This window comes from Rhodococcus kronopolitis (assembly GCF_042654025.1).
GTDB lineage: Bacteria > Actinomycetota > Actinomycetes > Mycobacteriales > Mycobacteriaceae > Rhodococcus_G > Rhodococcus_G kronopolitis.
Map to the genome: position 1 here is coordinate 113,524 of NZ_JBHSFO010000009.1, position 56,343 is coordinate 169,866.

The window sequence follows — 56,343 nt, forward strand, 5'->3', positions numbered from 1 at the left end:
GGCACGGCGATCAAGCACACCGAGTCGACGTTGCGGGCGAAGGCCGAGGAGCACGGGCGCGCGGCACACCACTGATCCCCGCCGGGAGCCGTGACTAATGCGGCGGACCCGACGACCATGGACGGACCACCCCCGAGGAGGCCGCCATGTCCACGACACCGTCCGGATCCGAGCCAGGTGCCGTCGAGTCCGTGGCGCAGCGCGTGGTCGCCGCCTCGCTCGGCGCGGTGGACCTGCTGTCGATCCATCTCGGTGACCGTCTCGGCTGGTATCGCGCGCTCGCCGCGGACGGCCCCGCCACCTCGGACGAACTTGCCGCCGCGACCGGAAGCCATCCCCGGTACACCCGGGAGTGGCTCGAGCAGCAGGCGGTGAGCGGGCTGTTGACGGTGGACGACGTGGCACCGGGCGCCGCGGTGCGCCGGTACTCGATCCCGCCTGCCGCGGCAGAGGTGCTGACCGACGCCACCAGCCTGTCGTACCTGGCGCCGCTGGCCCGGATGTTCGCAGGCGCCGCCGGACAGATGCCCGCCCTGCTCGACGCCTACCGCACCGGCGGCGGCGTCGGCTGGGCGCAGCTCGGCGACGACGGCCGCGAGTCCCAGGCCGACATGAACAGGCCGTGGTACGAGCGGGAACTCGCGGGCGCGCTGTCCACCGTGCCTGACCTCGATGCCCTGCTGCGCGCACCTGGCGCCCGGATCGCCGACGTCGGATGTGGCGGCGGCTGGTCGACGATCGCCCTCGCCCGCGCCTACCCACACGCGCGCGTCGACGGCTTCGACATCGACCTGCCGTCGGTCGAGATGGCCGCCGCGAACGCCGCGGCCAGCCCGGAGGTGGCCGGCCGGGTCGCGTTCCACGCCGGGGACGCGGCCCTGATGCCTGCCGAGCGCTTCGACGCGGCGTTCGCCTTCGAGTGCGTGCACGACCTGCCGGATCCGGTGGGCGTGCTCGCGGCCGTCCGGCGCTCGCTGGCGCCGGACGGCTGCGCGGTCGTCATGGACGAGGCCGTCGCGTCCCGGTTCACCGCACCCGGCGACGAGGTCGAACGGCTGATGTACGGCTTCAGCCTGTTCGTCTGCCTACCCGACGCGATGAGCCACCGGCCCAGCGCCGCCACCGGAACGGTGATGCGGCCGGACGCCCTGCGGCGCTACGCCGCCGACGCCGGGTTCGCCGACCTCGAGGTGCTACCGATCGAAAACTTCGGGTTCTGGCGGTTCTACCGGCTGACCACCTGAACGCCTGCCGGTCAGGCCAGCAGGCCCTTCGCGATGTGGGTCACCTGGATCTCGTTGCTGCCGGCGTAGATCATCAGCGACTTCGCGTCACGCGCCAACTGCTCCACCTTGTACTCGGCCATGTAGCCGTTGCCGCCGAAGAGCTGGACGGCCTCCATCGCGACCTCGGTCGCCGCACGCGAGGAGTACAGCTTCATCGCCGACGCCTCCGCCAGGGTCACCTTGTTACCGGCAGCGGTGCGCTCGATCGCGTTGAACACCATGTTCTGCACGTTGATTCGCGCGACCTCCATCTCGGCCAGCTTGAGCTGGATGAGCTGGAACTGAGCGATCTCCTTGCCCCACAGCTTGCGGGTCTTGGCGTAGTCGATGCACAGCCGGTGGCACTCGTTGATGATGCCCAGCGCGAGCGACGCGATGCCGATGCGCTCGGCCGCGAACGACTCCTTCGCGCTCTCCTTGCCGTCGCCCTTGGCCGGGTTCTCCGTCTCGCCGAGCAGGCGGTCCTTACTGATGCGGACGTTGTCGAAGAACAGTTCGCCGGTGGGCGAGGAGTTCATGCCCATCTTCTTGAAGGCCGGGCTCTGCGTGAAGCCCTCCATGCCCTTGTCCAGCACGAAGCCGAGGACCTTGCGGTCGCGCCGGTCCACCGACGCGTCGCCCTCGTCGAGCTTGGCGTAGACGATGGTGACGTCGGCGTACGGGCCGTTGGTGATGAAGGTCTTCTGACCGTTGAGGATGTAGTCGTCACCGTCGCGGCGGACGTAGGACTTCATGCCACCAAAGGCGTCCGACCCGGAGTCGGGCTCGGTGATCGCCCACGCGCCCACCTTCTCCATCGTCACGAGCTCGGGCAACCAGCGCTTCTTCTGCGCCAGGGTGCCGCGGCTGCGCAGGGTGCCGACCGTGAGGCCCAGGCTCACGCCCATCGACGCCACCAGGCCGAGACTCACGCCCGCGAGTTCGCTGTTGAGGATCACGCCCATGCTGCCTGCACCGCTGAAGCCGCTGGACTTCTCACCCGACTCGGGCAGCGTCTCGCCGCGCTCGCGCGCCTCCTCCTTCGCAAAGGCCTTCTCGAGCGACTCGGTGGCCATCTCGTCCATGCCGAAGGTGGCGTACATCTTGCGGATGATCTCGAACGGAGGGAGTTCGCCACTCTCCAGCTTGTCGACGTGTGGCTTGACCTCCTTGTCGATGAAGCCACGCAGTGCGTCGCGGAACATCAGGTCGGTATCGGACCACTCGTACATGTCGTGAACTCCAGAGATCGGCGGGTTTCGGGGTAGTCGCAAATATAGAACACGTTCCTATTGTGGGTGGCATTCCGCCCCGAGCGGAGCAGACTGGACTGGGTGCGGCCGTGTGCCGGGCAGACGCCACCCGCGCCTGCGGGACGCGGCCGCCGAGGAGCAGCCATGAGTCTCGGAGTCACGAACCTCGGATACACGTTGGCCTACCGTTTGCGGCTGACCCCGTGGGAGCGGTCCAGTCCCGGCCTGCGCGCCCAACTGGCCACCTATCTCGACCGGTACGAGAGCACGGGCGGCCCGCTGGGCAAGGCGCTCGACGCGGGCTGCGGCACCGGCGACCACTCGATCGAGATGGCCGGCCGCGGCTGGCACGTCACCGGGGTCGACGCGGTGCCGCTGGCGATCGAACGGGCCCGACGCAAGGCCGCCGCCGAGGGAGTCACCGTCACCTTCGTGCTCGGCGACGTCACCGCGCTCGGCGACTCGGTCGGCACTGGCTACCGGTTCGTGCTGGACCTCGGGTGCTTCCACGGGCTGACCCCGGCACAACGCCGCGGCTACGCCCGTGAGCTCAGCGCCGTCACCGAGCCGGGAGCATCGCTGCTGATGTTCGCATTCGGGCCGGGCCGCCGGGGACCGTTGCCCCGCGGCACCAGCCGCGCAGAGGTCGAGCGCACCCTGTCCCAGTGGCGACTGTCCGCCGACGACGCCGCCGACACCTCCGGGCTGCCGCCGATGCTGCGCCGGTCGAATCCCCGATGGTTCCGCCTCATCCGGATCGGCTGACCCGTGACGGATACTTGCGCCATGACCGCCGAGAAGAGACTCGATCCCCGCTACCGCGTGCCCGTTGCCGTCGCAGGCGTGCTGCAACTGGCGCTGACCGCCGCTGCACTGATCGACCTGCGCCGACGCGGACCCGACGAGATCCGGGGCTCGAAGAAGGCCTGGACCGCCGCGGCGTTCGTGAACTTCTTCGGGCCGATCGCCTACTTCACCGTCGGCCGCAGAAGGCGATGACCGTGGGCACCGCGACGGTCGTCGGGGGCGGAGTCATCGGCCTCACCTGCGCCCTCGAACTCGCCCGCGCCGGGCACACGGTGACGGTGCTGTCCGCGGACCCCGTCGAGGACACCACCTCCGCGGTCGCCGCGGCCATCTGGTTCCCGTACGCCGCCGCACCGATCGCCCCCGTCCTGCGCTGGTCCGCCGAGAGCGCGACGACCTTCGCCGAACTGGCCGCGGACCCCGCGGCCGGGGTGGCGATGCGCACCGGCAACGTGCTCGAACGGACCGCGGCCGACCGGTGGTGGGAGCCCGCCGTCACCGGGCTGACCGAGGTGCCCGCCGCCGAGCTCCCCGACGGCGTCGTCAGCGCGGCCCGCGTCACGGTCCCGGTCGTCGACATGGTGATCTACCTGAGCTGGCTGGCCGCGCAGTGCCGCACCGCCGGCGTCCGGGTGACCCGGCGGCACGTCACCGACCTGGCCGAGGTCGACGGCGACGTGGTGGTGGTCGCGGCGGGACTGCGCTCGGGCGCCCTCGTCGGCGACGACACCCTCGCGCCGCTGCGCGGGCAGGTGGTGCGCCTGGCCAACCCCGGCCTGACCGACTGGCTGATAGACGACGACAACCCGGCGGGCATGACCTACGTGGTGCCGCGCTTCACGGACGTGGTGTGCGGCGGCACGGCGGACCTCGGCGCGTTCGACACCGCCGTCGACCCGGACGTCGAACGCGCGATCCTGGCCCGCGCCCGAGCGCTGGTGCCTGCGCTGGCCGACGCCCCGATCCTCTCGCGGGCAGTGGGGTTGCGACCTACTCGGCCGCAGGTGCGGTTGGAGGTGCTGCCCGGCGCGCGACGGGTGATCTGCTGTTACGGCCACGGCGGTGCCGGCGTCACCATGTCGTGGGGCTGCGCGCGGGAGGTCGCCCGGCTCGCCGGGTGACCTCCCGGGAGTACCGCAACGGCGACGGCCCGCACCCGAGGTGGGTGCGGGCCGTCGCCGTCGATCGGATGGAACCGGTCAGTGCATCATTGCCGGGGCGGCGGGCTGCTCGCCCTCCGGCGCGGCGGCCTTGCTGCGGGGCAGCAGCATCGCCGGGATCAGCGTCAGCAGGATCAGCACCAGCGCGACCATGAAGGTGTTGCCGAAGGCGTCCGCGGCCTGGTCGAGGCCCTGCTCGACGGCGCCCGGCGGCAACTTCTCGGCGATCGACGGGTCGTGCTGGGCCACGGTGGCCGGACCGGCCAGCGGCCGGGACAGCATCTGGTTGGTCAGCACCACGGACATGACCGCGGTACCGACGGACCCGGCGACCTGCTGGACGATGTTCATCAGCGTCGAGCCGCGCGCCACCGTGTGGTCGGTCAGCGTCGCCATCGCCGCGGTCATGATCGGCATCATCGTGCAGCCCATGCCCAGGCCCATCACGAACAGCGCGCCGAGCAGCAGCGGGTAGGGCGTGTCGGCGCCGACCTGGGTGAACACTCCCATGCCGAATGCGATCACCGTGATGCCGGTCAGCACGATCTTGCCGGGGCCGATCTTGTCGACCAGGAATCCGGCGAGCGGCATGGTGACCATGGCGCCGATGCCCTGCGGCGCGAGCAACAGTCCGGCGGTCAGGGTGCTCTCACCACGAACCTGCAGGAAGTAGCTCGGGAACAGCAGGCCCGCGCCCATGAACGCGATCGCGAACAGCGTCGAGGTCACGACCGCGATGGTGAGCTTGCGGTTGAGGAACAGCCGCAGGTCGATCAGCGGGTGCTTCGCCCGAAGCGCGTGGAAGACGAAGCCGACCACCAGCGCGAGACCGATCCCGGCCGGCACGAGCACCCGGGAGGACGCCACGGTCTGGGTCTCCGGAATCGACGAGACGCCGAACAGGAACAGCGCCAGGCCCGGCGAGAGCAGCAGCATGCCGAGGAAGTCGAACGACTCCGACGGGCTCGGCTTGTCCGCGGGCAGCAGCTTGAACGCGGCGAACAGCGCGATGATGCCGATCGGCAGGTTGATCAGGAAGATCCAGTGCCAGCTGGCGGCCTCGATCAGCCAGCCACCGAGGATCGGACCGGTGATCGGTCCGAGCAGCATCGGGATGCCGAGCACGGCCATCAGGCGACCGATGCGCTGCGGTCCCGCGGCGCGGGTCATGATCGTCATGCCCAGCGGCATCAGCATGCCGCCGCCGAGGCCCTGGAGCACCCGGAAGCCGATCAGCGACTGGATGTCCCAGGCCATGCTGCACAGGACCGAGCCGGCCACGAACAGCACCAGGGCGGTCATGTACAGGCGCTTGGTGCCGAAGCGGTCGGCGGCCCAGCCGGTCACCGGGATCACCGTCGCCAGGGCCAGCGTGTAGGCCGTCATCGTCCAGGCGACCGTGGCGTAGGTCGCGTCGAACTCGCTCATGAATGTGGGCAGTGCGACGGACACGACGGTCACGTCGAGGATCGACATGATGGCGCCGAGCACCACCACGCTGGCGACCTTCAGCACCGCGCCGTCAAGCTTGTCCGAGGCCGCCGCTGGCGCACCCGGGGGTGTCGGCGTTGTCATCTGTTCTCCTGACAGTGTGCTCGCAGGGCGTCGCCCGCAAGAATTGAGTTCAACGAGTCGAACAGCTGGTTGCGGTCCGACTCAGGCAACCGCACGGCGAAAGCCCGCAGCTCGTTGCGCTTGGTCTCGAGATGTTCCGACGCGATGGTACGACCGGCCTCCGACAACGAAATCCGCTTGATCCGTCGGTCGCGAAGATCCTCCCGGCGCTCGAACAGCCCCTGGTTGACCATCTGGTCGACACTGCGACCGGTTGCGGCAACGGACAGGCCCAACCGCTCGGCCACCTCGTGGATCGCCACCGGCTCACCGCACTGCGCGAGCATGAAGAGCGCCCGCACCTGCGTGAAGGACAGGTCCTTCGCGACGAGGTTGTCCATCGCCTCACCCTCGCCGAGACCCATCAGACGCATGAGGAACTCGTCCAGGGCGCGGTAGAGATCGTCGGGCGAGGCAGTCACTCCAGGGATACTAGCGTTTGCGCAACTATCGCTCAATTGCTAGCAATGTGAAGGCCATCACCATGTCCGACTCGGCGACCACGCCATCCGACCACGCCGCCGCCCGCCCGCGCAACGGAATTTCCACGGCACACGCGGGAGTCGATTCTCCGGTTCACCTCGGCGTCATCCGCGACGGCTACCGTCGGAGCCATGCCCTCCCGGACCGTTCCGCCCCGGACGCTGATCCTGCTCAGGCACGGCAAGTCGGCCTATCCGCCCGACGTCGGCGACCACGGGCGACCGTTGGCCCCGCGGGGCGAACGGCAGGCGGGGCTGGCAGGCGAATGGATCCGCGACACCCGACCGACCGTCGACGCCGTGCTCTGCTCGACGGCGACCCGGACCCGGCTGACCCTCGAGGCCACCGGACTGCACGCTCCGACCCGGTTCAGCGACGAGGTCTACGCCGCCACCGCCGCGGCGGTGATCCGGGAGATCGCCCGCACCGCCGACGACGTGCGAACCCTGCTGGTGGTCGGGCACGAGCCGGGCCTGCCCGGTGCGGCCGTCGCGCTCGATCCCGGGTCGCCCCTGGCCGACCGGATCGCCGACCGCTTCCCGACCTCCGCGATCGCGGTGCTCTCGGTCGCCGGCGACTGGTCCGACCTGCCGCGCACCGGCGCCACCCTCACCGACTTCCACATCCCCCGCTGAACCGGCCGCCGCCTCGGACTGCGGCTCGACTCAGCCGCGAACCAGGACCGCCTTGCCGAGCACCTTCCCTGCCTCGAGGTCGGCCAGCGCCCGCGGCGCCTCGGCGAGCGGGTACCGCGCCTTGACCAGCGGCCGCAGGCCCTTGGCGACCAGTGCGGTCAGCGCCTCGTGGGTCTGCGCCAACGCCTCGGGATGCGAGCGAAGGAACTCGCCCCAGGCCGCCCCGACGATGCTGATGTTGCGGAACAGCACCCGGTTGACCTTCACCGACGGAATGCCGCCGCCTGCGAACCCGATCACCACCAGCCGGCCCTCGGGCGCCAGCACCCGGACCGCGTCGTCGAAAGCGTCGCCGCCGACCGGGTCGATCACGACCTGGGCCCCGGCGTTGCCCGTCAGCTCACCGACCCGGCCCGCCCAGCCGTCGGTCAGCGCAACCACCTCGTCGGCCCCGAGTTCGCGGAGGAACTCCTCGGCGCCTGCTCGACGGACCACCGCGATCACCCGCGCCCCGTGCGCCTTGGCCAGCTGGATCGCCGCGGTGCCGACGCCGCCTGCGGCGCCGAGCACCACCACCGTCTCCCCCGCGACCAGCCCGGCCCGACGGGTCAGCGCGAACTCCATCGTCTGGTAGTTGATGATCAGCGAGGCGGCCTCGTCGAAGTCGAGCCCCGCCGGGATGCGCAGCACCCGCGTCGCCGGGACCGCGACGCGTTCGGCGTAGCCCCCGTGGTCGGACATCGCGAGCACCCGGTCGCCGGGCGCGAACCCGCTGCCGTCCGGCGCGGAGAGCACCACACCGGCGACCTCGGCTCCGGGCACGAACGGCGGTTCGGGCCGCAACTGGTACTTGCCGTAGCTGATCAGCAGGTCCGGGAAGCACACCCCCGCGGCACGCACGTCGATCAGGACCCGACCGTCGGTGTCGGGTTCCGGCACCTCCTGCAGCGTCATCCCCGCCGGACCGGTCAGCTCCGTGACCACCACTGCCTGCATCGCACACCTCCACCGTTCGAAAGGACATCCGTCACCGGGGTCCGGGACGGACAAGGCCCGGTCCCAGTCGGGCCGGATGGCACCGCCCGGGACCGGGCCTACTTCGCTGTCTGCGACTCAGCCCACCTTCGGCTTGCTGAGCGCGATCATCTCCTCGACGTCGACCAGCTTGACCCGGGGCCGACCGGCGGCCTTGCCGAGCTCCCGCTCGCGGGCGTCGATCGCCTTCCAACCCGTCCAGTCGACCACGTCGGGCTGCCGCTCGGCCACCAGTGCCGCGAGGGCCTCACGGTCCGCCTTCGGCGGATCCAGGCGGTCCGCTGCCAGGTCCTCGAGGATGAGCGCGATGGTGTCGTGCGCGCACTGCCTGTTGGTGCCGATGACGCCCGACGGACCGCGCTTGATCCAGCCCGCGGTGTAGGTGCCGGGCACCGGCTCGCCGTCCAGCTCGGTGACCCGGCCACCGACGTTGTTGATGGTGCCGCGGGCCTCGTCGAAGGGCAGCCCCGCCACCGGCACGCCCCGGTACCCGACCGAACGCAGCACCATGCCGGTCTCGAGCAGTTCCGTCTGCTCGGTGGTCCGGGCCCGCATCACGCCGTCCTCGTCGACGACCATCTCGTTGCGCGCGACGACCAGGCCGGTGACGTGATCGGTGCCGACGACCTCCACCGGAGACGCCAGGAACCGCAGCACGATCCGCTTGCGGTGACCGGCGAGCGGGCGGGCCGCGTACTCGCGCAGGATGGTCATCTTCAGGCGCTTCGCCGGGCTGGCGTCGACCTCGGCGGCGCTGGCATCGTCGAGCTCGAGCTCCGCCGGGTCGACCACGATGTCCACGTCCGGCAGCTGACCGAGCGCCAGCAGTTCGGGGCTGGTGAACGCTGCCTGCGCCGGGCCGCGCCTGCCGAGCAGCACGACCTCGTCGACGGCGCTCTCCCGGAGGGCCTCGACGGCGTGTGCCGCCATGTCGGACTTGGCGAGACGGTCCGCGTCGGCGACCAGCAGTCGCGCCACGTCCAGCGCGACGTTGCCGTTGCCGACGATCACCGCGCGGGAGGACGTCAGGTCGAAGCTGCGGTCCGCGTAGTCCGGGTGCCCGTTGTACCAGGCCACGAACTCGGTGGCGGCCAGGCTGCCCGGCAGGTCCTCGCCCGGGATGCCGAGGTGTCGGTCGCTGGGCGCGCCGACCGCGTAGATCACGGCGTGGTGGTGGGTGATCAGGTCCTCGTGGCTCAGGTGGGTGCCGACCTCGACGTTCAGGTACAGGCGGAACCCGGCGCGCCGGGCGACCTCGGAGAACACGTCGGTGACCGACTTGGTCTCCAGGTGGTCCGGCGCGACACCGGCGCGCACCAGGCCCCACGGGGTGGGCAGCCGGTCGAACATGTCGATCTCGATGCCGGAGCGCTTGAACGCCAGCAGTTCCTGCGCGGCGTAGAACGCGGAGGGCCCCGAACCGACGATCGCGACCCGGAACGGGTCCTGGGCATTCTTCGGGAACTTGAGCGCCGGCGCCGGATCCGCGTACTCCGGCTCGTTGCCCGCGAAGTAGTCGGCGTTGATCGTCGAGTACCGCGCCATCGCCTCGGGCAGATCGTCGTCGCGGAAGATCGCCTCCACCGGGCACGCGTCGACGCAGAGCCCGCAGTCGATGCACGTCTCCGGGTCGATGTAGAGCATCTCGGTGCTCTTGAAATCCCGCTCGTCCGGCGTCGGGTGGATGCAGTCCACCGGGCACACCTCGGTACAGCTGGCATCGTTGCAGCACGGCTGGGTGATCACGAACGCCACTGCGGCCTCCTCAAAACTAGAACCTGTTCCTGGTCACATTACGCGGCTCCGTGGAACACGTCACAGTGGATCGGCCGAATCGCCCACAGCCGTGACCGGCAACACTCCCGGCCCGGCCGAAAGCTCAGCTCAGCATCCGCTTCCCGACCACGGCGACCACCCCGAGCAGGACCAGCACCAGCAGTGCCGTGCCGAACCCGGTCAGCCACCACAGCAGCCCGAACACCACCAGGGCGGGCGCCGCGACGATGGCGACGACCGTCGGGCTCTCGCGCACCACCTCGAGCGCGGTCGACGCCTTCTGCCTGTCGATTCCCTTACCAGTCATACCCACACGGTAGACGCGAAACGGCCCCCACACCCGTTACCGGATGTGGGGGCCGATCGTGTACTGCTACCGAACCACCGGGACTAGCGGTAGTCGGTGCTGAAGCCGTAGTCGTCCAGCGGAACCGCAGCTCCAGTCCCGGTGCCGAAGCCTTCCGGGCTGTAGTACTGGTCGTCGTAGGACGGCACGGCGTACGCCGCGGCGCGCGCCTCCTCGGTCGGCTGCACCTGGATGTTCCGGTACCGGTTGATGCCGGTTCCGGCCGGGATCAGCTTTCCGATGATCACGTTCTCCTTGAGACCGATCAGCTTGTCCGAGCGGCAGTTGATCGCCGCGTCGGTCAGCACTCGGGTGGTCTCCTGGAAGGACGCCGCCGACAGCCACGAGTCGGTCGCCAGCGAGGCCTTGGTGATACCCATCAGGACCGGGCGACCGGCTGCGGGCTCACCACCCTCGGCGACGACGCGACGGTTGGACGCCTCGAACTCGGCCCGCTCGGTGAGCGAACCGGGCAGGAACTCGGTGGCGCCGGAGTCGATGATCGTCACGCGACGGAGCATCTGGCGAACGATGACCTCGATGTGCTTGTCGTGGATCGACACACCCTGGCTCCGGTACACCTCCTGGACCTCGTTGACGAGGTGGATCTGCACCTGACGCGGGCCCATGACACGCAGCACCTCGTGCGGGTCGGCTGCACCCTCCATCAGCTGCTGTCCGACCTCGACGTGGTCGCCGTCGGCCAGCAGACGCTCGGAGCCGTCCTCGTGCTTGAACACACGCAGACGCTGACGCTTCGAGAGCTTGTCGTAGACGACCTCTTCGCCACCGTCGTCCGGGACGATGGTGATCTTGTAGAAGCGGTCGCCGTCCTCGAGCTGCACCCGTCCGGTGACGTCCGCGATCGGCGCCTTGCCCTTCGGGACACGTGCCTCGAACAGCTCCTGAACACGCGGCAGACCACCGGTGATGTCGGCGGCACCCGCCGCACCACCCTGGTGGAAGGTACGCATGGTCAGCTGGGTACCGGGCTCACCGATCGACTGTGCGGCGACGATGCCGACGGCCTCACCGATGTCGACCAGCTTGCCGGTGGCCATCGAGCGGCCGTAGCAGGTGGCGCAGACGCCGGTGCCGGTGGTGCAGGTCAGCACCGAACGGACCTTGACCTGCGTGATGCCTGCTGCGAGCAGCGCGTCGATCGCCGGGTCGCCCAGGTCGTGTCCACGCTCGACGATCACGTTGCCGTTCTCGTCGACCGCGTCCGCGGCCAGGGTGCGGGCGTACGTGCTGGTCTCCACGTGGGCGTCGCGGATCAGCGTGCCGTTGGCCTGCTTCTCCGAGATCGTGGTGACGATGCCGCGCTCGGTGCCACAGTCGGTCTCGCGAACGATGACGTCCTGCGAGACGTCCACCAGACGACGGGTCAGGTAACCCGAGTCGGCGGTACGCAGTGCGGTATCGGCCAGACCCTTACGGGCACCGTGCGTGTTGATGAAGTACTCGAGAACGGTCAGGCCTTCCTTGAAGGAAGACTTGATCGGACGCGGGATGAACTCACCCTTCGGGTTCGTCACCAGGCCCTTCATGCCGGCGAGCGAACGAACCTGAGTCATGTTGCCGGCGGCGCCGGACTTCACGATCATCGGGATCGGGTTCTCGTCGGGGAAGTGCGCCTCCATGGCCTTGCCGACCTCGTCGGTGCACTCGGACCAGATCTTGACCAGGGCACTGTTGCGCTCGGCCTTGTTGAGCGCGCCGCGCTGGTACTTCTTCTCGATCTGATCGGCCTGAACCTCGAACGCCTCGAGGATCTGGCCCTTCTCCGGCGGCACGAGGACGTCGGAGATCGAGACCGTGACGCCCGAACGCGTGGCCCAGTAGAAGCCGGTGTCCTTGAGCTTGTCGACGGTCTGCGCGACCACGATCATCGGGTAGCGCTCGGCGAGATCGTTGATGATCGTCGCCTGACGCTTCTTCGGCATCTGCTCGTTCACGAACGGGTAGTCCGCGGGGAGCAGCTCGTTGAAGAGCACCCGACCGAGGGTCGTCTCCGCGACCCAGGCGTCGCCGTAGTTCCAGCCGCCCTCGGGGAACAGCTCGTCCTCGATCTCACGCGGCGGACGCTGCGTGGTCAGGCGGACCTTGATCTTCGCCTGCACCGACAGCGCGCCACGGTCGACGGCCATCTGCGCCTCGGCGGGCGAGGAGTACGCGCCGGACTCGGGGCGATCCTTGCCTGCAGCGACGAGCTCGCCCTCGACACCCTCGTCCAGACGGGTCAGGTGGTACAGACCGGTCACCATGTCCAGACGCGGCATGGCCAGCGGGCGGCCCGACGCGGGAGACAGGATGTTGTTCGAGGACAGCATCAGGATGCGGGCCTCGGCCTGCGCCTCGGCGGACAGCGGCAGGTGCACTGCCATCTGGTCGCCGTCGAAGTCGGCGTTGAAGGCCTCACACACCAGCGGGTGCAGCTGGATGGCCTTGCCCTCGACCAGCTGCGGCTCGAACGCCTGGATGCCCAGGCGGTGCAGGGTGGGTGCACGGTTGAGCAGCACCGGATGCTCGGCGATGACCTCTTCGAGGACGTCCCACACCTGGCTGCGCTGCCGCTCGACCATCCGCTTGGCGGACTTGATGTTCTGCGCGTGGTTGAGATCGACCAGACGCTTCATCACGAACGGCTTGAACAGCTCGAGCGCCATCAGCTTCGGCAGACCGCACTGGTGCAGCTTGAGCTGCGGGCCGACGACGATGACCGAACGGCCCGAGTAGTCGACGCGCTTGCCGAGGAGGTTCTGACGGAATCGACCCTGCTTGCCCTTGAGCAGGTCGCTCAGGGACTTCAGCGGGCGGTTGCCCGGACCGGTGACCGGACGGCCGCGACGGCCGTTGTCGAACAGCGCGTCCACGGACTCCTGCAGCATCCGCTTCTCGTTGTTGACGATGATCTCGGGGGCACCGAGGTCGATCAGTCGCTTGAGGCGGTTGTTGCGGTTGATCACGCGGCGGTACAGGTCGTTCAGGTCCGAGGTGGCGAAGCGGCCACCGTCGAGCTGGACCATCGGACGCAGCTCCGGCGGGATCACCGGGACGGCGTCGAGGACCATGCCCATCGGCGAGTTGCCGGACATCTGGAATGCCGCGACGACCTTGAGGCGCTTGAGCGCGCGCAGCTTCTTCTGACCCTTGCCGCTGCGGATGGTCTCCCGGAGGATCTCCGCCTCGGCGTTGATGTCGAAGTTGCGCATCAGGATCTGGATGGACTCCGCGCCCATGGCGCCGGTGAAGTACTCGCCGTAGCGGTCGACCAGCTCGCGGTAGATGCCCTCGTCCACGATGAGCTGCTTGACGCTCAGCTTGGTGAAGGTGCTCCAGATCTCGTCGAGACGGTCCAGCTCACGCTGGGCGCGGTCACGGAGCTGACGCATCTCGCGCTCGCCGCCGTCCTTGACCTTGCGGCGCACGTCGGACTTGGCGCCCTCGGCCTCGAGCTCGGCGATGTCCGCCTCGAGCTTCTGCGCGCGGGCCTCGAGGTCGGCGTCACGCTGGTCGGCGACCGACTTCTTCTCGACCTCCATCTCCGCCTCGAGCGTGGACAGCTCGTTGTGACGGAGCTCGTCGTCGACACCGACGATGACGTAGGCGGCGAAGTAGATGATCTTCTCGAGATCCTTCGGAGCCAGGTCCAGGAGGTAACCGAGCCGGCTGGGCACACCCTTGAAGTACCAGATGTGGGTGACCGGAGCGGCGAGCTCGATGTGGCCCATCCGCTCGCGTCGCACCTTCGCACGGGTCACCTCGACGCCGCAGCGCTCACAGATGATGCCCTTGAAGCGGACGCGCTTGTACTTGCCGCAGTAGCACTCCCAGTCCCGAGTGGGGCCGAAGATCTTCTCGCAGAAGAGGCCGTCCTTCTCGGGCTTGAGCGTGCGGTAGTTGATGGTCTCCGGCTTCTTGACCTCGCCGTAGGACCACTGACGGATGTCCTCAGCGGTGGCCAGGCCGATGCGGAGTTCATCGAAGAAGTTGACGTCGAGCACGTAACTTCCTTTCCCCTGTTCGGGTTTGTCGCTGCTAGTTGTCGCTATCGCTGCCGGGCCCCGGCGGGGTGCTCACGCACCCCGCCGGGTCGGCGCCTAGTTCGCGAGGTCGTCGACCGTCGCGGCTTCGTTCCTGGACAGGTTGATGCCCAGGTTCGCCGCCGCCCGCTCCAGGTCCTCGTCGTCGCCGTCGCGCATCTCGATGGCCGCACCGTCCGAGGACAGCACCTCCACGTTGAGGCAGAGCGACTGGAGCTCCTTCAGGAGCACCTTGAACGACTCGGGGATGCCAGGCTCCGGGATGTTCTCGCCCTTGACGATGGCCTCGTACACCTTGACTCGACCCACCACGTCGTCCGACTTGATGGTGAGCAGTTCCTGCAGCGTGTAAGCCGCGCCGTAGGCCTGCATCGCCCAGCACTCCATCTCACCGAAGCGCTGGCCACCGAACTGGGCCTTACCGCCGAGCGGCTGCTGGGTGATCATCGAGTACGGCCCGGTCGAACGGGCGTGGATCTTGTCGTCGACCAGGTGGTGCAGCTTGATGATGTACATGTAGCCGACCGAGACCGGGTACGGGAACGGCTCGCCGGAGCGGCCGTCGAACAGGGTGGCCTTTCCGTCGGGGCCCACCATCTGATCGCCGTCGCGGTTCGGCAGGGTCGCGCCCAGCAGACCGGTCAGCTCGTCCTCCTTGGCACCGTCGAACACCGGGGTGGCGATGTTCGAGTCGGCCGGAGCTGCCAGCATCTCTTCCGGCAGGGTCGCAGCCCAGTCCGGACGGGTGCCGTCGGCCGCGATCTGGATGTTCCATCCGGTCTTGCCGATCCACCCGAGGTGGGTTTCGAGCACCTGACCGATGTTCATACGACGCGGGACACCGTGCGTGTTCAGGATGATGTCGACCGGCGTGCCGTCCGAGAGGAACGGCATGTCCTCGGCGGGCAGGATCTTGCCGATGACACCCTTGTTGCCGTGTCGGCCGGCGAGCTTGTCGCCGTCCTGGATCTTGCGCTTCTGGGCCACGTACACGCGGACCAGCTCGTTGACGCCGGGAGGCAGGTCGTCGTCGTCGTCGCGCGAGAACACGCGGATGCCGATGACCTTGCCGGACTCGCCGTGCGGAACCTTGAGCGACGTGTCGCGGACCTCGCGGGCCTTCTCGCCGAAGATGGCGCGCAGCAGGCGCTCCTCCGGGGTCAGCTCGGTCTCGCCCTTCGGCGTGACCTTTCCGACCAGCACGTCACCGTCACGGACCTCCGCACCGATGCGGATGATGCCGCGCTCGTCGAGATCCGCGAGGACCTCGTCCGAGACGTTCGGGATGTCCCGGGTGATCTCCTCGGCACCGAGCTTGGTGTCGCGGGCATCGATCTCGTGCTCCTCGATGTGGATCGAGGTCAGGACGTCCTCTTCCACGAGGCGCTGCGACAGGATGATCGCGTCCTCGTAGTTGTGGCCCTCCCACGGCATGATCGCCACGAGCAGGTTCTTGCCGAGCGCCATCTCACCGTTCTCGGTGCAGGGGCCGTCGGCGAGGACCTGGCCGGCCTCCACGCGCTGGCCCTCGTCCACGATCGGACGCTGGTTGGCGCAGGTGCCCTGGTTCGAACGCGCGAACTTGCGCATCTGGTAGGTCCGGCGGCTGCCGTCGTCCGCCATCACGGTGACGTAGTCGGCCGAGACCTCCTCGATCACACCGGTCTTCTCGGTGATCACGACGTCGCCGGCGTCGACCGCGGCGCGCAGCTCCATGCCGGTGCCGACCAGCGGCGACTCGGAACGGACCAGCGGCACGGCCTGACGCTGCATGTTCGCGCCCATCAGTGCGCGGTTGGCGTCGTCGTGCTCGAGGAACGGGATCATCGCGGTCGCGACGGACACCATCTGGCGCGGCGAGACGTCCATGTAGTCGACGTCGGTCGACAGGACGAACTCCACCTCGCCGCCCTTACGACGGACGGTCACGCGCTCGTCGACGAAGGCACCGTTGGTGTCGACCGGCGAGTTGGCCTGCGCCACGACGTGGCGGTCCTCCTCGTCGGCGGTCAGGTAGTGCACCTCGTCGGTGACGACACCGTCGACGACCTTGCGGTACGGGGTCTCGATGAAACCGAACGGGTTGACCCGTGCGTACACCGACAGCGAACCGATCAGGCCGATGTTCGGGCCCTCAGGGGTCTCGATCGGGCACATGCGGCCGTAGTGCGACGGGTGCACGTCTCGCACCTCGAGGCCGGCACGCTCACGGGACAGACCGCCGGGGCCCAGCGCCGAGAGGCGACGCTTGTGGGTCAGACCCGACAGCGGGTTGTTCTGGTCCATGAACTGCGAGAGCTGGGAGGTTCCGAAGAACTCCTTGATCGCGGCCACGACGGGACGGATGTTGATCAGGGTCTGCGGCGTGATCGCCTCGACGTCCTGGGTCGTCATCCGCTCGCGCACCACGCGCTCCATGCGGGACAGGCCCACCCGGATCTGGTTCTGGATGAGCTCGCCCACGGTGCGCAGACGACGGTTGCCGAAGTGGTCGATGTCGTCGACCTCGACGGGCACCTCGACGCCACCGGGGGCGGTCATCGAGATGTCACCGGCGTGCAGGCGCACCAAGTACTCGATCGTCGCGACGATGTCTTCCTCGGTGAGGGTCGACGCGGTGATCGGCTGGCCGTGGTTCAGGCCCAGCTTCTTGTTGATCTTGTAACGACCCACGCGGGCGAGGTCGTAGCGCTTCTCCTTGAAGAACAGGTTCTCCAGCAGGGTCTGCGCCGACTCCTTGGTCGGCGGCTCGCCCGGACGCAGCTTGCGGTAGATGTCGAGCAGGGCCTCGTCGGAGCCGGCGGTGTTGTCCTTCTCCAGGGTCGCCATCAGGATCTCGGAGAACCCGAAGCGCTCCGTGATCTGCTCGGTGGTCCAGCCGAGGGCCTTGAGCAGGACGGTGACCGGCTGGCGACGCTTGCGGTCGATGCGGACGCCCACGGTGTCGCGCTTGTCCACGTCGAACTCGAGCCACGCGCCGCGACCCGGGATCACCTTGACGCTGTGCAGCGTCTTCTCGGTGGCCTTGTCGATCGACTCGTCGAAGTACACGCCCGGCGAACGCACCAGCTGGGACACCACGACACGCTCGGTGCCGTTGATGATGAAGGTGCCCTTCGGGGTCATCATCGGGAAGTCACCCATGAAGACCGTCTGGCTCTTGATCTCACCGGTGTTGTTGTTGATGAACTCCGCGGTGACGAACAACGGCGCCGCGTAGGTCATGTCCTTGTCTTTGCACTCATCGGTCGAGGCCTTGACCTCGTCGAAGCGTGGGTCGGAGAAGGACAGGGACATCGAGCCCGAGAAGTCCTCGATCGGGGACAGCTCGGTGAGGATGTCCTCCAGACCGCCGGTGACTCCACCATCGCCGCGGGCCTCGGCCCGCTCACGGGAGGCCGGCGTACCGATCAACCACTCGAAGGAATCCGTCTGTACGTCAAGTAGCCCAGGAACGTCGAGAGGTTCGCGAATTTTCGCGAACGAGACCCTCTTCGGGGCTCCGGGGATTCCTGCCTTGGTCTGGCTAGAGACTGCCAAGATGCGTCCTTCCAGCACCTCACGCGGGCCGCTTCGTGCTGTGCGACCGCCGCTGTATCTGCTTCTTCAGTGGGGCGAATTCGCTGGTCACAACCCGAACGAAGCCCACAACCATGCAGGAAGCGAACGCTTCACAAGCAGTACGGCCGAGAGGGTGGACAGGAGGCAGCCAGCGCAACGTCCAAAGGTACCCGAAGAACGCCCAGAATACAACCGGCGTAAGGATCGAAACTAACACCCGAGCGCGTCGTCCGCACATCATTCACGCGCCCGGTGCCTCCATTTGCGCCGGCGCGAACCTGCACGGACCGCGATCAATCGCGTGTCTCGTCCAATAGAGTGGCCTGTGATCGCGGCTTCGTCAAGGCTTGGCGCGGCATTTCGTTCCGAAGTCGCCTCGCCGAGGTCCCGCAGAGGGCCTCTCAGCGGTCCCGGATGTCCGAGAGCAGCCAGGTGTCGCCGACCTTCTTCATGGTCACCGACAGCGGTCCCTGGGCGCTGCCCTGGGCCGCGCCGTCGTTCGTCGCACTGACGACCATGCTGCCGACGAGCTCGGCGTTGTCGCCGTCGATCAGCTTGACTCCGATGTCGCTGACCTGCGCCGTTGTCGCCGTCTTGGTCTGCACGACGGCATCGCGGGTGACCTGCGCGGTCTTGTCGAACTCGGTCCGCATGCTGTCGGTGAGCACCGCGCGCGCGTTGTCGAAGTCCTCGTCCACGGTGTCGAACTTGTAGGTGTAGAGGGTCTCGACGGCATGCCGGGCGTCCGCACTCACCCGCGAGGTCGCGGCGGTGTCCACCCACGCCTCGTTGGCGATGTCGGTGCCGGGTTTGACGGCCGCGACAATCGCGAACGCCGCCAGCGCCAGCGCCACCGCCCCCACCACGACGACGCGGCGCCGGCCCGCCCCGGCGTCGCTGCCGTCGCCCGCCGACTCGCCCTCGTCGGACGCATCGGTGCCGACGGCAGACGCCTCATCGGCCGTGTCAGCCGTGTCAGAGGTGTCTGCGGTGCCTGCCTTCGCGGCGGGTACGGCCGGGCTCGGCGCCGGAGCGGCGGCCTCGACCGGCGTCGACGTGGCGGCCTCGGCAGGCTCGCTCGCGGGCACCTCGGGAGCCACGACCGACTCGACCGCGGCTGCCTCGGTCGGCTCCGCCGCGGGAGCCACGACCGGCACCGCCGCCGTGTCCTCGACCGGCAGCGGTGCGGCGTTCTCCACCGGCGGGGCCGGGCGCGCGGGGGCCTTGCCGGTCCCGGCCACCTTGGGCCTGCGGCCCCGAGGCTGGGGCGTGTTGCTCGTGCGACGAGTAGGCGGCACTGGAATACTCCTGGATCTTCGCGGCTCGGGGGTCTTCGAGGTCGGCGGGCTACTGGCCGCCGGAGTCCGGGAGCGCGGGGACGGGCACCTCGGGGGCCGGCGCGGGGACGGGCGCCTCGGGGGCCGGCGCGGGAGCCTCGGCCGGCGGTGAGCCGGTGCCCGGGTCCATGGCGATGGGCGCCCCGACGTTCTCGACCTTCTCGGCCTTCCACACGCCGTCGACGTCCGTCATGCCCAGGCGCATGGTGATCTTGACCTTGCTCGCGGGCCGGTTCGGCCACGTCGTGGTGCTGGTGAGCACCACGAGCGAGGTCGCCGTCCCCTCGTCCCGGCTGAATTCCGTCAGCGCGGCGTCGAGGACCGCGGCCTGGCTCGTCGCCCCCGCCTGCTTCACCTGCTCGGCCATCTGGCTCTTGGTGTCGTTCAGGGAGTTCATCAGCTCGTCACCGGTGATCGAGGACTCCATGTTCGCGAAGGTCTGGTCCAGGTTCGCCGAGTCCACCGTGTTCAGGTTGATCGCCGCCTGTCGCGCGCCGGCGAGGGCGTCGTCCCGGGCGGCCGCCGCCGGCCGGTCGACGAACAGGGCGCGGCCCCATCCGTAACCGAACCAGACCGCGAACCCGAGGGCGACGAGCGCGAGCACACTCACCGCCGCCAAGGCGGGATTCCGCAGATTCGTGCTTCGCATCGCTCTTCCACCTACTGCTAGTGACTTCTGATTCCAGCGGGCCGGGCCGAGCCTACTTGGGCGTGATGCCGAGCAGCGGCGCCAACTGCGTGGCAATCGGGTTGAGGTTGAGCTTGTCCGGGTCCACCTTCGGCTTGTTGTCCCACGGCTGCGGGATCGCCGGATCGGCGTAGACGATCCGGTTGGCGCTGCGGACGCCCGTCACGCTGCCGAGGGGGGTGGTGCAGTTGGCCTCGGTGTTCAGCGGGAAGTCGTCCCGGGTGTCATCGAAGTTCGGGTTCTCCCGCTTCATCTGCGCCAGGATCTCGTAGGTGCCCTCGTAGCCCTGCGTGCACGGCGGCGGGTTGTTCGTCTCCAGCAGCAGCCCCTGGTGCAGCGTCCCGTCACCGGGTGCGGGCGTGGACGCCGCGGCCGCCAGACCGGGCAGGAACTTCAGCAGCAGGTTCAGCGCGATGGTCCGGGGACCGAGCGCCGCGGTGACCTGCGCCAGGTTGCCCAGGTCCGTGGTGAGCGCGGGTCCGGCGGAGTCGATCAGCGACCCAACCTCGGCGCTGGCCGCGGTGCCGGTGGCGATCAGCCTCCGGATGTCGGGGTCACTGGACGCGAGCTGCTGCGAGATCAGGTTGACGTCCGAGCTGAACTGCCGGATCGCGGACGACTGCTCCGACTGGGTGTCCAGCACGGTCCTGCTGTCCCGGATCAGCGCCAGCGTCTGGGGCAGGTTCTCCAGGCCGACCTGGGTGAACGAGTTGACCGAGTCGACCAGCAGCTGCAGGTCGTCGCCCTTGCCGTCGAAGGCCTTGCCCAGCTCCGTGACCGTGGTGTTCAGCGCGTCCAGCGGCACCGACCGGACCAGCGAGTTGGCGCTCGCGAGCAGTTCCTCGACCGGCACCGGGACGGCGGTGTCCGGGCGCGCGATCAGCGATCCGTCCTCGAGGAACGGGCCCTCGTCGCTGCTGGGCTGCAGGTCCACGTACTGCTCACCGATGGCGGAGCGGTTCGCCACCACCGCGCGGGCCGAGGAGGGCACCCGCGGGGCGCCGTTGTTGAGCTCGAGATCGACGAGGACGCCGTCGTCGGTCAGGTGCAGGTCGCCGACCGTGCCCACCGGGACTCCCCGGTAAGTGACCTCGGCGTTGGTGAAGATGCCGCCGGAGTCGGCGAAGTCCGCCTTCACCGTGTACTGACCGAATCCGAGCAGGGTGTCCAGGCGCACGTACTTCGCGCCCACGTACAACACCCCGAGGACCGCGACGAGCACGAACGCGACGAGCTGAAAGCGCACCAGTCTGGACCTCATCGGCCACCCACCCCAAACTTCTCGAGCAGTCCGCTCAGCGGATTCTGCGGGGCCTGCTCCGTCTTCTTCACCGGCTCGGTGCCCGGTGCGACCGGGGCCCCCGGCGCAGGCGGCGGTGCGGGCACGATCGGCGGCAGCGGCAGCACCGACACCGTCGGCCACCCGGTCCGCGGGCCGTTGCCGTTGTAGTACGGGTTGGACGGGTCGACCGTCGGCGTGTAGCCGCCGTAGCCGGGCTTCGGCGGAATGTAGACCGGATCACCCATCCCGACGCCGAGCGCCTCGAACTGCTGTCCCAGCCGCATGTCGATCGAGAGGAACAGGTTCATCGAGTTGCCGTGGATGACCTTCTCCGCGCCGTCCGGGAACGGGAAGGTCGGGATCAGCGGCAGCACCGTGACGAGGTCGTCGGCGGAGTCGGCGAGCGCCTGCAGCGTCGGACGCAGCGCCCGCAGGTCCGCGATCAGGTCGTCCTTCGACTGGGTGAGCACGTCGGTGCCCACCTGTCCGAGGCGGTCGAGTTGGCCGAGCATCTGCACGAACTGCGGTTGCTGGTCGGCCAGCACCGACACGGCCGGCGGGATCTCGGTGAGGATCTTGTCGATCTGGCCGGTCTGCGCGGCCACCCGTCCGCTGAGCGCGTCGAGGCCGTCGAGCGCGCGGGTGATGTCGTCGCGCTGCTGGTTCAGCCCGTCGATCAGTGTGTTGGCCTGCTCGAGCAGCCCGCGTGCGGTGCCCTCGCGGCCGTCCAGTACCACCGTCAACTCGTGGATGATCGGCTGCAGCTGGGCCACCCCGCCGCCGTTGAGCAGCAGCGACATCGCGCCAAGCACCTGCTCGATGTCGGTCGCGTGCCGGGTTCGCTCGACCGGGATGGTCGCGCCGTCCGTGAGCCGGGCGACGTCCGGGTCGGCCGGCGCCTTGAGCTCGATGAACTTCTCCCCCAGCAGGCTGGTCTGCTGCACGGAGGCCACCGCGTTGGCGGGCAGGTTCACCGCGGAGTCGAGCACCGTGTCCACGGTGGCGACCCAGCCGTCGTCCGGGACGGAGATCTCCTTGACCCGACCGACCGGAACGCCGTCCACCTTCACGGTGGACTGCGGCACCAGGTCGAGCACGTCGTCGAACTGCAGGGCAACGTGCATCGGGTTGTCACCGATGTCGGCGCCGCCGGGGAGCGGCACGCTGTAGATGCCCTGGGAACCGCAGCCCGAGACCACCAGTGCAATCGCGCAGGCGGCGGAACCGATCGTGATTGCGCGTTTCACTGGCCACTCCCGTATCACTGCCCGCCCCGCACCCGGTATCACTGCCCACCCCCGACGTTGTTCTGCTCCGCCAGACCGGGGGCCTGCGAGTTGCCGAGCCGCGGCGAGACGTTGCCCGGCACCGTGCCAGGCTGCGAGGGACGCTGCAGGTTGTCGCCGCTGAGGATGCCGAACGGCAGGTTCAGCGTCGGCGTCTTCACGCCCGCCGTGACCTGGCCCATCAACGCCGCACAGTTGTCGATCAGCGGCCGCATCTGCCGTCCGAGCGCATCGAACTTCGGATCACCGGGCATCAGCTTGCCCAGGTCCATCAGCTTGCACACCGCACCGACCGGGTCCTGGGTCTCCGGCAGGTTGACCCGCGACGCCAGCGAGCCGGACTCGGAGTCGTACGAGTTCACGACGTTGCTCAGCGCCAGCGGCAGGGTGGTGAGCGCATCCACCAGGCTCTGCCGGTTGTCGGCCAGCGTCTGGGTGACCTGGACCAGACCCTCGGCATTGCTGGTGACCAGGTCCTTGTTGTCGTGGACGAAGGTCGCCACGTCGCCGAGCGCGAACGACAACTGGTTCAGGGCCTCGCCGAGATTCTGCCGCTCCCCCGACAGGAAGCCGCTCAGGTCCGCGAGCTGGGTGTTGAACTGGCGCACCTGCGCGTCGTTCGCGGCCAGCGCGCCGACGAAGGTCTGCAGGTTCCGCACCGTGTCGAAGATGTCGTCGCGACTGCCGTTCAACGCGGCGGTCGCCTTGGACAGTTCGGTGATCGTGTCGCCGAGCGCCTCGCCGTTGCCGTCGAGGTTCTTCGAGGCGGTGTCCACCAGGTTCGACAGTGCGCCGTCCTTGTTCGCGCCGTTCGGCCCCAGCGCCTCGGACAGCCCCTCGATGCTCGAGTACAGCTGGTCCACCTCGACCGGGGTGGCCGTGCGCTCGCGTGGGATGGTCGCGCCGGACGCCATCACCTCGCCACCGGTGAACGCCGGTGCCAGCTGGATGTAGCGGTCCGAGACCACCGACGGCGTCACCTGGGCGGCCTTGGCCTCGGCCGGGATCTGCACGCCACGGTCGACGCGCATCTCGACCCGGACCTGGTCGCCGAGCGGCTCCACGGAACTGACCGAACCGACCTTCACGCCGAGCACCCGGATGTCCGAGCCGGAGTAGATGCCGACGGACTTGTCGAAGTAGGCGGTGATCTGTGTGGTGCCTGCGCGGTTGAACAGCCACCATCCACCCGCCCCGAGGACCAACACGCCGACCAGCGCCAGCGCCGTGACCATCTTCTGAGCACGGCTGAACCGCTGCCGCTTGCCCGAACCCACGCCGGTCATCAGTTGTCCCCCAGTGTGCGCAACGGCTCGCGGTATCCCGGGATGAGCGGGAGCCCGGGCGGCGTCAGGTTGACGACCACCTGGTCGAACCATCGGCCGTTGCCGACGATGTTCGCGTACAGGCGGGTGAACGGCGCATACAGCTTGATCGCCTTGTCGAGGTTGTCGTTGTTGTCCTGCAGGATCTGCACGACGCCACGCAACTGCTCCAGGGCAGGCCCGATCTGCGCCTCGTTGTCCTGGACCAGGCCCGTCAGCTCCGCGGACAGCCTCTTGGTCCCGGCGAGCAGCTGGGAGATCGACTCCTGCCGGTTGTTCAGCTCGCCGAGCAGCAACCCCGCGCTGCCGATCAGCTTGGTGAACTCGGCATTCCGGTCGGCGAGGACCGCCGAGGTCTTCGCGGTGGCCCCGAACAGCTCGGCAAGCTCCGCGTCCCGGCTCTCGATGGTCCTCGACAGCCGGGTGACGCCGTCGAGCGAGGCCCGCACGTCCGCCGGTGTGCCCGCGAACGCGTCGGAGAGCGTCTGCATGCTCTGCGCGAGCTGCGGGGTGTCGATCTCGCCGAGCGTGGTCGCCGCGCTGGAGAACGCGTCGAGCACGTCGTACGGGGACGCGGTGCGCTCCAACGGGATGGTCTCGCTCGACCGCAGCGTTGACGACCCCCGCGGGTCCAGGGCCAGGTACTTCTGACCCAGGATCGTCTTGATCTGGATGGACGCCGTGGTCTGGTCGCCGACCCAGGCGTCCTTGACCTTGAACGCGACCTCGACTCGGTCGCCCTCGAGCGAGACGCCGGTGACCTTGCCGACCTTGACGCCTGCGATGCGCACCTCGTTGTTCGGCTTGAGCCCGGCGGCCTCGGTGAACTCGGCACGGTAGGTCGCCCCCGCGCCGATCAGCGGCAGGTCCTCGAGGAAGAAGGCGGACATCGTGGCGAGCAGCACCACGACGATGCCCAGCGCGCCGAGGCTGGCGGGACTGCGATGCTTCCTCACTGCCCACTCCCGTCTGCGGAGCAGCGCGCCGCGGCGTTGGTGTACAGGGGCTGGTTGACGGTCGGCAGCCCGGTCGGGAGGTTCAGGTACGGCGAGCTGCCCGGTCCCGCGGCGACGTCGAGTCCGCACAGGTAGAACTGGAACCACGAGCCGTAGCTGGCGATCCGGGAGAGCTTCTCGAGCTTGACCGGCAGCGTCGCGAGGATCTTGTCGACCTTGTCGCTCTGCGCGTTCAAGGTGCCCGCAAGGGTGTTCAACGCGGACACCGATCCCTGGATGGCGGGGCGGGTCGGCTCGAGTACGTCGGCGGTCGCGTCGGCGAGGCCTGCCAGCGAGGTCACCGCGCTGCCGACCGCGTCACGGTCGTTGGCCAGACCGGTGACCAGCCGCTCGGTGTTGGTGATCAGCGAGTCCAGCTCGTCGTCGTGCCTGTTCACCGTCTCGAGGACGCCGTTGAGGTTGTTGATCACCTCGCCGATCACCCGGTCCTTGTCGGCGATGGTGTTGGTCAGCGACGCGGTGTTGCGCACCAGGTCCGTGATGGTGCCGCCCTCGCCCTGGAAGACCTGGATGATCTGGAACGACAGCTTGTTCACGTCGTCGGCGCTGAGGGTCTGGAACAGCGGCCGGAACCCGTTGAAGAGGGTGGTCAGGTTGACCGCGGGGTTGGTGTGGTCGAGCTGGATCGTCTCCCCCGCCGTCAGCTTCATGCCCTGCCGGCCCTGTCCCTGTTCCAGCGCGATGTAGCGCTGGCCGACCAGGTTCCGGTACCGAATGGTCGCGGTGGACCCGGCGGGCAGCCAGTCCCGGTTGGTCAGCGAGAACTGGACCTGCGCCTCCCGGTCGTTGACGATGGCAATCTTGTCCACCTGGCCGACCCGGACGCCCGCGATGCGGACCTCGTCACCCTTGTTGAGCGAGGTGACGTCGGTGAAGATCGCGTTGAACTTTGTTCCGCCGCCGCTGCCGGAGTTCGCGATGGTCAGTGCCAGCATCGCGGTCGCGAACACCGTGATGACGGCGAAGGCGATGAGCTTGAGCAGCGGACCCTTCAGGCTCTTCATCGAACGCTCACCTCGGCCCCCCGCATCGCCGGTGCACCCAACAGGGTGGTCCAGCCCGGCACGTCCTCCGGCATCGTTCCGGTGCCCTCCCCGTAGATCACGGCCAACGTGTCCTGTTCCAGTGTCGAGCCGGTGTAGCTGACCGGAGCGGTCGCGTCCCCGGCCGTCGGCAGCACCGCGAACTGCGGCACCGGCAGGTCCGGAACGTTCTGCTCGCCGGGGTTGCGCGTGGGCACCTGGTAGGAGCCGTCGTTGAACGACCCGCCCGGGTACTGGCCGAACTTCTCCCCCGGCTTGGCCGGCGTGTAGCACTTGGCCCCGCGCTCCTCGAACAACCGCGGCTCGTCCTGGTTCGGCAGGTACCGGCCCTTCGGGTTCACGAACACGGTCGAGGCGCGGGCGCCCGGATGCTGCTGCGGGCTGCCGTCCTCGTTGAGCCCGAGGATCGCGGTGGCACTGTTCACGATCGGGACGAACTGCGCGAAGGTGCAACCGAACGTCGGCGAGTTCTCGGCGAGGACCTTCAGGGCCTCCCGCGAGTCCGCGGCGATCGAGATCAGCGAGTCCCGGTTCGCGTACAGGAAGTCCGCCGTGCTGCCGGCCGTGGCCGTCGCCGACGACATCAACGCCCGGATCTGGTTCTGCTGCTCGACCACTGTCGCGCCGGTGGTGCGCAGGGTGTCGAGCGCGCTCACCAGTTCGGGAGCCGCGTCGGCGTAGGTCTGCGAGAAGTCCGCGAGGCCACGCAGGCTCTGCTGCAGGTTGGGCAGTTCCGTGTTCACACCGGCGAAGATCTCCTCCAGCCGCTCCATGCCGAGGCCGATGGCGTTGCCGCGACCGCTCAGCGCCTGGTTCAGCGCGCCGAGGGTGTTCGCGAGGTCCTGCGGCGGCACGGCCTCCAGCAGGGGCAGCAGCCCGTCGAGCAGTTCGCCGATCTCGACGGCGTTGCCGCTCACGTCCTGCTGCAGCGTGTCGCCGTCCGTGATCGGCGACGCGGTGTCTCCCGCCGGCACGACCAGCGACACGTAGCGCTCGCCGAACAGGGTCTTGGGCAGCAGTCGCGCCGTCGCGTTGGACGGGATCAGCTCGGCCTTCTCCGGGTCGATCGCCAGGACCGAGGTGACCTTGCCGTTCTCCGTCGACGCGGATCGCACCTCGCCCACGATCAGGCCGCGAACCTTGACGTCCGCGTTGGCGGGCAGGGAGTTGCCCACCGTGTCCGTCACCAGGTTGACCTTCACGACCTTTGTGAAGGACTTCTGGTACATCCCGATCGTGAACGCGACGAACAAGGCGAGGACCAGGAAGAACGCCAGTCCGAGCAGTCGTCGGCGCACCACCGAACCGCCGCCGGTCATCCGGCGACCCGCACCGTCGTGGTGGTTCCCCAGATCGCGAGGCTGAGGAAGAAGTCGAGCACCGCGATCGTGACGATCGCCGTGCGGACGGCGCGGCCAACGGCCACGCCGACACCCGCCGGACCGCCGGAGGCGTGGAAGCCGTAGTAGCAGTGGATCATGATCAGCACGAAGGCGAAGACCAGCACCTTGCCGAACGACCACAGCACGTCGATCGGCGGCAGGAACAGGTTGAAGTAGTGGTCGTAGGACCCGCTCGACTGCCCGTTGAACACGGTGCTGATGAGTCTGGACGCGAAGTACGACGCCAGCAGGCCCACGATGTACAGCGGGATCACCGCGACGAAGCCGGCGATCATCCGGGTGCTGACCAGGAACGGCACGCTGGGCACCGCCATCACCTCGAGGGCGTCGATCTCCTCCGAGATGCGCATCGCGCCGAGCTGGGCGGTGAAGCCGGCCCCGACGGTCGCGGACAGCGCCAGCGCCGCCACCACCGGCGCGAGCTCGCGGGTGTTGACGTAGGCGGACAGGAAGCCGGTGAGCACCGAGCTGCCCAGCTGGTCCAGCGCCGCATAGCCCTGCAGGCCGACGACGACGCCGGTGAAGCCGGACATCATCACGATCACGCCGATGGTGCCGCCGATCACGGCCAGCGCACCGCTGCCGAAGGTGACCTCGGCGAGCAACCGCAGTACCTCGCGGCTGTAGTGCGTGACGGTCTTCGGGATCCACCCGATCGCCCGGCCGTAGAACGACATCTGGTCGCCGGCGCGGTCCAGCACGTCGAGTGGCGCGCGCCCGATCCGGCGCGCCCGCATCATCGTGCGGTCACCGCGCCCCTTCGCGATGGTCATCGCGTCACCCCCCCTTCGCAGGAACGACCTGCAGGTACACCATCGTCAGGATCAGATTTGCGAAGAACAGCAGGAGGAAGGTGATGACGACGGTCTGGTTCACCGCCTCGCCGACCCCCTTCGGGCCCGGATTCGGGTGCAGCCCCTTGTAGCAGGCGACGATGCCGGCGATGACGCCGAAGATCGCGGCCTTCGCCTCGGCGATGTACAGGTCCGGCAGCTGCGCCAGTGCCGAGAACGACGAGAGGTAGGCGCCCGGCGTGCCGCCCTGCAGGATCACGTTGAAGAAGTAGCCGCCGGTGATTCCGACGACGGACACCAGCCCGTTGAGCAGCACCGCGACCAGCACCATCGCCAGCACCCGCGGCACCACGAGCCGCTGGACCGGGTCGATGCCCAGCACCTCCATCGCGTCGATCTCCTCGCGGATGGTCCGGGAACCGAGGTCGGCCGTCACCGCCGAACCGGCGGCGCCTGCGATCAGCAGGGCAGTCACGATCGGACTGCCCTGCTGGATCACCGCCAGCACGCTGGCCGCACCGGTGAACGACTCCGCACCGAGCTGCTTGATCAGCGACCCGGTCTGCAGCGAGACCACCGCACCGAACGGAATCGCGACCAGCGCGGTCGGCAGAATCGTCACGCTCGCGATGAACCAGGCCTGCTCGATGAACTCGCGGAACTGGAACGGCCTGCGAAAGAGATTCCGGACGACGTCGACGAACAGCTGGACTATCAGACCGGCCTGAGTGAGACCGGCTGCGATCGGACCGCGCAGCCGGCTGGTGTCCCCCCCCATCTAGGGCGAGCTACCCGTGACTCTGGTACGTGGACTCCAGGCCGAATTCCTCGTATGCGGGAATCACCATGGTCTGGTCCTCGTTGAGGCTCTCGAGAATTGGCCGCTGCGCCTCGGGCGGCAGGGTGTGCAGGATCTCGCGCACACGGGCCTGCCGACGGCCGACCGCCTGACGCACCGGCATGCCGGGGGTCGCCTGCATCTGCGGCACCACGCCGGAAACCTCCTGGGAGCCGTCATGATGCCCGGCGTCCTTCATGGCGAGCTCCGCGGCCATCTGCGAGTCGTCCTTCTCCTCGGACATGCCGATCGGACCGATCTTGCTGCCGTTGAGGAACTGCTTGACGACCGGCTCCTCGCTGGTCAGCAGCACCTCGCGCGGTCCGAACATCACGAGCTGCTTGCGGAAGAGCATGCCCAGGTTGTCCGGCACGGTGCGGGCCAGGTTGATGTTGTGCGTGACGATCAGGATCGTCGCGTCGATCTGCGCGTTGATGTCGATCAGCAGCTGGGAGAGGTACGTGGTGCGCACCGGGTCGAGACCGGAGTCCGGCTCGTCGACGAGGATGATCTCGGGGTCGAGCACCAGGGCCCGGGCGAGACCGGCGCGCTTGCGCATACCGCCGGAGATCTCGCCGGGGAGCTTGGTCTCCGCGCCGACCAGACCGTTGAGGTCCAGCTTCTCCATCACGATCTTGCGGATCTCGGTCTCGGACTTCTTGGTGTGCTCACGCAACGGGAACGCCACGTTGTCGTAGAGGTTCATCGAGCCGAACAGCGCGCCGTCCTGGAAGAGCACGCCGAACATCTTCCGGATCTCGTAGAGCTCCTTGGAGCTGCACTGGAGGATGTCCGTGCCGTCGATGACGATCGAGCCCTCTTCGGGACGGAGCAGGCCGATCAGCGACTTCAGGAAGACCGACTTACCGGTACCGGACGGCCCCAGCAGGGCGCTGACCTCACCGGCAGGCAACGTCAGGGAGACGTCCTGCCAGATCTTCTGAGTGCCGAACGACTTGGTGAGCCCCTCGACCGATACCTCAACTCCCACCGAAAACCTCCACGCTCTGCTTACCTACCAAACCCATGTGGGTTGGGTCACTGTATCGCATCGGTGTGGCGCCCGTGACTGCCATCGCTACTGATCAGTACGGGCGCCCGAATCGCCTGGTTGCTCCGCACACCCGGGCCCGGAACGAGAAAGAGGGCCGCTCCCCGACGAACGGGGAGCGGCCCTCTCGAGCAGACCTTGTCACCAAGGCGCTACGAAACCGTCTTACTTGACGGAAACGGTGGCGCCGGCAGCGACGAGCTTCTCCTTGGCGGCCTCGGCCGCGTCCTTGGCAACCTTCTCCAGGATGGCCTTCGGCGCACCCTCGACGAGGTCCTTGGCCTCCTTCAGGCCCAGGCCGGCGACGACCTCACGGACGACCTTGATGACCTGGATCTTCTTGTCGCCAGCCGACTCGAGGACGACGTCGAACTCGTCCTGCTCCTCAGCAGCGTCGCCACCGGCGGCCGGGGCACCGGCAACGGCAACGGCGACCGGCGCGGCTGCGGTGACCTCGAAGGTCTCCTCGAACGCCTTCACGAACTCGGAGAGCTCGAGGAGGGTGAGCTCCTTGAACTGGTCCAGCAACTCTTCGGTGGTGAGCTTCGCCATGATGGCGGTCCTTCCTGTAAGTCCCATGTCGCTGATCCGCGACCGGGTGGGGTTATTGCAGTGATGCGCGGGTGCGGATCAGCTTTCGGCTGCAGCCTCGGCGGGAGCTTCGACAGCTCCACCCTCGGCGGCCTTCTTCTCCTGCAGCGCGGCGGCCAGACGGGCCATCTGCGATGCGGGAGCGTTGAACAGGCCAGCGGCCTTTGCCAAGTTGCCCTTCATCGCGCCGGCAAGCTTGGCCAGCAAGATCTCGCGGGACTCGAGGTCCGCGATCTTGTTGACCTCGTCCACGGACAGCGCATTGCCGTCCATGTAGCCGCCCTTGATGACAAGCGCCTTGTTGTCCTTCGCGAAGGCCTTGATGGCCTTCGCAGCGTCAACCGGCTCGCCCTTGATGAATGCAATGGCGGTCGGTCCGACGAACAGGTCGTCAAGGCCCTCGACGCCCGCCTCAGCGGCGGCACGCTTGACCAGGGTGTTCTTGGCGACGGAGTAGGTAGCGCCTGCTCCGAGCGCACGACGCAGCTGCGTCAGACTGGTCACCGACAGACCACGGTATTCCGTGATCACGGCGGCAGTCGAACCCTTGAACTGCTCAGTGATCTCCGCGATCGCGGTGACCTTTTCGGGCTTTGCCATACTTCGCCTCCTCTCGTGACATCGTGTTGGTGCGCCTGCCGTGCAGGCGTGGCCACAACATGAAAAACGCCCCGGTGCAGGGCACACGGGGCGTAAACGAGGAGGTTCGCATCCGATTCACACCGGAGGCTCGGCTCCCCTACCTCGTCCTCCTGCGTGGGTCGTCGGGCATGTCCCGAACCTTCAACCGATGCCGCAAGCGGCACCGATGACCAACGGTCTTGGGTAGAACTTCTTGGGGTGAACTCGAAACAAGTCTCGAACTCTTCGGGCCACGGTACCCGACGCCGAGACCGAACTCCAAAACGGCCGCACCGACCCCGACCTGCAAGTGGGCGACATCACGATCAAGGCGGGAAGTGATCGAGCAGTCATCGCATGCCGAATTTTGAGTGTGAATATGAGTTACACACAAAGCTAGGGTCGGGACCATGACGCCCACCTTGCACGGCCCGTCCGCCCCGGAGAGCCCGTCGGACCCGAAACGCCCGCCGGGGCTGATCGGTTCACCGGCCCGACGCTACGCAGCCCTGGCGGTGATCTGCCTGGCCGAACTGCTGGTGGTGCTGGACAACACCATCGTCAACGTCGCACTGCCCTCGATCGGCGTAGACCTGCGCACGAATGTCAGCGGCCTCCAGTGGGTCGTCGACGCCTACACCCTCACCTTCGCCGGACTGCTGCTGATGTGCGGATACCTCGGCGACCGGTACGGCCGCCGACGGATCATGGCCGTCGGTCTGGCCGGCGTCGCGGTCATGTCGGTCGCAGGCGCCAACGCGGAGAGCCTCGGCCAGGTGATCGCGGCCCGGGCGGCGATGGGGGTGTTCGCGGCGGCCGTCTTCCCTGCCACCCTCGCCCTGATCATCAACATCTTCACCGACCGGCGGGAACGCTCGCTGGCCATCGCCGCCTGGACCGCCATGGCCGGATTCGCCATCGCGATCGGCCCCATGACCGGCGGCTGGCTGCTCGAACACTTCTCCTGGCATTCCGTCTTCTGGATCAACGTGCCCGTTGCCGTCGTCGCGATCGTCGCGGTAGCGGTGCTGGTCCCCGAGTCGAAGGCCGCCACCGTCGGTCGTCTCGACCCGGTCGGTATCGCATTGTCGATCACCGGCATCCCCGTGCTGGTGTGGGCGATCATCGAGGCGCCCCGGTACGGCTGGACCAGCCCGGCCACGCTGGTCGCGATGGGAGTCGGCGCGGCTGCGCTGGCCGGCTTCATCCGCTGGGAACTGCACACCGCCGCACCGCTGCTCGACATGCGCCTGTTCCGGAACCGGCGCTTCTCGCTCCCGGCCCTGGCCATCGCTGTCGGCTACTTCTCGATGTTCGGCTTCCTGTTCCTGATCACCCAGTACTTCCAGGGCGTCCGGGAGTACACGCCGCTCGAGTTCGGCATCGCTTCGTTGCCGTTCGCCGTCTCGGTGGCCGTCGGCGCCCCGGTCGCCACCCTGCTCGCCCAGCGCATCGGCACCACCGCGGTGATCACCTTCGGCCTGCTGCTCACGGGCGTGGGTCTCTACCTGGGCGGCCTCGTCGACGTCGACAGCAACTACCTCACCGATGTCCTGCCGTCGATGGTCTCGATGGCCCTCGGGCTGGCCATCGTGCAGGGACCCGCCACCGAGTCGATCATGTCGTCGCTGCCCCTCGACGAGGCCGGTGCCGGTTCCGCGGTGAACGACACCACCCGTGAGATCGGCGGCACCCTGGGCGTCGCGGTGCTCGGGTCGATCGTCGCCTCCTACTACGTCTCGACGGTCTCCCCGGTCATCGACCGGGTGCCGGTCAGCTTCATGAACGACGACGAGAAGAGCTTCGCGAAGGCCACGGTGCTCAGCGTGCTCGAGATCCGCAAGCGGGAGATCCCGGCGCTGCTCGAACCCCAGCGCGAGCAGTTGATCACCGCGATGAAGACCACCGTGCTGCACGGCTCGCACACCGCATCCCTCGTCGCGACCGGTGCCGTGGTGGTGTGCGCGGTGATCGTGGCACTGTTCCTGCCCTGGGCACCCGACCGCGAGAACTCGGTGCTGTTCGGCTGGCGGGGCGGGGACCCGGCGAACCCAGACCCCACCGACGAACACGCGCCGGCCGAACTGCCCTGAGAACGCAGAAAGACGGCCGGTACGGAAGCGAACTTCCGTACCGGCCGTCTTGTCAGGGTCGAGATCTACTCGGCAGCATCCTCGAGGAGGTTGCGGGTCCGGTTCGGATCCACCGGGATGCCCGGTCCGGTGGTGGTCGAAACGGTGACCTTCTTGACGTACCGGCCCTTCGCGGAGGACGGCTTCGCACGCAGGATCTCGTCCAGTGCGGCGCCGTAGTTCTCCACCAGCTTGGCGTCGTCGAAGGACGCCTTGCCGATCACGAAGTGCAGGTTGGCCTGCTTGTCGACGCGGAAGTTGATCTTTCCGCCCTTGATGTCGTTGACGGCCTTGGTCACGTCGTTGGTGACCGTGCCCGTCTTCGGGTTCGGCATCAGGCCACGCGGTCCGAGGACGCGGGCGATGCGGCCGACCTTGGCCATCTGATCGGGGGTGGCGATCGCTGCGTCGAAGTCCAGCCAACCGCCCTGGATACGCTCGATCAGGTCCTCTGCACCGACTGCGTCGGCGCCTGCGGCCTCGGCCTCGGCGGCCTTCTCGCCTGCGGCGAACACGATCACGCGGGCAGTCTTGCCCGTGCCGTGCGGGAGGTTGACGGTGCCGCGAACCATCTGATCCGCCTTGCGGGGATCGACGCCCAGGCGAACGGCAACCTCAACGGTCGCGTCCATCTTGGACGACGCGGTCTCCTTGGCCAGCTTCGCAGCCTGCAGTGGGCTGTAGAGCTGGCTCTGATCGACCTTCTCGGCGGCGGCGAGGTACGCCTTGCTGCGCTTTGCCATGTGTTTCTGTCCTAACTAGCGGTTCAGGTTGTGGTAGCGGGCCTGGCCGGCCCTCCCACATGTGCTCTGGAGTTCTTAACCCTCGACCGTGATGCCCATGGAACGGGCAGTGCCGGCGATGATCTTCGCGGCCTGGTCGATGTCGTTGGCGTTGAGATCCTCGGCCTTGGTCTTCGCGATCTCGCGCACCTGGTCCATGGTCACCGTGGCGACCTTGGTCTTGTGCGGCTCGCCGGAGCCCTTCTGCACGCCGGCGGCCTTGAGCAGCAGCCGGGATGCCGGAGGGGTCTTCAACTTGAAGTCGAAGGTCCGGTCTTCGTACACGGAGATCTCAACCGGGATCACATTGCCGCGCTGGGACTCAGTCGCCGCGTTGTAAGCCTTGCAGAACTCCATGATGTTCACGCCGTGCTGGCCAAGCGCGGGACCCACGGGCGGGGCAGGGTTAGCCTGACCAGCCTGGATCTGGAGCTTGATGAGCCCGGCGAGCTTCTTCTTCTTGGGGGGCATCTTTCGTTCCTAATTTTGCTGGAGTGTTTTTCTTGCTACTGCAGTGCAAGTGTAGGGGGCTCGAACCTCGAGCCGGTCGGGTCCCTGAAGACCGTCAGATCTTCGAGACCTGGGTGAAGGACAGTTCGACCGGGGTCTCACGACCGAAGATCGACACCAGGACCTTGAGCTTCTGCTGCTCGGCGTTGACCTCGCTGATGCTGGCGGGCAGCGTCGCGAACGGTCCGTCCATCACGGTAACCGACTCGCCGATCTCGAAGTCGACCTCGATGAGCGGCTTCGCGGCGGACTCGCCCGAAACAGCGCCTGCGGTCGCTGCCGCGGCGGGCTTCTTCGCGCCCTGCTGCGGCATCAGGAACTTGACGACCTCGTTGATGGTCAGCGGCGAGGGACGCGAGGTGGCACCGACGAATCCGGTGACACCGGGGGTGTTGCGCACCGCGCCCCAGGACTCGTCGTTCAGATCCATGCGAACCAGGATGTAGCCCGGCAGAACCTTGCGGTTGACCTGCTTGCGCTGGCCGTTCTTGATCTCGGTGACCTCTTCGGTGGGGACCTCCACCTGGAAGATGTAGTCGCCGACGTCGAGGTTCTGCACGCGGGTCTCGAGGTTGGCCTTGACCTTGTTCTCGTAGCCTGCGTAGGAGTGGATGACGTACCAGTCACCGGGGGCGCGACGGAGCGCGGCCTTCATCTCGGCAACGGGATCGACGGGCTCGTCCTCGACGGCGGGCGTCTCGTCGGCCGAAGCCTCGGCCTCGTCGGCGGCGCTCTCGTCAACCAGGACATCGTCGACGTTCAGCTCAACGGCGACGTCACTGCCCTCGTCGGCGACTGCGCCGTCAGCGGACTCCGCAGCGACCGCGTCATCGGCTACATGCTCCTGCACTGCGGCCTCAATTGCGTCGTTCTCGGGGGTGCTCACTGGCGCACTCGCTTCCTCTCATTGCATTCGGGTGTCCGGATCAGCCGAACAGCCACCTGACGCCCTGGATGAACGCCAAGTCCAGGCCACTGATGTACGCCACCATGAAGGAGACGAAGACCAGGACAATCGTGGTGTAGGTGATCATCTGCTTGCGGTTCGGCCAGATCACCTTGCGGAGCTCCGACATGACCTCGCGCAGGAACTTACGCAGGCGCTTGAAGAGATTCTCCTTGCGCGGCGCGTCAGTCTTCGACTTCTTCTTCGCGGCCGGCGTGACCACAGCCGCGGATCCCGCCGTCACTGCGGCGGAGTCCGCTCCCGCGCCGACGGCGCGGTTACGGCGCCCCGGACGCTTGCCGCTGGGCCGAGAGGTCTCGTTGGGGTGAGAGTTCGCGTCGACGCCAGTGGCTTCGTGGTCCGAAGACCCCACCGCGTCGCCGGCCTTTCCGCGATCCTCGCTCACCCTAAGATCCTCTCAGTTGCTGGCATCCAGGGCAGGGGCGACAGGACTTGAACCTGCAACCTGCGGTTTTGGAGACCGCTGCTCTGCCAGTTGAGCTACGCCCCTTTGGTTGACCCGAAACTCCCGAAAACTCTCGGTCGAATCCTTCTGGCGAATCACTTTGTTCGGATCATCACAATCCGATCATCACAATCCGAACTGGTCAACCACTCTGTCATCACAGAACACGCGCGCGCCACCCTCGTCGGGCCGAACCGGCACCGTTAGGGCAGCGCGCAGTGCTGTAATTCCAGAAATCTCAGTGTACTTGACTGTGGCCGAACATCCCAATCGGCCCCCGGATCAGCGGAACCGCGCGATTGCGGTGGCCCGTCCGAAGATCTTCTTCTCGTCGACCTTGGCCACGATCGCGATGACCGCGGTCCGCGCCTCGTCGTCCACGGAACGAACCTTACCCGTCAGGACGATCTCCGTGCCCGCGCCGTCGTTGGGCACGAAGACCGGGCTGGTGAAGCGCACGTTGTACTCGATCACGGCGCCCGGGTCGCCGACCCACTCGGTGACGTAGCCGGCCCCGATGCCCATCGTGAGCATGCCGTGCGCGACCGCAGTGGGCAGGCCGATGGCCTGGGCCACGGCGTCGTCCCAGTGGATCGGATTCGGGTCACCGGAGACGCCCGCGTACTGCACCAGGTCCGACCGGGTGAGCTTCACGCTCTTCTCGGGCATCTCCTGGCCGGCCTCGATCTCGTCGAACGTCCGTGCCGCCATCACTGGTCCTCCTCGACGTGCCGGCCCATCAGCGTGGTGTAGGTGGTCTGCACCAGCTCACCGTCCTGATCGGTGATGTCGTTGCGCGTGACGATGATGTCGCTGCCCCCCATGGTGCGGAGCGAGTCGACATACACGTCGCAGTACAGGCGGTCGCCGACCTTGATCGGACGGTGGAAGACCAGCCGCTGATCGGTGTGCAGGATGCGACTGAGGTCGAGTTCGACGTCCATCGCCTTGAAGAACTCCTCCTGAGCGAGGAATCCGAACACCGAGATGAAGGTGAGCGGCGCAACCAGCGCGTCGTAGCCCAGCGCCTCCGCGGCCGCCTCGTCCCGGTAGGCCGGGTCGTCGCTCTTGACCGCGCGCGCGTACTCGCGCACCTTCTCGCGGCCGACCTCGTAGTAGTCGCTGAACCTGTGGTGCAGGCCAACGAGATCAGGAGTCAGTTTCACCGAATTTGCACCCTATCTGCACTGGACACAACAACGCGACGGCGCCGAGCGGCCGGATCGATGGGAATCGGTCCTGACCGCGGTGTCACCGTCGCGGATGTGTCGACACGAAAAAAATCGCGTGCCCCGCGATGTAGTCTGCGGGGCACGCGATGGACACTACTTGGATTCGCGATGCGCCTGATGAGTTCCGCAGTTCGGGCAGAACTTCTTCAGCTCGAGGCGATCGGGATCGTTACGCCGGTTCTTCTTCGTGATGTAGTTGCGGTGCTTGCATACGTCGCAGGCCAAGGTGATCTTGGGTCGAACGTCAGTCGAGGCCACGGTATGCCTTCTTTCGGGTGAATCTGATCGGGATCAATCAGGGTGTGTTGCCAGTGTCACTTGTGTAGCGATGGCCGGACTTGAACCGGCGACACAACGATTATGAGTCGTTTGCTCTACCAACTGAGCTACACCGCCTCGGTGCATCGATGCCAGTATAATAGGCACCCAATCCAGCGAGCCCCCTAACGGAATCGAACCGTTGACCTTTTCCTTACCATGGAAACGCTCTACCGACTGAGCTAAGGGGGCGGTGCTCCGCTGCACGATTCTCTGTGCGTTGAAGCCTCCAAGAGGTTACACAGTCTCGGTTCCAAGTACCAAATCGGCTGGTCAGGAACCATATTTGACTGTCTAACCACCGAGCCCCGGCGAGCTTACACTCACCGGGACCCAGGTGTGGCAGATGTAGGATTCGAACCTACGTAGGCATAAGCCGACGGATTTACAGTCCGCTCCCATTGGCCGCTCGGGCAATCTGCCTGGGTTTGCTCCAGGAAGCATCTCCGGACTGTTGCCAACCCGAGGACTTCCCTGACGCGTTGAGAAGAATACCTCCACCGGGGAGGGTAAATGCAAACCGTGTGGATATCGTGGGTTCTCACGCCCCGGCGCCGGGTCCGGGGGTTGTTCGAGAACTAGGAGTTGTCGTGGCGGATTCGTCCTTCGATGTGGTGAGCAAGGTTGACCGACAGGAAGTCGACAACGCCCTGAACCAGGCCGGCAAGGAGCTCGCGACGCGCTTCGACTTCCGCAACACCGGCGCGAGCATCGACTGGTCCGGCGAGGAGGCCATCACCATCACCGCGGACACCGAGGAGCGCGTGGTCGCGGCCCTCGACGTGTTCAAGGAGAAGCTGATCCGGCGGGACATCTCGCTCAAGGCGTTCGAGGCAGGCGAGCCGGCCCAGTCCGGCAAGATCTACAAGCTCACCGGCACCCTGGTGCAGGGCATCAGCTCCGAGAACGCAAAGAAGATCTCCAAGAAGATCCGCGACGAGGGCCCGAAGGGCGTCAAGGCGCAGATCCAGGGCGAAGAACTGCGCGTGAGCAGCAAGAAGCGCGACGACCTGCAGGCCATCATCTCACTGCTCAAGGGCGAGGACTTCGGAATCGCGCTGCAGTTCGTCAACTACCGCTAGGCCACCGCCTGCCAGGTACAGCGCCGCCCGGGCCCCACAGGGGTCCGGGCGGTCTCGTACGCGGCGAGGGGAAGGTGGGGCCTTGGGCACGCAGGCATCCGCCGATTCAGCGAGCGCAGCGGAACTGCCGAAGGCCTCAGTCGGGCAGCTTGCGGCCCGCCATCTCCTCGAGCCGGGCGATGCGCTCCGCCATCGGCGGATGGGTGGCGAACATCTTGCTCATCTTGTCGCCGGCCCGGAACGGGTTCGCGATCATCATGTGCGACTGCGCGGCGATCCTGGGCTCGGGCGCCAGCGGCTTGGCCTCCACCCCCCGTTCGAGCTTGCGCAGCGCCGAGGCCAGTGCCAGCGGGTCTCCGCAGAGCTCCGCGCCGGACTGGTCCGCCTGGTACTCCCGCGAACGCGAGACCGCCATCTTGACCACCGCCGCGGCGATCGGGCCGAGCAGCGAGACCAGCAACAGCGCGAGCGGGTTCGGCCGGTTCTCGCCGCGACCACCGAACATCGACGCGAACATCGCCATGTTCGCGAGACCGGAGATCACCGCCGCCATCGCACCCGCCACCGACGAGATCAGGATGTCGCGGTTGTAGACATGGGAGAGCTCGTGTCCGAGCACCGCACGCAACTCCCGCTCGTCGAGGATCTGCAGGATGCCGCTGGTGCAGCAGACCGCCGCGTTGCGCGGGTTGCGGCCGGTGGCGAAGGCGTTCGGCGCCGCGGTGGGGCTGACGTAGAGCCGGGGCATCGGCTGGTGCGCAGTCGTCGCCAACTCCCGCACGATCTTGTAGATGACCGGCGCCTCGACCTCGGTGATCGGCTGCGCGTGCATCGCCTTGAGCGCGAGCTTGTCGCTGTTGAAGTACGCGTAGGCGTTCATGCCGACGGCCAGGACCACCGAGAACAGCAGGATCGTGGGGTTCTTGAACAGCGCGCCGATGAAGACGATCAGCGCGGACATACCGATCAGCAGTGCGGCCGTCTTCAGACCGTTTGAGTACCGATTCACCATCGCCTCTTCTCTCGCGTTCGCCCGTGCCCGCTCACCAGGTCAACGACGAAACCCCGGGACGCGTTCCCGTGCGAGTGCGCACCCCGTACCCCAGGCGAACCTACCGGCCGAACGGGATCAACCGGTCACCCGACACGTTCGACGGTGTAGCCGACCAGACGTCGCAACGCCTCGTTCGCGGGCCCCTGCGGCAGCTCCGCGAGCTGGGCGCGTGCGGCGTCCGCGAACTCCGCGAGCTTCGCCTTGGCCGCGGCCATCCCCGGCGAACGGTCGAGCAGCACCAACGCCTCGGCAACCGCGTCGTCGTCGGTGACCGGGCCGTCGAGCAGGACCCGCAGCCGGTCGGCGTCCGGGCCCTGTTCCCGCAGCGCGTACAGCACCGGCAGGGTGTGCACGCCCTCGCGGAGGTCGGTCCCCGGGGTCTTGCCCGACTGCGCCGCCACCGAGGAGATGTCGATGATGTCGTCGGAGATCTGGAAGGCCGTGCCGACCGCGTCGCCGAGCCGCTCGAGCCGCTCGACGTCCTCGGCGCTCGCGCCGGAGAAGGTGCCGCCGAAGCGGCCGCACGCGGCGATCAGCGAGCCGGTCTTCTCCCACACCACCTTCAGGTAGTGCTCGATCGGATCCTGGTGGTCGCGGACCCCGATGGTCTCGCGCATCTGCCCGGTGACCAGCTCGGCGAAGGTCTCGGCGATGACGCGCACCGCCTCCGGCCCGAGCGTCGAGGTCAACCGCGAGGCGTGCGCGAACAGGTAGTCCCCGGCGAGGATCGCGATGCTGTTGCCCCACCGGGCGTTCGCGCTCGGCGCACCGCGGCGCATGGACGCCTCGTCCATCACGTCGTCGTGGTACAGCGTGGCCAGGTGCACCAACTCGACCACGGTGGCCGCGGTGACGGTCGCCGGGTCGACGGGGTTCGGCCCGAGTTGCGCCGTCAGCAGCGTGAACAGCGGACGGAACCGCTTGCCACCCGCCTTCGCCAGGTGCAGCGCCGCCTCGGTGAGGAAGTCCTCGCCGTCCGACAGCTCGCTGACCAGCAGCGCCTCGACGTCGGCGAGACCCTGACGAACAGAATCTGCCAGCTTCGGGTCGGCCAGGTCGACACCGGCAACGACAGTGTTTGTCGATTCGCTCGTGCTCACGATCTCAGTACCCATCCTGTTTCTCCGCGATGACCAGCACCAGATGCCTTACCTGTAACGGTAGTGAACCTAGCCGGTCGACGGCCCGCCGGGCCGGACGCGTCGGCGGACCATGCTGGTCGCGCCGGTCGGACGGGGCCTGAGAAGATACGACCGTGGCACCCCCCGTTGTCCTCCCAGACCCCCCATCCGGGCCCTCCGCGGCCGGTCCCCAGCTGCCGCCGGAGACCGAGGTACTCGTCGTCGGCGCAGGTCCGGCCGGTTCCGCGGCCGCCGCGTGGGCGGCCCGCGCCGGCCACGACGTGCTCCTCGCCGATGCCGCGACCTTCCCCCGCGACAAGACCTGCGGCGACGGACTGACCCCCCGCGCCGTCGCCGAACTCGACCGACTCGGCCTCGGCGAGTGGCTGGCCGGCCACACCGTCAATCGTGGGCTGCGGTTGTCCGGATTCGGGCAGGAGCTGGTGCTGCCGTGGCCGGGCGGGTCGCTGCCCGCCACCGGCAGCGCGGTGCCGCGGACCGAACTCGACGATCGGATCCGCCGGGTGGCGCTGGACGCAGGCGCCACGATGGCGCAGGGCGCCAAGGCCGTCGACGTCGAGCGCGACGGCGACCGGGTGCGCGCGGTGACCCTCACGACCGCAGACGGTCCGCGGGTGGTGCGTTGCCGGCAGCTGATCGTCGCGGACGGCGTCCGCTCGACCCTCGGCAAGCAACTGGGACGGCAGTGGCACCGGGACACCGCGTTCGGGGTCGCGGCGCGCTCCTACGTCGACTCGGGCCGCAGCACCGACGAGTGGATCACCTCACACCTGGAACTGCGGGACGCCGAGGGCACCGTGCAGCCCGGCTACGGCTGGGTGTTCCCGCTCGGCACCGGGCAGGTCAACCTGGGCGTCGGCACCCTGGCCACCGCGAAGCGGCCGGCGCCGGGCGCACTGCGACCGCTGCTCGAGCTGTACGCGGGGCAGCGTCGGGCCGACTGGGAACTCGACGGCCCGGTCCGGTCGGTGGCGTCCGCACTGCTCCCGATGGGCGGCGCCGTGTCCGGCGTGGCAGGACCGAACTGGATGGTCATCGGCGACGCGGCGGCGTGCGTGAACCCGCTCAACGGCGAGGGCATCGACTACGGGCTCGAGACCGGGCGGATGGCGGCGGAGATGCTCCGCGAAGGGGAGCTGACCGAGCTCTGGCCGACGCTGCTGCGGGAGCACTACGGGCAGGCGTTCTCGGTGGCCAGACGGCTCGCCGGGCTGCTCACGATGCCGCGCATGCTGCCCGCGTCCGGCCCGGTGGCGATGCGGTCACGGGCCCTGATGACCGTCGCGGTCCGGGTGATGGGCAACCTGGTCACCGAGTCCGACCGGGACCTGACGGCGCGGGCCTGGCGGGCGGCGGGCTCGGCCTCGCTGCGCATCGACGACCGGCCGCCGTTCAGCTGATCCGGCTGGGGCCTGCGGAACCCGGCCGACCCGCGGGGCGCTACGCCCGCCGGGTGACGAAGAGCGGGAACCGCTCCCCCGATTCGGTGCACCGGAAGACCGCGCGGCTGCCCGGGCCGGGCGGGGTGGTCTCACCGTCGAGCCAGGCGTAGATCCAGGGACCGTCGTCGAGCGCGACGATCGCGAGGGCACACGGCACCAGGCCTGCGGCCTCGTCCGACGGGGAGCAGTCCACCACCGTCCACGACACGATGGTCCCGGCGCCGGACGAGCGGACCCGTTCCAGGTCGTCGTCGCCGCAGCTCGTGCAGGCGGACCGGTCCGGGGACAGCAGGTCGTCGCAGGCACGGCAGCGCAGGATCATCAGCGGCGCCGCCATCTCGCTTCGGTTCAGGACACCCACGGCACTCATGCCGTCACCTCCACATCGACACCGGAACTTGCGAGTACTTCGGCCATCGCGTCCCCGAAACGCACCGGGTCGTCGATCAGCCAGCCGTGGTGGCCCGGCACCGTGACCACGGCGGCGTGGTGCAGTCGGGCACGCAGCGACTCGAAGCTGGCCCTCGGGATCACCGTGTCGCCGCGCCCCCACAGCAGCGTCACCGGCAGGCCCCGGGCCGCCAGCTCGTCGAGTTCGTCGGACAGGTCGGCGGTGCGGGCCAGGTGCGCGGTGCGCCAGAACGCCCCCGGGCTGCGCATCACGTTCCGCAGTGCGTCGACGGCGACCGCCGCGAACCCCGTGGCGGTCGGCCGGACGGCGAGCACGTCTGAAGTCGCCGCGGCGCCCCAGCTCCAGAGCGGCCGGTCGGCGATCGGGCGTACCCCCGCCGGACCGTCTGTCCAGGCAGCGCCGCCGACCGAGTTCACCAGGATCAGGCCCTCGACCCGGCCGGGCAGGTCATGGGCGGCCTGCGCGGCCACCCCACCGCCGAAGGAGTGCCCGACCAGGGTCACCGGTCCACGCACCCCGGCCGCGGCCAGGAACCGCCCCAGCCAGCGTGCGTACCCGGCCAGGTTCCGCTGCTCCAGCGGCAGCTCGGGAGTGCCGCCGAGGCCCGGCAGTGCCGGCGCGAGGACCTTCACGCCGCGCCCGGCCAGATGCTCCAGGGCTCGTCCGTAGGTGCGGTGGGTCAGTCCCCAGCCGTGCAGGAAGACCACCGCGCGGCCCGCGCCTGCCGACGCGTAGGAGACCTGTTCCCCGTCGACGCGCGCCTCGTGCCAGGCGAGCCGGGCTGCGGCGGTCCCGGTCTCCGTCACCGGCGGCGACGGGGCGGGCGCGGCCGTCAGCGGGCGGGAGCGCAGGGCATGCGGGTGGGGCCGGGGGCGGCACATCGGTACGGTCTGGGCCATCGGGGACATCAGGCGAACCTCATCCTTGTGGGTTGGGAACGGCTTCCAGAGTCCACGTCGGGCCGCGCGGGGACCACGGTCGAACGGACGGGGGACATACCTGTTTTCGTCGGGAGGGATACCCGGGTGCCGTCGCCGAACGGGCGGCGCACGTCACTCTCGCCGCAGGTCAGGCGTCCTTCGCCTGCCCCCGCTCGGCCATCCAGGCGGCAATCTGCGCGCGTGAGGTGAACCCGAGCTTGGCCAGCACGTGCTCCACGTGTCCCTGCGCGGTGCGCTGCGCGATCACCAGTTTCCCCGCGACCTCACGGTTGGTCAGACCCTGCGCCACCAACTCCGCGACCTGCTGCTCGCGGCGCGTCAGCTTCACCGGCCCGCCGTCACCGGACCGCGGCGCGGGCGTGACGTCCTCCTCCAGGGCGAAGGCGAAGGCCTCGGCCGGGGTGAACCCGCGGCCCCGTCCGAATACCGACTCGAAGCCGCCACCGAGTGCCTGCCGAGTCCGCCGTTCGACCTCCTGGTGCCGGGCGAGCAGGGTGGGAACGATCACCGTGGTGCCCCCGAGTCCCCTGCACAGCACCTCCGTGGCACCCATCAGCACGGCGGCCCGCTCCCACTTGTGCTCGCTCGCACCGATCCACGCCAGGATCTGCAGGCACCAACCGGCGCTGACCGCATCGCCCGCCATCCGGGTGTGGCTCAGGCCCTCCCGCACCAGCTCCTCCGCCCGGTTGTTGTCGTCCCCCAGCTCCCACAGCACCAGGCCGAGGGTCCACAGGGCGCGTGCCCGGTACAGGGACTCCCCGCGCGGCTCGGTGAGAGCGAGCACCTGACCGCAACAGGTCACCGCCCGGTCCACACTCCCGAGCAGACCGCTGGCCATCGAGAGCCCCTGCAGTGCGCTGATCTCCATGAGCAGGTTGCCCCGGGCCCGGAACGCGCCGACCGAGACCTCGAACACCGCGACCGCTTCCTCGAGCCGGCCCCTGCGCATCGCGAGTCGCCCCTCGGCATAGGTCGCGAACGCCCGGGACTCGTCGTCCCCCAGCCGACCCGCCAGCTCGCCCGCCTCCCGCACCAGGTCGATGCCCGCAGGCACGTCGCCCTGCAACCCGGCCAGCACGCTCTGCTTGTACAGCGCCTTGACTCGTTCGAGGGTGGGCCGACCGCCGCGGGCGGCCAGCAGCCGACCCAGCCAGCGTCGCCCCTCCCCGTACTGGCCCTGGCTCAGCCAGAACTGGAACATCGCGGAGGCCGTCCGCAGGCCGAGGTCTCCGGCCTCCGGGTCGTCGAGGCAGAAGTCCAGTGCGGCACGCATGTTCGGCTGCTCGCTGCCGAGGCGGTCGATCCACTCCAGCTGCAGTGGACCGATCCACTCGGCCTCCGCTCGCGCCGCCAGGTCCGCGTACCAGTCCCGGTGTCGCCGCCGCAGCACCTCGCCCCCGCCGGTCTCCGCCAACCGCTCGCGGCCGTACTCCCGGATGGTCTCGAACATGCGGAAGCGCACCACCGTCCCCCGCTGTTCGCTGATCAGTATCGACTTGTCGACCAGTGACGCAAGGGTGTCGAGCAGGTCGTCGCCGCGCGGCGGGGAGGCCGGATCGTCGAGGCAGATCCCCTCGACGGCGTCGAGTTCGAAGCCGCCTGCGAACACCGACAGCCGCCGCCACAGGTCCCGTTCGGACGGGGTGCACAGCTCGTGGCTCCAGTCGATGCACAGTTGCAGGGTCTGCTGGCGGCTCGGGGCCGCCCGACTGCCCCCGGTGAGCAGCCGGTAGCGGTCGGTCAGCCGGTCGAGGATCTGCTCCGCGGACAGCGCCCGCATCCGCACCGCGGCGAGTTCGATCAGCAGTGGGAGACCGTCCAACCGCGCACAGATGCCGGTGACGGCGGCGCGGTTGTCCTCGCTGATCCCGAAGTCCGGCACCGCGGCGGCGGCCCGCTGCTCGAACAGTGTCACCGCGTCGAACCCGGGCAGCCCCTTCAGCGTCGGCGGCCGGGACGGATCCGGCACGGCCAACGGCGGCACCCGCAGCACCGACTCCCCGCCGATGCCCAGTGCCTCGCGGCTGGTGGCCAGGATCCGCAACTCCCGGCAGGACCTCAGCAGCGCCTCGGCCAGGACGGCCGCGTCCGCCACCACGTGCTCGCAGTTGTCCAGCACCAGCAGGAGCTGGCGGTCGCCGATCTCCTCGACCAGCGACTCGGTCGGTGTCATCGCGGCCTGCTGCCGGTACCCGAGGGCGGTCGCGACGGCGTTCGCGGTCAGGTCACCGTCGTGCAGCTCGCCGAGCTCGCACAGCCACACCCCGTCCGCGAAGGAACGTCGGGCGTCGGCGGCGACGCGCAGGGCCAGCCGGGTCTTGCCGACGCCGCCGGTCCCGGTCAGCGTCACCAGACGCGCGGAGGACAGCAGTCGCCGCACCTCGGCCACCTCGTGGCGGCGGCCGACGAAGCTGGTCAGTTCCAGGGGCAGGTTCCCGACCTTGACTCGCACAGCTGTCGCCATCGGACCGTCACTCTCGTGCCGAACGGGTCCCCCAACGGCCAGGTTACGCCCGAGTGACGTTCGTCACCTCGCGCCCCGGGAACACCGTGCGGAGCGCCGTCGACGGTTGCGCATCGCGCTACCGCTCGCCGCCCGAACCTCGCGCGTCTCGCTACCGCTCGCCGCGGTGCAACGCCACGACTCCGCCGGTGAGGTTGCGCCACTTCACGTTCTTCCAGCCGGCCGCCTCGATCTTGAGCGCGAGCTCCTCCTGGGTGGGCCAGGCCCGGATCGACTCCGCGAGGTACACGTAGGCGTCGGGGTTGGAGCTGACCGTCCGCGCCACCATCGGCAGCGCCTTCATCAGGTACTCCATGTAGACCGTGCGGAACGGGCCGAACGTCGGGGTGGAGAACTCGCTGACCACCAGCCGTCCGCCGGGCTTGGTCACCCGGGCGATCTCCCGCAGTCCCGCCTCGAAGTCGGAGACGTTGCGCAGCCCGAAGGAGATGGTCGCGGCGTCGAACACCCCGTCCGCGTAGGGCAGGGCCATCGCGTCGCCTGCCACCATCGGCACCCGGCGACCGGCGCCGGCGTGCAGCATCCCCTTGGAGAAGTCGGTCGCGACCACCCAGGCGCCGGAACGGCCGAGCTCGACGGTGGACACACCGGTGCCCGCCGCGAGGTCGAGCACCCGCTCCCCCGGCTTGAGGTCGAGCGCGGCCCGCGTCGCCTTGCGCCAGCTGCGGTCCTGCCCGAACGAGAGCACCGTGTTGGTCAGGTCGTACCGCTTGGCGACCCCGTCGAACATCGACGCAACCTCGTGCGGATCCTTCTCGAGCGAGGCCCTCGACCCGTGTGTTGTTGCCACACCGTTGACCGTACAAGGCGCGCCGGGACCGTCCGTCACGCGGTGCGGGTCCGGCGCGCTCGGATCGGCGCCGCGCGGCGCCGCCTGCGGGGTCGCCGCGTCGGGTGGAAATTCATCCGGGAGCCGATGTCGAGAACCCGCGAGCCGCTCCGTCCCAGTGGTGAATGCGACCAGAATGGGGCCGCACCCACACCGAGGAGAACACCATGGCCAAGTACCTGCTGCTCAAGCACTACCGCGGCGCCCCGGCGGCCGTCAACGACGTGCCCATGGACCGGTGGACGCCGGAGGAGATCTCCGACCACGTGCGGTACATGCAGGACTTCGCGGACCGGCTCGAGGGCACCGGCGAGTTCGTCGACGGTCAGGCGCTCGCCCCCGAGGGGACGTTCGTCCGGTACGACGGCGAGGGTCGCCCGCCGGTCACCGACGGCCCGTTCGCCGAGACCAAGGACCTCATCGCCGGCTGGATGGTGATCGACGTCGACAGCTACGAACGCGCCGTGGAGCTGGCAGGCGAGCTGTCGGCCGCCCCAGGGGCGGGCGGGCAGCCGATCCACGAGTGGCTCGAGCTGCGGCCGTTCCTGACCGCACCGCCCACCGTCACCGAGTGAGCGCCGCCGGTGAATGAGGTCCTGCTCCGGAGCCTCACGCCGAGCGTGCTCGGCGTCCTCGTCCGCCGCGGAGCCGACTTCGCGGCGGCCGAGGATGCCGTGCAGGACGCGCTGGTCGAGGCGGTCCGCACCTGGCAGGCCGACCCGCCCCGGGATCCGAAGGGCTGGCTGGTCACCGTCGCCTGGCGCAAGTTCCTGGACGCGACCCGGGCGGACGTGGCCCGCCGTCGGCGGGAGGACCGTCTCGACGCGGAGCGCGGCTCGCCGAGCGACCGTGACGCGGATCCGTCGCCCGGTCCCGCGGCCGCGGTCGACGACACGCTGCAGCTCTACTTCCTGTGCGCGCACCCGTCGCTGACGCCGTCGTCCGCGGTCGCGCTCACGCTGCGTGCCGTCGGCGGACTGACCACCCGGCAGATCGCCCGGGCCTACCTGGTCCCGGAGGCGACCATGGCGCAACGCATCAGCCGGGCCAAGCGCACCGTCTCCGGCGTGCGGTTCGACCGGCCCGGCGACGTGGCCACCGTGCTGCGGGTGCTCTACCTCGTCTTCAACGAGGGCTACTCCGGCGAGGTCGACCTCGCCGCCGAGGCCATCCGCCTCGCCCGGCAGCTCGCGGCCTCGATCGACCACCCCGAGGTGGCGGGCCTGCTCGCCCTGATGCTGCTCCACCACGCGCGGCGCGCCGCCCGGACCGCGTCCGACGGCGCCCTGGTGCCGCTCGCCGAGCAGGACCGCGGGCGCTGGGACGGCCGCCTGATCGCCGAGGGCACCTCGATCCTGCAGTCGGCCCTCGCCCGCGACCGACTCGGCGAGTTCCAGGCCCAGGCCGCGATCGCCGCGCTGCACGCCGACGCACCGACCACCGAGGAGACCGACTGGGTACAGATCGTCGAGTGGTACGACGAGCTCGCCCGCCTGACCGACAGCCCGATCGTCCTGCTCAACCGCGCGGTCGCCGTGGGCGAGGCCGACGGGCCGCGGGCCGGCCTGGCGGCGCTCGCGACGCTGGACGACTCGCTGCCCCGGCACACCGCGGTCGCGGCATACCTGCACGAACGCGACGGCGACCCGGTGACGGCGGCGCGGCTGTACGTCGAGGCGGCCGAGCGGGCGCCCACCCTCGCCGAACGCGACCACCTGACCCGTCAGGCCGCCCGGCTCAACACCCGCCGAGGGCGTTGACCTAGCTCAGGGGCCGGGTCCGACGCCGGACCCACCACAGCACCGGCAATGCCAGCAGCCAGGTCACCACGATGACCGACCCGGCGGGCACCAACGCCACCCGGGCGTCGCGGCCGGCCACCCGGACCAGTTCCGGATCCGACTTGGCGTACTCCACGTCGATCCGCTGACCGACCGTCAGCTTGGTCGGGTACAGCACGCCGAGCTTCGGGTTGTGGTTCACCCCGTCCGGGGTCACGAAGCTGATCGCCGAGCGGCGGGCGCCTGCGGAGAGCACCTCGGCCGTCGCCACACCCCGGTCCGAGTCGATGGTGTGGTCGTTGCGCCAGGCCGCCAGCACCAGCAGCACCGCCAGCGCGGAGACGCCGATCGCGACCACCAGCACTCCCACCCCGACCCGCCGGCCGGCCTTGCCCCGTGCCCGGTCGGGCCGGGTCCCGGGGGCGCTCACAGCTGCGCCCGCACCGAGGCGTGCAGTTCGCGCAGCCCGGACCGTTCGGTCGACACCTCGAGCACCCGGATCCCGTCGGTGTTCGGCGCCCGCAGCGCGACCGCGAGCTGGTCCGGGTCGACGGCCCGGTGCGCCACCCGGTAGGCGGCGCAGAGCGCGGACAGGTCCATCCCGTGTGGGGTCCCGAACACCCGCTCGAAGACCCCGGAGTACTGCGGGTCGCCCTGCTCGAGCAGCTCGAAGATCCCGCCGCCGTCGTCGTTGGCGACCACCACCGTCAGGTCCCGCGGCCGGGGCTCGCCGCTGCCGATCAGCAGTCCGGACGCGTCGTGCAGGAAGGTCAGGTCGCCCATCAGCGCAACGGTCCGGGTGCGGTCGGAGTCGCCGCGGTCCGCGGCCATCGCCGCGCCGACCGCGGTGGACACCGTGCCGTCGATGCCCGCGACGCCGCGGTTCGAGAGCACCCGCACACCCCGCCTCGGGTAGCTGACCAGGGCCGCGTCCCGCACCGGATTCGAGGCGCCCAGCACCAGCTGGTCGCCGGGCTCGAGCGCGTCCATCACCACCGCCGCGACGTGCAGCCCGGTCGGGTGCGGATGTGCCGAGAGTTGTCTGCGCACCGCGTTGTCCGCGTGTTCGGTCAGGTGACGGCAACGCTCCAGCCAGGCCGGGTCCGGCGTGCCGGACACCACCGCGCGGGTGCCGGTGGCCAGCACGTTGCCGGAGACGTCGGGCCAGCGCGGCCCCGTGGTCAGCGCGTAGACCGCGACCCGGGGGTCGGCGAGCAGCGCCGCGACCGGCCGGTGCAGCGTCGGCCTGCCGGTGATCACCGCCTGCCGCGGCGCCAGCTGCGAGAGGGCCAGCGGGTGCAGCGGCGTCCCGTGCAGCGGGGCGGTCGGCTCGGCGACGGTGGGCAACCCGGCCAGCTCGGGACGGTGCCCGGAGCCGTGCCCGGAGATCACCACGGTGTCCGCGGTGACGTCCAGCTCCAGCGGCACGTCGAGCGCGCCGAGCGCGGTGGTCGTCCACGGCGCATCGCCGGGACGGCCCTCCGGCACCGGCCCCTGCGGGTGCGCGTCGGGCACCAGCGGTTCGCGCAGCGGCATGTCGAAGTGCACCGGCCCCGCGTTGCCGGACCGGGCGCCACGGGCGGCGGCGAGCACCCGGCACACCGCCGAGCGCCACTGGCTGTTCTGCGCGAGTGAGTCCTCGGCCAGCCCGAGGCTGATGGTGGCGCGCACCTGGCTGCCGAACAGCCCGAGCTGCTCGACGGTCTGGTTGGCACCGGTGCCGAGCATCTCGTAGGGCCGGTTGGCGCTCAGCACCACCAGCGGCACCCGGGCGTAGTTGGCCTCCAGGACAGCGGGGCCGAGGTTCGCCACGGCGGTGCCGGACGTCATCACGATCGGCACCGGGCGCCCGTCGGCGACGGCCAGCCCGACGGCCAGGAATCCCGCGGTGCGCTCGTCGATCCGCATGTGCAGGCGCAGCCTGCCCGCGGCGTCGGCGGCGTGCAGCGCGAAGGCCAGCGGGGCGTTGCGCGAGCCCGGACACAGCACCACGTCGCGGACGCCGCCCCGAATCAGCTCGTCGACGACAGCGGTGGCCTGGGCGGCGGACGGATTCACGCCGTCCAGGGTGTCAGATCGGCGCGAACGCGCGGGCGGCGGCTGGCAGCATGGCCCGGGTGCGCACCCTCTTCGAATCCGACGACCTCCCCGCCGATCGGATGTACCGGCTGCTGACCGCCTCGGTGCTGCCGCGTCCGATCGCCTGGGTCTCCACCAGGTCCGCCGCCGGCGTCACCAACCTGGCGCCGTACAGCTTCTTCACGGTCTCGAGCACGGCGCCGCCGGTGGTGCAGTTCACCTCGGTGACCCGCAAGGACAGCCTGCGGAACATCGAGGAGACCGGCGAGTTCGTGGTGAACCTGGCGACGGCGGCGCTGATCGACCGGATCAACGCGAGTTCGGCGACCTTCGCCGCCGATCTCAGCGAGTTCGACGAGGTCGGGGTGACGGCGGAGCCGAGCGCGACGGTCACGCCACCACGGGTCGCACAGTCCCCGATCGCGATCGAGTGCGGCCTGCACCGGGTGGTCGAGGTCGGCAACAGCTTCGTGGTGATGGGCGCGGTGCGGGCCATCTCGGTGCGCACCGACGCGCTCGCCGCGGACGGACTGCCGGACTTCGCGGCGCTGGCACCGGTCAGCAGGCTCGGCCGGGCCGAGTGGGGGCTGCCGCCCGAGGTCCGGGTGCTGCCCCGCCCGGGCCCGCCGACCTGACACCGTATTCGGTTAGGGTTACCTGACTCAGTCCGATCGCGACCCGACCGCGATCCGAACTGACCCAGCACCGAGGAACCGAGGACATGGCCAAGCGCAGCAAGTTCGTCAAACCCGAGAACCGGCACGTCACCACCGCGCGGGTGCTCGGCAGCAAACAGGTCAGCCCCCACTTCGTCCGCGTCACGATCGGCGGGGAGGAACTGCGCAGCTTCACGCCGATGGGCTTCGACCAGTGGTTCCGGCTGTTCCTCCCGCAGCCCGGACAGAGCGAGCTGCGGCTGCCGTCCAAGTCGAGCAACCTCTGGTACGCCCAGTACCTGGCGATGTCGAAGAGCACCCGGCCCGTGGTCCGCAACTACACGGTCCGCGCGTACCGGGACGCGGACCACGCGATCTTCGGCGAGGCCGTCCCGGAGATCGACATCGACATGGTGCTGCACGCCGCCGACGGCACGGAGGTCCCGGAGGGTGCCGACGACACGGAGGGCGACGGCAACGGACCGGCCTCGGAATGGGCCCGGTCGGCGGTCGCGGGCGACCCTCTGGCGCTGCTCGACGAGGGCCTGATCTACAACCCGACGCCGGACGCCGCCTGGCAGTTGCTGGTCGGCGACGAGAGCGCGTTGCCCGCGATCGCCGGCATCCTGGCGTCCTCGCCCGCCGACCTGCGGGCGGAGGTGTACCTGGAGATCCCGGACGCCGCGGACGCCCAGGAACTGGCCGCGCCGGCCGGGGTGAACGTGCACTGGCTGGTGCGCACGGACCCGCACGACCGACCGGGGGTGCTGGCGCTGGAGACGGTGCGGGCGGCGCAGCTGCCCGCCGGGCCGTCCTACACGTTCGTCGCCGGCGAGAGCGAGCTGCCGACCGGGCTGCGCCGGCACCTGGTCAACGACCGCAAGGTGCCCAAGTCCGACATCGCGTTCACCGGCTACTGGCGTCACGGCCGCGCCGCCTACTGAGCACAAAGCCCGTGTGTCCCTGGCGGTTGCGGTGGCAACGGCCAGGGGCACACGGGCCCGGTTCGAAACGACTAGCCGGCGTGCTTCTGGACCAGCGCGCCCAGGCGCGGCAGCGCCTCGACGACGTTCTTCTTGGCCGAGGGACGCATGGTCGAGTAGACCCTCTTGATCGCAGACTTGTCGGAGCTCTCGATCTTCTCGTCGGTCACGCCCAGCAGTGCGTCCGCGACCTGCTCGCCGCGGGCGGCCAGGTAGTCACCGAAGCTGGTGCCACCGTTCGCCGCGAAGTCCGCCCAGAACGGCTCGAGCCGCTCCAGGAAGCCGGGCAGCAGGCCCTCGACGGCGTCCGGCACGATCGACGGTCCGACCTTCTTGACGGCGCCGTAGCCCGCCTTGACGGCCAGGCCCGAGGCACCGCCCTTGTCCGAGACCTCGGCGTCGATCAGCTCCTGCGCGTCCGCGACGACGGCGGACAGCCGCGACGGGTCGAGCAGGGTTTCGTGCAGCGCTGCAACCACTTTCAATTCCTCCGATGTTGACCTTGGGTGTCGACGCCGAACCTTATACGACATCGCACGAATGTCACTCCGGTCAGCCTGCCCGCAGCAGTTCGTGACAGCGCGACAGCCGGGCCAGCCACCAGTGCGTGCGCTCGGGTCCGGCCCGCAACGCGGCCAGCCGCTCGGGGTCGGGGGCCACCGCGGCGACCGCCAGCGAACCGTCGGCTATGACACGGGGTGCGGCCACATCGGCCTCGAAGAAGCCGCCGGTACCGAGCCCGGACGCGAAGCCCGCGTCCGGCAACGCGGCGGCCGCGGCCAGGCCGGCACCGATCCCGACCGCCGAGTCCAGTGCGCTCGAGACCACCACCGGCACCCCGCGCCCGGACAGTTCCTCGGCAAGCCGCAGCAGCGCCCGCATGCCGCCCAGCGGCGCCACCTTCACCACCGCGACGTCCGCACCTCCGGCCCGGACCACCCGCAGCGGGTCGGCGGCGCGGCGGATGGACTCGTCCGCGGCGATCGGCACCCGGACGCCGCCGGACGCGCCGGCCCGGACAGTCAGTCGCCTGCGTACCTCGACCAGTTCCGGCACTGTGGCACAGGGCTGTTCGGCGTACTGCAACGGTCCGTCCGCACTGAGTGCGGCCAGCGCGTCGGCGGCCTCGTCGACCGTCCACCCCCCGTTGGCGTCGACCCGGACGTGGTCGACGTACTCACGCACCGCGGCGACGCGGGCCAGGTCGTCCGCCAGTGCCTGGCCGCGCTCGGCGACCTTGACCTTCGCGGTCCGCGCGCCCGGGAACCGCGCGAGGATCTCGGGGACCCGGGCCGCGGCCACCGCGGGCACGGTGGCGTTGATCGGCACCGTCGCCCGGAGCGCGGGCGGCGGCCCCAGCCAGGCGGCCTCGATCGCCGAGGCCAGCCACGCGGCCGACTCGGCGTCGTCGTACTCGGGGAACGGTGCAAACTCCCCGTAACCGGCGGGCCCGCGCAGCAGCAGCACCTCACGGGTGGTGATGCCGCGGAAGCGGACCCGCATCGGCAGGCTCACCACCACCGCGCCGTCGAGCAGTTCGCCGAGGGTCGGCACCGCCAGCTCCGTTGCGGCCGACGAATTCTCGGTCATGACTCGCTCCCGTCCTCGAAGGCATCGCCCCGCAGTACCGGCACCACCGCGGTGGCGTCGAACTCGGCGGCGATCGCCACGTCCCCGGCGAACCCCTTGTCGATCAGTTCACGTCCGCCGGCGCACTCCCGCAGCCGTCCGGCGAGGTCTCCGGATGCGGCGACGAATGCCTCTGCCGCCGAACGCGACTCCGGCGACGCCTCGACCGGGCCGAGCGGGCCGAGTGCATGCAGAACCGCGCCCGCGCCCCACAGGTCCTCCGCGGCCGGTCGCAGTGAGCCGTCGGGCCATCGCTCGCCCGCCGCGATCACCGCCACCCTCGCGCCTTCGCGTCGACGCACCCAGCGCGCAACCGCCGAGGCGTTGCGCAGGCAGGCACCCACCACCGTCACCCCCGTCTCGGCCAGGCCGGAGCACAGGGCGGAACCGTTGGGCGAGGGCAGCACCAGCCGCCCGCCGCCCGCGGCGGCGCGCACCGACACGGGCGAGAGGCTCACCTCGCCGGTGCGCACCCGCGAGCGGCCGACGGCCACCGCCGCACCCAGCGCGGCGGCATGTGCCGCGGCCGAGGCGGGATCCCAGCGGTACGGGTGGACGACGGTGCCTGCGTCGAGCGCGACGGTCAGGGTGGTGGTGAAGGACAGCACGTCGACGACGACCGCGACGTCGCAGTCCGCGACGACCGCGGCCGCCCCCACCGGACCCCAGTCGAATCGGACCCGGTAGGAACCCTGACGGTGTGCGGGCAGCATGCGGTCATCCTCTCACCGGGCGGGCGACGGCCGAGCGGCTCGCGGGCCGCGTCGGACGAGGGTCAGGGCTGGCCGGGCAGCAGCACCAGCATCAGCGCCTCGCCGTCCGCGAGCACCGTGCCCTCGGCGTCCATGAGCTTGGCGGTGATGAAGGTCTTGCGCCCGTCGACCCGGTCGACCTGTCCCTCGATGACGAGCGGGGTGTCGATCGGGGTGATCTTGCGGTAGTTGACGTGCAGGTACGCCGTCCGGCTGATCGGGCGACCGTAGGCGTGCGTGATCATCCCGAACAGGTCGTCGAAGAGCAGGGGCAGCGTGCCGCCGTGCGCGGCACCGTTGCCGCCCATGTGGAAACGGCGGAACACCCCGGTGCTGCGCACCCCGGTCGCGTCGAACTTGTCCACGGTCCACGGCAGCATCAGCAGGCTGCCGCGACCAGGCAGGCCCATCGACCGGCCACCCGGCTGCTGCCCCTCCGGGACCCGGTGCGGCTCGAGCAGCGCGGCAAGCGCCTCGGCCTGCTCGGCAGCCTGCCGGACCACGTCTGCGGGCGCGGACACCGAGACCGCCGCGTCCTGCAGGACGCGCATGGCCTCGATCAGCCTGCCGAAGTCCGGTCCGCCGTCGTCCTCGGCCGCCCGGTACACGGGGAACCCTCCGTGCTTCTCGTAGCCGTCCACATCGCCCCGGCCCCGGCCGCGTTCCACCTGCTCACTCATACCTGCACGGTAAGCCCGGCGACGTCGCAGCGACTCGGGCGGGGTCGTACAGCCGTGCGGCCACGGCCACGACGGGTGGGCATATCCTTGACCCTCGTGACCTTCAATCCGCAGTTGTGGCGTCCGGTCCCCGGGTTCGAGAACCTCACGGACATCACCTATCACCGACACGTCACGGACGGCACGGTGCGCATCGCCTTCGACCGCCCCGAGGTGCGCAACGCCTTCCGCCCGCACACCGTCGACGAACTCTTCGCCGCCCTCGACCACGCCCGGATGACCTCGGACGTCGGCGCGGTGCTGCTGACGGGCAACGGTCCCAGCGAGAAGGACGGCGGCTGGGCGTTCTGCTCGGGCGGCGACCAGCGCATCCGCGGCCGCAGCGGCTACCAGTACACGGAGCAGGATGCGACCACCGGCCGCGCGGGCGAGACCGCGGACACCGTGGACAGGGCCCGGGCAGGCCGGCTGCACATCCTCGAGGTGCAGCGCCTGATCCGGTTCATGCCGAAGGTGGTGATCTGCCTGGTCAACGGCTGGGCGGCCGGCGGCGGACACTCCCTGCACGTGGTCTGCGACCTGACCCTGGCCAGCCGCGAGCACGCGCGGTTCAAGCAGACCGACGCCGACGTGGGCAGCTTCGACGGCGGCTACGGGAGCGCGTACCTGGCGAAGATGGTGGGCCAGAAGTTCGCCCGCGAGATCTTCTTCC

General features: G+C 69.2%; 54 protein-coding genes and 4 tRNA genes (2 of these 58 cut by a window edge). 14 read left to right on the forward strand and 44 right to left on the reverse strand.

The window, feature by feature from the left end; all coding sequences use genetic code 11:
- Nucleotides 1–75, forward strand: partial view of an SRPBCC family protein gene (locus ACFO6S_RS15150; protein WP_378418326.1) — the end only. The gene continues 384 nt to the left of window position 1, outside the view; only the last 75 of its 459 coding nucleotides appear in the window; its start codon lies beyond the left edge, outside the window; its stop codon occupies nucleotides 73–75.
- 71 nt (nucleotides 76–146) lie between these two features.
- Nucleotides 147–1,244, forward strand: coding sequence for a class I SAM-dependent methyltransferase (locus tag ACFO6S_RS15155; RefSeq protein WP_378418327.1), 1,098 nt, complete (start codon nucleotides 147–149; stop codon nucleotides 1,242–1,244).
- An 11-nt stretch (nucleotides 1,245–1,255) separates the two neighbouring features.
- Here the strand turns inward: ACFO6S_RS15155 and ACFO6S_RS15160 are convergent, their stop codons facing one another.
- Complete coding sequence (locus tag ACFO6S_RS15160) at nucleotides 1,256–2,497, reverse strand: acyl-CoA dehydrogenase family protein (protein WP_378418329.1); 1,242 nt, start codon at nucleotides 2,495–2,497, stop codon at nucleotides 1,256–1,258.
- Nucleotides 2,498–2,662: 165 nt separating this feature from the next.
- Between ACFO6S_RS15160 and ACFO6S_RS15165 the strand changes: the two genes are divergently transcribed.
- The 3 genes from ACFO6S_RS15165 to ACFO6S_RS15175 are packed head-to-tail and all read left to right on the forward strand — an operon-like array spanning nucleotide 2,663 to nucleotide 4,446.
- The gene (locus tag ACFO6S_RS15165; RefSeq protein WP_378418331.1) at nucleotides 2,663–3,283 is read left to right on the forward strand and encodes a class I SAM-dependent methyltransferase; all 621 of its coding nucleotides are present in this window, start codon (nucleotides 2,663–2,665) and stop codon (nucleotides 3,281–3,283) included.
- Nucleotides 3,284–3,304: 21 nt separating this feature from the next.
- On the forward strand, nucleotides 3,305–3,517 hold the full coding sequence (locus ACFO6S_RS15170) for a PLDc N-terminal domain-containing protein (protein ID WP_378418333.1): 213 nt from the start codon (nucleotides 3,305–3,307) through the stop codon (nucleotides 3,515–3,517).
- Nucleotides 3,518–3,519: 2 nt separating this feature from the next.
- A complete protein-coding gene (locus ACFO6S_RS15175) occupies nucleotides 3,520–4,446 on the forward strand; it encodes an FAD-dependent oxidoreductase (RefSeq protein WP_378418334.1) in 927 nt (308 codons plus the stop codon).
- A gap of 78 nt (nucleotides 4,447–4,524) precedes the next feature.
- Here the strand turns inward: ACFO6S_RS15175 and ACFO6S_RS15180 are convergent, their stop codons facing one another.
- Both ACFO6S_RS15180 and ACFO6S_RS15185 read right to left on the reverse strand, forming a co-directional pair.
- Nucleotides 4,525–6,060: a DHA2 family efflux MFS transporter permease subunit gene (locus ACFO6S_RS15180; protein ID WP_378418336.1), complete on the reverse strand. Its 1,536-nt coding sequence runs from the start codon at nucleotides 6,058–6,060 to the stop codon at nucleotides 4,525–4,527.
- A complete protein-coding gene (locus tag ACFO6S_RS15185; protein WP_378418706.1) occupies nucleotides 6,057–6,473 on the reverse strand; it encodes a MarR family winged helix-turn-helix transcriptional regulator in 417 nt (138 codons plus the stop codon). The genes ACFO6S_RS15180 and ACFO6S_RS15185 overlap by 4 nt, the downstream gene beginning before the upstream one ends.
- A gap of 240 nt (nucleotides 6,474–6,713) precedes the next feature.
- Here ACFO6S_RS15185 and ACFO6S_RS15190 point away from each other — a divergent pair, with 240 nt between their 5' ends.
- A complete protein-coding gene (locus ACFO6S_RS15190) occupies nucleotides 6,714–7,217 on the forward strand; it encodes a SixA phosphatase family protein (protein WP_378418337.1) in 504 nt (167 codons plus the stop codon).
- 30 nt (nucleotides 7,218–7,247) lie between these two features.
- Here ACFO6S_RS15190 and ACFO6S_RS15195 read toward each other — a convergent pair whose 3' ends face one another.
- The 18 genes from ACFO6S_RS15195 to rplJ all read right to left on the reverse strand — a co-directional run bounded on the left by ACFO6S_RS15195 (nucleotide 7,248) and on the right by rplJ (nucleotide 31,235).
- Nucleotides 7,248–8,213, reverse strand: a complete 966-nt coding sequence (locus tag ACFO6S_RS15195; protein WP_378418339.1) for an NADPH:quinone oxidoreductase family protein — start codon at nucleotides 8,211–8,213, stop codon at nucleotides 7,248–7,250.
- Nucleotides 8,214–8,330: 117 nt separating this feature from the next.
- Nucleotides 8,331–10,007: a 4Fe-4S binding protein gene (locus ACFO6S_RS15200; protein WP_378418341.1), complete on the reverse strand. Its 1,677-nt coding sequence runs from the start codon at nucleotides 10,005–10,007 to the stop codon at nucleotides 8,331–8,333.
- 124 nt (nucleotides 10,008–10,131) lie between these two features.
- Nucleotides 10,132–10,335 carry a hypothetical protein gene (locus ACFO6S_RS15205; protein ID WP_378418343.1) on the reverse strand — a complete coding sequence of 68 codons (204 nt, stop codon included), beginning with the start codon at nucleotides 10,333–10,335 and terminating at the stop codon, nucleotides 10,132–10,134.
- Nucleotides 10,336–10,418: 83 nt separating this feature from the next.
- Nucleotides 10,419–14,381, reverse strand: a complete 3,963-nt coding sequence (locus ACFO6S_RS15210) for a DNA-directed RNA polymerase subunit beta' (RefSeq protein ID WP_378418344.1) — start codon at nucleotides 14,379–14,381, stop codon at nucleotides 10,419–10,421.
- Nucleotides 14,382–14,477: 96 nt separating this feature from the next.
- Complete coding sequence (rpoB, locus tag ACFO6S_RS15215; RefSeq protein ID WP_378418346.1) at nucleotides 14,478–17,978, reverse strand: DNA-directed RNA polymerase subunit beta; 3,501 nt, start codon at nucleotides 17,976–17,978, stop codon at nucleotides 14,478–14,480.
- A 404-nt stretch (nucleotides 17,979–18,382) separates the two neighbouring features.
- Nucleotides 18,383–19,222: a hypothetical protein gene (locus ACFO6S_RS15220; protein ID WP_378418348.1), complete on the reverse strand. Its 840-nt coding sequence runs from the start codon at nucleotides 19,220–19,222 to the stop codon at nucleotides 18,383–18,385.
- A gap of 106 nt (nucleotides 19,223–19,328) precedes the next feature.
- Nucleotides 19,329–19,967 (reverse strand): hypothetical protein, encoded by a 639-nt coding sequence (locus ACFO6S_RS15225; RefSeq protein ID WP_378418350.1) that lies wholly within the window; start codon nucleotides 19,965–19,967, stop codon nucleotides 19,329–19,331.
- 52 nt (nucleotides 19,968–20,019) lie between these two features.
- Nucleotides 20,020–21,267, reverse strand: a complete 1,248-nt coding sequence (locus tag ACFO6S_RS15230) for an MCE family protein (protein WP_378418351.1) — start codon at nucleotides 21,265–21,267, stop codon at nucleotides 20,020–20,022.
- Nucleotides 21,264–22,535, reverse strand: a complete 1,272-nt coding sequence (locus tag ACFO6S_RS15235; RefSeq protein ID WP_378418353.1) for an MCE family protein — start codon at nucleotides 22,533–22,535, stop codon at nucleotides 21,264–21,266. Before ACFO6S_RS15235 ends, ACFO6S_RS15230 begins: the two co-directional genes overlap by 4 nt.
- A gap of 38 nt (nucleotides 22,536–22,573) precedes the next feature.
- On the reverse strand, nucleotides 22,574–23,809 hold the full coding sequence (locus ACFO6S_RS15240; RefSeq protein WP_378418708.1) for an MCE family protein: 1,236 nt from the start codon (nucleotides 23,807–23,809) through the stop codon (nucleotides 22,574–22,576).
- 50 nt (nucleotides 23,810–23,859) lie between these two features.
- Nucleotides 23,860–24,855, reverse strand: coding sequence for an MCE family protein (locus tag ACFO6S_RS15245; RefSeq protein ID WP_378418355.1), 996 nt, complete (start codon nucleotides 24,853–24,855; stop codon nucleotides 23,860–23,862).
- Nucleotides 24,852–25,919 carry an MCE family protein gene (locus ACFO6S_RS15250; protein ID WP_378418357.1) on the reverse strand — a complete coding sequence of 356 codons (1,068 nt, stop codon included), beginning with the start codon at nucleotides 25,917–25,919 and terminating at the stop codon, nucleotides 24,852–24,854. Before ACFO6S_RS15250 ends, ACFO6S_RS15245 begins: the two co-directional genes overlap by 4 nt.
- Nucleotides 25,916–27,277, reverse strand: coding sequence for an MCE family protein (locus ACFO6S_RS15255; RefSeq protein WP_378418359.1), 1,362 nt, complete (start codon nucleotides 27,275–27,277; stop codon nucleotides 25,916–25,918). Before ACFO6S_RS15255 ends, ACFO6S_RS15250 begins: the two co-directional genes overlap by 4 nt.
- Nucleotides 27,274–28,134 (reverse strand): MlaE family ABC transporter permease, encoded by an 861-nt coding sequence (locus ACFO6S_RS15260; protein WP_378418361.1) that lies wholly within the window; start codon nucleotides 28,132–28,134, stop codon nucleotides 27,274–27,276. Before ACFO6S_RS15260 ends, ACFO6S_RS15255 begins: the two co-directional genes overlap by 4 nt.
- Before the next feature lie 4 nt (nucleotides 28,135–28,138).
- The gene (locus tag ACFO6S_RS15265) at nucleotides 28,139–28,933 is read right to left on the reverse strand and encodes an MlaE family ABC transporter permease (protein ID WP_378418363.1); all 795 of its coding nucleotides are present in this window, start codon (nucleotides 28,931–28,933) and stop codon (nucleotides 28,139–28,141) included.
- A gap of 10 nt (nucleotides 28,934–28,943) precedes the next feature.
- On the reverse strand, nucleotides 28,944–29,984 hold the full coding sequence (locus tag ACFO6S_RS15270) for an ABC transporter ATP-binding protein (RefSeq protein WP_378418364.1): 1,041 nt from the start codon (nucleotides 29,982–29,984) through the stop codon (nucleotides 28,944–28,946).
- 225 nt (nucleotides 29,985–30,209) lie between these two features.
- Nucleotides 30,210–30,596, reverse strand: coding sequence for a 50S ribosomal protein L7/L12 (gene rplL / locus ACFO6S_RS15275; protein ID WP_378418365.1), 387 nt, complete (start codon nucleotides 30,594–30,596; stop codon nucleotides 30,210–30,212).
- A gap of 78 nt (nucleotides 30,597–30,674) precedes the next feature.
- Complete coding sequence (gene rplJ / locus ACFO6S_RS15280) at nucleotides 30,675–31,235, reverse strand: 50S ribosomal protein L10 (protein ID WP_378418367.1); 561 nt, start codon at nucleotides 31,233–31,235, stop codon at nucleotides 30,675–30,677.
- A gap of 497 nt (nucleotides 31,236–31,732) precedes the next feature.
- Between rplJ and ACFO6S_RS15285 the strand changes: the two genes are divergently transcribed.
- Entirely contained in the window at nucleotides 31,733–33,349 is a 1,617-nt protein-coding gene (locus ACFO6S_RS15285; RefSeq protein ID WP_378418710.1) for an MFS transporter, read from the forward strand.
- Nucleotides 33,350–33,414: 65 nt separating this feature from the next.
- Here ACFO6S_RS15285 and rplA read toward each other — a convergent pair whose 3' ends face one another.
- From rplA to ACFO6S_RS15340, 11 genes are all read right to left on the reverse strand, one after another.
- Nucleotides 33,415–34,131 carry a 50S ribosomal protein L1 gene (gene rplA / locus ACFO6S_RS15290; protein ID WP_378418369.1) on the reverse strand — a complete coding sequence of 239 codons (717 nt, stop codon included), beginning with the start codon at nucleotides 34,129–34,131 and terminating at the stop codon, nucleotides 33,415–33,417.
- A 75-nt stretch (nucleotides 34,132–34,206) separates the two neighbouring features.
- Entirely contained in the window at nucleotides 34,207–34,641 is a 435-nt protein-coding gene (gene rplK / locus ACFO6S_RS15295) for a 50S ribosomal protein L11 (protein WP_378418371.1), read from the reverse strand.
- 94 nt (nucleotides 34,642–34,735) lie between these two features.
- Nucleotides 34,736–35,566 carry a transcription termination/antitermination protein NusG gene (gene nusG, locus ACFO6S_RS15300; protein WP_378418373.1) on the reverse strand — a complete coding sequence of 277 codons (831 nt, stop codon included), beginning with the start codon at nucleotides 35,564–35,566 and terminating at the stop codon, nucleotides 34,736–34,738.
- Nucleotides 35,567–35,606: 40 nt separating this feature from the next.
- A complete protein-coding gene (secE, locus tag ACFO6S_RS15305) occupies nucleotides 35,607–36,032 on the reverse strand; it encodes a preprotein translocase subunit SecE (protein WP_378418375.1) in 426 nt (141 codons plus the stop codon).
- 32 nt (nucleotides 36,033–36,064) lie between these two features.
- Nucleotides 36,065–36,137: transfer RNA gene (locus ACFO6S_RS15310), tRNA-Trp, on the reverse strand.
- A 237-nt stretch (nucleotides 36,138–36,374) separates the two neighbouring features.
- A complete protein-coding gene (hadB, locus tag ACFO6S_RS15315; protein ID WP_378418377.1) occupies nucleotides 36,375–36,803 on the reverse strand; it encodes a (3R)-hydroxyacyl-ACP dehydratase subunit HadB in 429 nt (142 codons plus the stop codon).
- Complete coding sequence (hadA, locus tag ACFO6S_RS15320; RefSeq protein WP_378418379.1) at nucleotides 36,803–37,258, reverse strand: (3R)-hydroxyacyl-ACP dehydratase subunit HadA; 456 nt, start codon at nucleotides 37,256–37,258, stop codon at nucleotides 36,803–36,805. The genes hadB and hadA overlap by 1 nt, the downstream gene beginning before the upstream one ends.
- A 159-nt stretch (nucleotides 37,259–37,417) precedes the next feature.
- On the reverse strand, nucleotides 37,418–37,582 hold the full coding sequence (gene rpmG, locus ACFO6S_RS15325; RefSeq protein ID WP_378418381.1) for a 50S ribosomal protein L33: 165 nt from the start codon (nucleotides 37,580–37,582) through the stop codon (nucleotides 37,418–37,420).
- Between the two features lie 65 nt (nucleotides 37,583–37,647).
- Nucleotides 37,648–37,720: transfer RNA gene (locus tag ACFO6S_RS15330), tRNA-Met, on the reverse strand.
- A 41-nt stretch (nucleotides 37,721–37,761) separates the two neighbouring features.
- Nucleotides 37,762–37,834: transfer RNA gene (locus ACFO6S_RS15335), tRNA-Thr, on the reverse strand.
- 148 nt (nucleotides 37,835–37,982) lie between these two features.
- A tRNA-Tyr gene (locus ACFO6S_RS15340) sits at nucleotides 37,983–38,065 on the reverse strand.
- A gap of 167 nt (nucleotides 38,066–38,232) precedes the next feature.
- Here ACFO6S_RS15340 and ACFO6S_RS15345 point away from each other — a divergent pair.
- Nucleotides 38,233–38,724, forward strand: coding sequence for a YajQ family cyclic di-GMP-binding protein (locus ACFO6S_RS15345; protein WP_378418383.1), 492 nt, complete (start codon nucleotides 38,233–38,235; stop codon nucleotides 38,722–38,724).
- Between the two features lie 136 nt (nucleotides 38,725–38,860).
- Here ACFO6S_RS15345 and htpX read toward each other — a convergent pair whose 3' ends face one another.
- Nucleotides 38,861–39,733 (reverse strand): zinc metalloprotease HtpX, encoded by an 873-nt coding sequence (gene htpX / locus ACFO6S_RS15350; RefSeq protein ID WP_378418385.1) that lies wholly within the window; start codon nucleotides 39,731–39,733, stop codon nucleotides 38,861–38,863.
- Between the two features lie 128 nt (nucleotides 39,734–39,861).
- A complete protein-coding gene (locus tag ACFO6S_RS15355; RefSeq protein ID WP_378418387.1) occupies nucleotides 39,862–40,893 on the reverse strand; it encodes a polyprenyl synthetase family protein in 1,032 nt (343 codons plus the stop codon).
- Between the two features lie 200 nt (nucleotides 40,894–41,093).
- Between ACFO6S_RS15355 and ACFO6S_RS15360 the strand changes: the two genes are divergently transcribed.
- Nucleotides 41,094–42,320, forward strand: coding sequence for a geranylgeranyl reductase family protein (locus tag ACFO6S_RS15360; RefSeq protein WP_378418712.1), 1,227 nt, complete (start codon nucleotides 41,094–41,096; stop codon nucleotides 42,318–42,320).
- A 40-nt stretch (nucleotides 42,321–42,360) separates the two neighbouring features.
- Here the strand turns inward: ACFO6S_RS15360 and ACFO6S_RS15365 are convergent, their stop codons facing one another.
- The 4 genes from ACFO6S_RS15365 to ACFO6S_RS15380 form a co-directional block, all read right to left on the reverse strand.
- A complete protein-coding gene (locus ACFO6S_RS15365; RefSeq protein ID WP_378418389.1) occupies nucleotides 42,361–42,732 on the reverse strand; it encodes a Zn-ribbon domain-containing OB-fold protein in 372 nt (123 codons plus the stop codon).
- Nucleotides 42,729–43,673, reverse strand: a complete 945-nt coding sequence (locus ACFO6S_RS15370; RefSeq protein WP_378418391.1) for an alpha/beta fold hydrolase — start codon at nucleotides 43,671–43,673, stop codon at nucleotides 42,729–42,731. Before ACFO6S_RS15370 ends, ACFO6S_RS15365 begins: the two co-directional genes overlap by 4 nt.
- 169 nt (nucleotides 43,674–43,842) lie before the next feature.
- Complete coding sequence (locus ACFO6S_RS15375) at nucleotides 43,843–46,182, reverse strand: ATP-binding protein (RefSeq protein ID WP_378418393.1); 2,340 nt, start codon at nucleotides 46,180–46,182, stop codon at nucleotides 43,843–43,845.
- Between the two features lie 151 nt (nucleotides 46,183–46,333).
- Entirely contained in the window at nucleotides 46,334–47,032 is a 699-nt protein-coding gene (locus ACFO6S_RS15380) for a demethylmenaquinone methyltransferase (protein ID WP_378418395.1), read from the reverse strand.
- A 206-nt stretch (nucleotides 47,033–47,238) separates the two neighbouring features.
- On the opposite strand from ACFO6S_RS15380, the gene ACFO6S_RS15385 reads away from it, so the two are divergent.
- Entirely contained in the window at nucleotides 47,239–47,646 is a 408-nt protein-coding gene (locus ACFO6S_RS15385; RefSeq protein WP_378418397.1) for a YciI family protein, read from the forward strand.
- A 9-nt stretch (nucleotides 47,647–47,655) separates the two neighbouring features.
- Nucleotides 47,656–48,831 (forward strand): RNA polymerase sigma factor, encoded by a 1,176-nt coding sequence (locus tag ACFO6S_RS15390; protein ID WP_378418399.1) that lies wholly within the window; start codon nucleotides 47,656–47,658, stop codon nucleotides 48,829–48,831.
- A 1-nt stretch (nucleotide 48,832) separates the two neighbouring features.
- On the opposite strand, the gene ACFO6S_RS15395 is transcribed toward ACFO6S_RS15390, so the two are convergent.
- Together ACFO6S_RS15395 and menD are read right to left on the reverse strand one after the other, a co-directional pair.
- Complete coding sequence (locus ACFO6S_RS15395; RefSeq protein WP_378418714.1) at nucleotides 48,833–49,222, reverse strand: DUF3592 domain-containing protein; 390 nt, start codon at nucleotides 49,220–49,222, stop codon at nucleotides 48,833–48,835.
- Nucleotides 49,223–49,278: 56 nt separating this feature from the next.
- Entirely contained in the window at nucleotides 49,279–50,910 is a 1,632-nt protein-coding gene (gene menD / locus ACFO6S_RS15400) for a 2-succinyl-5-enolpyruvyl-6-hydroxy-3-cyclohexene-1-carboxylic-acid synthase (RefSeq protein WP_378418401.1), read from the reverse strand.
- Nucleotides 50,911–50,969: 59 nt separating this feature from the next.
- On the opposite strand from menD, the gene ACFO6S_RS15405 reads away from it, so the two are divergent.
- On the forward strand, nucleotides 50,970–51,566 hold the full coding sequence (locus ACFO6S_RS15405; RefSeq protein ID WP_378418403.1) for a flavin reductase family protein: 597 nt from the start codon (nucleotides 50,970–50,972) through the stop codon (nucleotides 51,564–51,566).
- 86 nt (nucleotides 51,567–51,652) lie between these two features.
- On the forward strand, nucleotides 51,653–52,531 hold the full coding sequence (locus ACFO6S_RS15410) for a siderophore-interacting protein (protein ID WP_378418405.1): 879 nt from the start codon (nucleotides 51,653–51,655) through the stop codon (nucleotides 52,529–52,531).
- Nucleotides 52,532–52,602: 71 nt separating this feature from the next.
- Here ACFO6S_RS15410 and ACFO6S_RS15415 read toward each other — a convergent pair whose 3' ends face one another.
- From ACFO6S_RS15415 to ACFO6S_RS15430, 4 genes are all read right to left on the reverse strand, one after another.
- Nucleotides 52,603–53,049, reverse strand: coding sequence for a DUF6918 family protein (locus ACFO6S_RS15415; RefSeq protein ID WP_378418407.1), 447 nt, complete (start codon nucleotides 53,047–53,049; stop codon nucleotides 52,603–52,605).
- Between the two features lie 73 nt (nucleotides 53,050–53,122).
- Nucleotides 53,123–54,160, reverse strand: a complete 1,038-nt coding sequence (locus ACFO6S_RS15420) for an o-succinylbenzoate synthase (protein WP_378418408.1) — start codon at nucleotides 54,158–54,160, stop codon at nucleotides 53,123–53,125.
- On the reverse strand, nucleotides 54,157–54,912 hold the full coding sequence (locus ACFO6S_RS15425; protein WP_378418409.1) for a 2-phosphosulfolactate phosphatase: 756 nt from the start codon (nucleotides 54,910–54,912) through the stop codon (nucleotides 54,157–54,159). Before ACFO6S_RS15425 ends, ACFO6S_RS15420 begins: the two co-directional genes overlap by 4 nt.
- A gap of 62 nt (nucleotides 54,913–54,974) precedes the next feature.
- Complete coding sequence (locus ACFO6S_RS15430; protein ID WP_378418410.1) at nucleotides 54,975–55,631, reverse strand: PaaI family thioesterase; 657 nt, start codon at nucleotides 55,629–55,631, stop codon at nucleotides 54,975–54,977.
- A gap of 96 nt (nucleotides 55,632–55,727) precedes the next feature.
- Here ACFO6S_RS15430 and ACFO6S_RS15435 point away from each other — a divergent pair, with 96 nt between their 5' ends.
- A protein-coding gene (locus ACFO6S_RS15435) for a 1,4-dihydroxy-2-naphthoyl-CoA synthase (protein ID WP_378418412.1) crosses the window boundary here: on the forward strand, nucleotides 55,728–56,343 show its 5' portion. The gene runs 302 nt beyond the window's last position; only the first 616 of its 918 coding nucleotides appear in the window; the start codon lies at nucleotides 55,728–55,730; its stop codon lies off the right edge, out of view.

What these genes read in the sequence shown, in the direction of transcription:
- ACFO6S_RS15155 (WP_378418327.1), top strand. Translation starts at nt 147, where the DNA reads ATGTCCACGACACCGTCCGGATCCGAGCCAGGTGCCGTCGAGTCCGTG.
- ACFO6S_RS15160 (WP_378418329.1), bottom strand. Translation starts at nt 2,497, where the DNA reads ATGTACGAGTGGTCCGATACCGACCTGATGTTCCGCGACGCACTGCGT.
- ACFO6S_RS15165 (WP_378418331.1), top strand. Translation starts at nt 2,663, where the DNA reads ATGAGTCTCGGAGTCACGAACCTCGGATACACGTTGGCCTACCGTTTG.
- ACFO6S_RS15170 (WP_378418333.1), top strand. Translation starts at nt 3,305, where the DNA reads ATGACCGCCGAGAAGAGACTCGATCCCCGCTACCGCGTGCCCGTTGCC.
- ACFO6S_RS15180 (WP_378418336.1), bottom strand. Translation starts at nt 6,060, where the DNA reads ATGACAACGCCGACACCCCCGGGTGCGCCAGCGGCGGCCTCGGACAAG.
- ACFO6S_RS15185 (WP_378418706.1), bottom strand. Translation starts at nt 6,473, where the DNA reads ATGCGTCTGATGGGTCTCGGCGAGGGTGAGGCGATGGACAACCTCGTC.
- ACFO6S_RS15190 (WP_378418337.1), top strand. Translation starts at nt 6,714, where the DNA reads ATGCCCTCCCGGACCGTTCCGCCCCGGACGCTGATCCTGCTCAGGCAC.
- ACFO6S_RS15195 (WP_378418339.1), bottom strand. Translation starts at nt 8,213, where the DNA reads ATGCAGGCAGTGGTGGTCACGGAGCTGACCGGTCCGGCGGGGATGACG.
- ACFO6S_RS15205 (WP_378418343.1), bottom strand. Translation starts at nt 10,335, where the DNA reads ATGACTGGTAAGGGAATCGACAGGCAGAAGGCGTCGACCGCGCTCGAG.
- ACFO6S_RS15225 (WP_378418350.1), bottom strand. Translation starts at nt 19,967, where the DNA reads ATGCGAAGCACGAATCTGCGGAATCCCGCCTTGGCGGCGGTGAGTGTG.
- ACFO6S_RS15230 (WP_378418351.1), bottom strand. Translation starts at nt 21,267, where the DNA reads ATGAGGTCCAGACTGGTGCGCTTTCAGCTCGTCGCGTTCGTGCTCGTC.
- ACFO6S_RS15240 (WP_378418708.1), bottom strand. Translation starts at nt 23,809, where the DNA reads ATGGTCACGGCGCTGGCGCTGGTCGGCGTGTTGGTCCTCGGGGCGGGT.
- ACFO6S_RS15250 (WP_378418357.1), bottom strand. Translation starts at nt 25,919, where the DNA reads ATGAAGAGCCTGAAGGGTCCGCTGCTCAAGCTCATCGCCTTCGCCGTC.
- ACFO6S_RS15255 (WP_378418359.1), bottom strand. Translation starts at nt 27,277, where the DNA reads ATGACCGGCGGCGGTTCGGTGGTGCGCCGACGACTGCTCGGACTGGCG.
- ACFO6S_RS15260 (WP_378418361.1), bottom strand. Translation starts at nt 28,134, where the DNA reads ATGACCATCGCGAAGGGGCGCGGTGACCGCACGATGATGCGGGCGCGC.
- ACFO6S_RS15265 (WP_378418363.1), bottom strand. Translation starts at nt 28,933, where the DNA reads ATGGGGGGGGACACCAGCCGGCTGCGCGGTCCGATCGCAGCCGGTCTC.
- rplL (WP_378418365.1), bottom strand. Translation starts at nt 30,596, where the DNA reads ATGGCGAAGCTCACCACCGAAGAGTTGCTGGACCAGTTCAAGGAGCTC.
- rplJ (WP_378418367.1), bottom strand. Translation starts at nt 31,235, where the DNA reads ATGGCAAAGCCCGAAAAGGTCACCGCGATCGCGGAGATCACTGAGCAG.
- rplA (WP_378418369.1), bottom strand. Translation starts at nt 34,131, where the DNA reads ATGGCAAAGCGCAGCAAGGCGTACCTCGCCGCCGCCGAGAAGGTCGAT.
- rplK (WP_378418371.1), bottom strand. Translation starts at nt 34,641, where the DNA reads ATGCCCCCCAAGAAGAAGAAGCTCGCCGGGCTCATCAAGCTCCAGATC.
- hadB (WP_378418377.1), bottom strand. Translation starts at nt 36,803, where the DNA reads ATGGCGGCACGGACGTTCGACGAGATCGAGGCCGGCCAGGAGATGCCC.
- ACFO6S_RS15355 (WP_378418387.1), bottom strand. Translation starts at nt 40,893, where the DNA reads ATGGGTACTGAGATCGTGAGCACGAGCGAATCGACAAACACTGTCGTT.
- ACFO6S_RS15365 (WP_378418389.1), bottom strand. Translation starts at nt 42,732, where the DNA reads ATGAGTGCCGTGGGTGTCCTGAACCGAAGCGAGATGGCGGCGCCGCTG.
- ACFO6S_RS15370 (WP_378418391.1), bottom strand. Translation starts at nt 43,673, where the DNA reads ATGGCCCAGACCGTACCGATGTGCCGCCCCCGGCCCCACCCGCATGCC.
- ACFO6S_RS15375 (WP_378418393.1), bottom strand. Translation starts at nt 46,182, where the DNA reads ATGGCGACAGCTGTGCGAGTCAAGGTCGGGAACCTGCCCCTGGAACTG.
- ACFO6S_RS15385 (WP_378418397.1), top strand. Translation starts at nt 47,239, where the DNA reads ATGGCCAAGTACCTGCTGCTCAAGCACTACCGCGGCGCCCCGGCGGCC.
- ACFO6S_RS15410 (WP_378418405.1), top strand. Translation starts at nt 51,653, where the DNA reads ATGGCCAAGCGCAGCAAGTTCGTCAAACCCGAGAACCGGCACGTCACC.
- ACFO6S_RS15420 (WP_378418408.1), bottom strand. Translation starts at nt 54,160, where the DNA reads ATGACCGAGAATTCGTCGGCCGCAACGGAGCTGGCGGTGCCGACCCTC.
- ACFO6S_RS15425 (WP_378418409.1), bottom strand. Translation starts at nt 54,912, where the DNA reads ATGCTGCCCGCACACCGTCAGGGTTCCTACCGGGTCCGATTCGACTGG.
- ACFO6S_RS15430 (WP_378418410.1), bottom strand. Translation starts at nt 55,631, where the DNA reads ATGAGTGAGCAGGTGGAACGCGGCCGGGGCCGGGGCGATGTGGACGGC.